The sequence below is a fragment of the Acidiplasma sp. genome, assembly GCF_038728925.1.
GTDB lineage: Archaea > Thermoplasmatota > Thermoplasmata > Thermoplasmatales > Thermoplasmataceae > Acidiplasma > Acidiplasma aeolicum.
Map to the genome: position 1 here is coordinate 1 of NZ_JAVYSZ010000006.1, position 57,671 is coordinate 57,671.

Annotated in this window: 58 protein-coding genes, 2 tRNA genes, 3 pseudogenes and 1 riboswitch; of the genes and pseudogenes, 35 read left to right on the top strand and 28 right to left on the bottom strand. The window is 33.9% G+C overall.

The genetic code is table 11. From position 1 onward, the window contains the following. From QXW15_RS03470 to QXW15_RS03485, 4 genes and pseudogenes are all read left to right on the top strand, one after another. Window positions 1–142 (top strand): annotated as a pseudogene (locus QXW15_RS03470) (transketolase); the annotation flags it as partial. A 1-nt stretch (window position 143) separates the two neighbouring features. Beyond that, window positions 144–1,097, top strand: a complete 954-nt coding sequence (locus QXW15_RS03475; protein WP_054963954.1) for a transketolase family protein — start codon at window positions 144–146, stop codon at window positions 1,095–1,097. Further along, on the top strand, window positions 1,094–1,765 hold the full coding sequence (gene fsa / locus QXW15_RS03480) for a fructose-6-phosphate aldolase (protein WP_048100825.1): 672 nt from the start codon (window positions 1,094–1,096) through the stop codon (window positions 1,763–1,765). Before QXW15_RS03475 ends, fsa begins: the two co-directional genes overlap by 4 nt. Window positions 1,766–1,908: 143 nt before the next feature. Beyond that, the gene (locus QXW15_RS03485; RefSeq protein WP_255350861.1) at window positions 1,909–3,165 is read left to right on the top strand and encodes an MFS transporter; all 1,257 of its coding nucleotides are present in this window, start codon (window positions 1,909–1,911) and stop codon (window positions 3,163–3,165) included. Here the strand turns inward: QXW15_RS03485 and QXW15_RS03490 are convergent. Together QXW15_RS03490 and rnhB are read right to left on the bottom strand one after the other, a co-directional pair. Then, window positions 3,162–3,821 carry a glycosyltransferase family 2 protein gene (locus QXW15_RS03490; RefSeq protein ID WP_054963797.1) on the bottom strand — a complete coding sequence of 220 codons (660 nt, stop codon included), beginning with the start codon at window positions 3,819–3,821 and terminating at the stop codon, window positions 3,162–3,164. The two genes, QXW15_RS03485 and QXW15_RS03490, sit on opposite strands and share 4 nt — an antisense overlap. A gap of 72 nt (window positions 3,822–3,893) precedes the next feature. Then, window positions 3,894–4,496, bottom strand: a complete 603-nt coding sequence (gene rnhB, locus QXW15_RS03495; RefSeq protein WP_054963796.1) for a ribonuclease HII — start codon at window positions 4,494–4,496, stop codon at window positions 3,894–3,896. 58 nt (window positions 4,497–4,554) lie between these two features. Here rnhB and QXW15_RS03500 point away from each other — a divergent pair, with 58 nt between their 5' ends. The 4 genes from QXW15_RS03500 (at window position 4,555) to QXW15_RS03515 (ending at window position 8,485) form a co-directional block, all read left to right on the top strand. Further along, window positions 4,555–5,094 (top strand): GNAT family N-acetyltransferase, encoded by a 540-nt coding sequence (locus QXW15_RS03500; RefSeq protein ID WP_055032617.1) that lies wholly within the window; start codon window positions 4,555–4,557, stop codon window positions 5,092–5,094. Window positions 5,095–5,198: 104 nt separating this feature from the next. After that, window positions 5,199–6,863, top strand: coding sequence for a radical SAM protein (locus QXW15_RS03505; protein WP_231563383.1), 1,665 nt, complete (start codon window positions 5,199–5,201; stop codon window positions 6,861–6,863). Between the two features lie 45 nt (window positions 6,864–6,908). After that, window positions 6,909–7,589 (top strand): DUF47 family protein, encoded by a 681-nt coding sequence (locus QXW15_RS03510; protein WP_342789964.1) that lies wholly within the window; start codon window positions 6,909–6,911, stop codon window positions 7,587–7,589. Next, complete coding sequence (locus QXW15_RS03515; RefSeq protein WP_342789966.1) at window positions 7,586–8,485, top strand: inorganic phosphate transporter; 900 nt, start codon at window positions 7,586–7,588, stop codon at window positions 8,483–8,485. Before QXW15_RS03510 ends, QXW15_RS03515 begins: the two co-directional genes overlap by 4 nt. A 181-nt stretch (window positions 8,486–8,666) precedes the next feature. Here the strand turns inward: QXW15_RS03515 and QXW15_RS03520 are convergent, their stop codons facing one another. After that, window positions 8,667–9,770 carry an OFA family MFS transporter gene (locus tag QXW15_RS03520; RefSeq protein WP_055041135.1) on the bottom strand — a complete coding sequence of 368 codons (1,104 nt, stop codon included), beginning with the start codon at window positions 9,768–9,770 and terminating at the stop codon, window positions 8,667–8,669. 274 nt (window positions 9,771–10,044) lie between these two features. Here QXW15_RS03520 and QXW15_RS03525 point away from each other — a divergent pair, with 274 nt between their 5' ends. Further along, a complete protein-coding gene (locus tag QXW15_RS03525) occupies window positions 10,045–11,310 on the top strand; it encodes a site-specific integrase (RefSeq protein ID WP_342789968.1) in 1,266 nt (421 codons plus the stop codon). A gap of 2 nt (window positions 11,311–11,312) precedes the next feature. Here QXW15_RS03525 and QXW15_RS03530 read toward each other — a convergent pair whose 3' ends face one another. Further along, window positions 11,313–11,990 carry a DUF4145 domain-containing protein gene (locus QXW15_RS03530; protein ID WP_048100834.1) on the bottom strand — a complete coding sequence of 226 codons (678 nt, stop codon included), beginning with the start codon at window positions 11,988–11,990 and terminating at the stop codon, window positions 11,313–11,315. Window positions 11,991–12,512: 522 nt separating this feature from the next. Between QXW15_RS03530 and QXW15_RS03535 the strand changes: the two genes are divergently transcribed. Together QXW15_RS03535 and QXW15_RS03540 are read left to right on the top strand one after the other, a co-directional pair. Then, the gene (locus tag QXW15_RS03535) at window positions 12,513–12,647 is read left to right on the top strand and encodes a transposase (protein ID WP_082180411.1); all 135 of its coding nucleotides are present in this window, start codon (window positions 12,513–12,515) and stop codon (window positions 12,645–12,647) included. 146 nt (window positions 12,648–12,793) lie between these two features. After that, window positions 12,794–13,732 carry an IS3 family transposase gene (locus QXW15_RS03540; protein WP_269082537.1) on the top strand — a complete coding sequence of 313 codons (939 nt, stop codon included), beginning with the start codon at window positions 12,794–12,796 and terminating at the stop codon, window positions 13,730–13,732. Between the two features lie 40 nt (window positions 13,733–13,772). On the opposite strand, the pseudogene QXW15_RS03545 reads toward QXW15_RS03540, so the two are convergent. Continuing rightward, a pseudogene (locus tag QXW15_RS03545) lies at window positions 13,773–13,994 on the bottom strand (transposase); the annotation flags it as partial. A 68-nt stretch (window positions 13,995–14,062) separates the two neighbouring features. Here QXW15_RS03545 and QXW15_RS03550 point away from each other — a divergent pair. Then, on the top strand, window positions 14,063–14,347 hold the full coding sequence (locus QXW15_RS03550) for a hypothetical protein (RefSeq protein ID WP_048100836.1): 285 nt from the start codon (window positions 14,063–14,065) through the stop codon (window positions 14,345–14,347). Window positions 14,348–14,603: 256 nt separating this feature from the next. Here QXW15_RS03550 and QXW15_RS07790 read toward each other — a convergent pair whose 3' ends face one another. From QXW15_RS07790 to QXW15_RS03560, 3 genes are all read right to left on the bottom strand, one after another. Then, window positions 14,604–14,888 carry a type II toxin-antitoxin system RelE/ParE family toxin gene (locus QXW15_RS07790; RefSeq protein ID WP_084779435.1) on the bottom strand — a complete coding sequence of 95 codons (285 nt, stop codon included), beginning with the start codon at window positions 14,886–14,888 and terminating at the stop codon, window positions 14,604–14,606. 5 nt (window positions 14,889–14,893) lie between these two features. Continuing rightward, on the bottom strand, window positions 14,894–15,409 hold the full coding sequence (locus QXW15_RS03555) for a type II toxin-antitoxin system antitoxin SocA domain-containing protein (RefSeq protein WP_082180412.1): 516 nt from the start codon (window positions 15,407–15,409) through the stop codon (window positions 14,894–14,896). A 241-nt stretch (window positions 15,410–15,650) separates the two neighbouring features. Next, window positions 15,651–15,735 (bottom strand) — tRNA-Leu (locus QXW15_RS03560). 78 nt (window positions 15,736–15,813) lie between these two features. On the opposite strand from QXW15_RS03560, the gene QXW15_RS03565 reads away from it, so the two are divergent. The 6 genes from QXW15_RS03565 (at window position 15,814) to QXW15_RS03590 (ending at window position 19,256) form a co-directional block, all read left to right on the top strand. Further along, window positions 15,814–16,068, top strand: coding sequence for a hypothetical protein (locus tag QXW15_RS03565; protein WP_048100838.1), 255 nt, complete (start codon window positions 15,814–15,816; stop codon window positions 16,066–16,068). 50 nt (window positions 16,069–16,118) lie between these two features. Then, window positions 16,119–16,508, top strand: a complete 390-nt coding sequence (locus QXW15_RS03570) for an Lrp/AsnC family transcriptional regulator (protein ID WP_048100839.1) — start codon at window positions 16,119–16,121, stop codon at window positions 16,506–16,508. A gap of 55 nt (window positions 16,509–16,563) precedes the next feature. Beyond that, window positions 16,564–16,836 carry a DNA-binding protein Alba gene (albA, locus tag QXW15_RS03575; protein ID WP_048100840.1) on the top strand — a complete coding sequence of 91 codons (273 nt, stop codon included), beginning with the start codon at window positions 16,564–16,566 and terminating at the stop codon, window positions 16,834–16,836. A 72-nt stretch (window positions 16,837–16,908) separates the two neighbouring features. Further along, complete coding sequence (locus tag QXW15_RS03580) at window positions 16,909–17,901, top strand: polyprenyl synthetase family protein (RefSeq protein ID WP_048100841.1); 993 nt, start codon at window positions 16,909–16,911, stop codon at window positions 17,899–17,901. Beyond that, window positions 17,901–19,058: an ArsA family ATPase gene (locus QXW15_RS03585; protein ID WP_048100842.1), complete on the top strand. Its 1,158-nt coding sequence runs from the start codon at window positions 17,901–17,903 to the stop codon at window positions 19,056–19,058. Before QXW15_RS03580 ends, QXW15_RS03585 begins: the two co-directional genes overlap by 1 nt. 9 nt (window positions 19,059–19,067) lie before the next feature. Further along, window positions 19,068–19,256: a hypothetical protein gene (locus QXW15_RS03590; protein ID WP_048100843.1), complete on the top strand. Its 189-nt coding sequence runs from the start codon at window positions 19,068–19,070 to the stop codon at window positions 19,254–19,256. A gap of 2 nt (window positions 19,257–19,258) precedes the next feature. Here the strand turns inward: QXW15_RS03590 and twy1 are convergent, their stop codons facing one another. Next, complete coding sequence (twy1, locus tag QXW15_RS03595; RefSeq protein ID WP_048100844.1) at window positions 19,259–20,215, bottom strand: 4-demethylwyosine synthase TYW1; 957 nt, start codon at window positions 20,213–20,215, stop codon at window positions 19,259–19,261. A 206-nt stretch (window positions 20,216–20,421) separates the two neighbouring features. After that, window positions 20,422–22,065 carry a thermosome subunit beta gene (gene thsB, locus QXW15_RS03600; RefSeq protein WP_048100845.1) on the bottom strand — a complete coding sequence of 548 codons (1,644 nt, stop codon included), beginning with the start codon at window positions 22,063–22,065 and terminating at the stop codon, window positions 20,422–20,424. A gap of 195 nt (window positions 22,066–22,260) precedes the next feature. Here thsB (QXW15_RS03600) and QXW15_RS03605 point away from each other — a divergent pair, with 195 nt between their 5' ends. The 3 genes from QXW15_RS03605 to QXW15_RS03615 all read left to right on the top strand — a co-directional run bounded on the left by QXW15_RS03605 (window position 22,261) and on the right by QXW15_RS03615 (window position 25,530). Continuing rightward, window positions 22,261–23,379: an MFS transporter gene (locus tag QXW15_RS03605; RefSeq protein WP_048101319.1), complete on the top strand. Its 1,119-nt coding sequence runs from the start codon at window positions 22,261–22,263 to the stop codon at window positions 23,377–23,379. Between the two features lie 171 nt (window positions 23,380–23,550). Further along, a complete protein-coding gene (locus tag QXW15_RS03610; protein WP_156150263.1) occupies window positions 23,551–24,990 on the top strand; it encodes an MFS transporter in 1,440 nt (479 codons plus the stop codon). 192 nt (window positions 24,991–25,182) lie between these two features. Beyond that, a complete protein-coding gene (locus tag QXW15_RS03615; RefSeq protein WP_048100847.1) occupies window positions 25,183–25,530 on the top strand; it encodes a hypothetical protein in 348 nt (115 codons plus the stop codon). A 222-nt stretch (window positions 25,531–25,752) separates the two neighbouring features. Here QXW15_RS03615 and QXW15_RS03620 read toward each other — a convergent pair. Next, window positions 25,753–25,825: transfer RNA gene (locus QXW15_RS03620), tRNA-Val, on the bottom strand. A gap of 41 nt (window positions 25,826–25,866) precedes the next feature. Next, complete coding sequence (locus tag QXW15_RS03625) at window positions 25,867–26,949, bottom strand: site-2 protease family protein (RefSeq protein ID WP_048100848.1); 1,083 nt, start codon at window positions 26,947–26,949, stop codon at window positions 25,867–25,869. A gap of 217 nt (window positions 26,950–27,166) precedes the next feature. On the opposite strand from QXW15_RS03625, the gene QXW15_RS03630 reads away from it, so the two are divergent. The 10 genes from QXW15_RS03630 to QXW15_RS03675 all read left to right on the top strand — a co-directional run bounded on the left by QXW15_RS03630 (window position 27,167) and on the right by QXW15_RS03675 (window position 38,596). Continuing rightward, window positions 27,167–28,210, top strand: a complete 1,044-nt coding sequence (locus QXW15_RS03630) for a DNA double-strand break repair nuclease NurA (RefSeq protein WP_048100849.1) — start codon at window positions 27,167–27,169, stop codon at window positions 28,208–28,210. After that, a complete protein-coding gene (locus tag QXW15_RS03635; RefSeq protein ID WP_342789976.1) occupies window positions 28,191–29,723 on the top strand; it encodes an ATP-binding protein in 1,533 nt (510 codons plus the stop codon). Before QXW15_RS03630 ends, QXW15_RS03635 begins: the two co-directional genes overlap by 20 nt. After that, complete coding sequence (locus tag QXW15_RS03640) at window positions 29,723–30,853, top strand: exonuclease SbcCD subunit D (protein ID WP_055032634.1); 1,131 nt, start codon at window positions 29,723–29,725, stop codon at window positions 30,851–30,853. The genes QXW15_RS03635 and QXW15_RS03640 overlap by 1 nt, the downstream gene beginning before the upstream one ends. Then, complete coding sequence (locus QXW15_RS03645) at window positions 30,843–33,521, top strand: AAA family ATPase (protein ID WP_048100852.1); 2,679 nt, start codon at window positions 30,843–30,845, stop codon at window positions 33,519–33,521. Before QXW15_RS03640 ends, QXW15_RS03645 begins: the two co-directional genes overlap by 11 nt. A gap of 34 nt (window positions 33,522–33,555) precedes the next feature. Next, window positions 33,556–34,107 (top strand): HemK2/MTQ2 family protein methyltransferase, encoded by a 552-nt coding sequence (locus QXW15_RS03650; protein WP_342789978.1) that lies wholly within the window; start codon window positions 33,556–33,558, stop codon window positions 34,105–34,107. Beyond that, on the top strand, window positions 34,104–35,186 hold the full coding sequence (locus QXW15_RS03655) for a GTP-binding protein (RefSeq protein WP_048100853.1): 1,083 nt from the start codon (window positions 34,104–34,106) through the stop codon (window positions 35,184–35,186). Before QXW15_RS03650 ends, QXW15_RS03655 begins: the two co-directional genes overlap by 4 nt. A gap of 239 nt (window positions 35,187–35,425) precedes the next feature. After that, on the top strand, window positions 35,426–36,883 hold the full coding sequence (locus tag QXW15_RS03660) for a cytochrome ubiquinol oxidase subunit I (protein WP_048100854.1): 1,458 nt from the start codon (window positions 35,426–35,428) through the stop codon (window positions 36,881–36,883). A 1-nt stretch (window position 36,884) separates the two neighbouring features. After that, window positions 36,885–37,901 carry a hypothetical protein gene (locus tag QXW15_RS03665; RefSeq protein WP_048100855.1) on the top strand — a complete coding sequence of 339 codons (1,017 nt, stop codon included), beginning with the start codon at window positions 36,885–36,887 and terminating at the stop codon, window positions 37,899–37,901. Between the two features lie 58 nt (window positions 37,902–37,959). Then, complete coding sequence (locus QXW15_RS03670; RefSeq protein ID WP_287950194.1) at window positions 37,960–38,226, top strand: acylphosphatase; 267 nt, start codon at window positions 37,960–37,962, stop codon at window positions 38,224–38,226. A 31-nt stretch (window positions 38,227–38,257) separates the two neighbouring features. Beyond that, entirely contained in the window at window positions 38,258–38,596 is a 339-nt protein-coding gene (locus QXW15_RS03675; RefSeq protein ID WP_342789980.1) for a hypothetical protein, read from the top strand. Window position 38,597: 1 nt separating this feature from the next. Here the strand turns inward: QXW15_RS03675 and ilvA are convergent, their stop codons facing one another. The 8 genes from ilvA to QXW15_RS03715 form a co-directional block, all read right to left on the bottom strand. Further along, entirely contained in the window at window positions 38,598–39,803 is a 1,206-nt protein-coding gene (gene ilvA, locus QXW15_RS03680) for a threonine ammonia-lyase (RefSeq protein WP_054963875.1), read from the bottom strand. A gap of 84 nt (window positions 39,804–39,887) precedes the next feature. Beyond that, complete coding sequence (locus tag QXW15_RS03685; RefSeq protein WP_342789983.1) at window positions 39,888–41,507, bottom strand: formate--tetrahydrofolate ligase; 1,620 nt, start codon at window positions 41,505–41,507, stop codon at window positions 39,888–39,890. A 134-nt stretch (window positions 41,508–41,641) separates the two neighbouring features. After that, a complete protein-coding gene (gene argF / locus QXW15_RS03690; RefSeq protein WP_048100860.1) occupies window positions 41,642–42,547 on the bottom strand; it encodes an ornithine carbamoyltransferase in 906 nt (301 codons plus the stop codon). 22 nt (window positions 42,548–42,569) lie between these two features. Beyond that, window positions 42,570–43,535 carry an FAD-dependent oxidoreductase gene (locus QXW15_RS03695; protein ID WP_342789984.1) on the bottom strand — a complete coding sequence of 322 codons (966 nt, stop codon included), beginning with the start codon at window positions 43,533–43,535 and terminating at the stop codon, window positions 42,570–42,572. 69 nt (window positions 43,536–43,604) lie between these two features. Then, window positions 43,605–45,230, bottom strand: coding sequence for a thermosome subunit beta (thsB, locus tag QXW15_RS03700; RefSeq protein ID WP_048100862.1), 1,626 nt, complete (start codon window positions 45,228–45,230; stop codon window positions 43,605–43,607). Window positions 45,231–45,678: 448 nt separating this feature from the next. Further along, window positions 45,679–45,816 (bottom strand): hypothetical protein, encoded by a 138-nt coding sequence (locus QXW15_RS03705; protein ID WP_287961370.1) that lies wholly within the window; start codon window positions 45,814–45,816, stop codon window positions 45,679–45,681. A 42-nt stretch (window positions 45,817–45,858) separates the two neighbouring features. Next, on the bottom strand, window positions 45,859–46,587 hold the full coding sequence (locus QXW15_RS03710; protein ID WP_342789985.1) for a transposase: 729 nt from the start codon (window positions 46,585–46,587) through the stop codon (window positions 45,859–45,861). Between the two features lie 139 nt (window positions 46,588–46,726). Continuing rightward, on the bottom strand, window positions 46,727–47,215 hold the full coding sequence (locus tag QXW15_RS03715; RefSeq protein ID WP_342789986.1) for a CRISPR-associated endonuclease Cas1: 489 nt from the start codon (window positions 47,213–47,215) through the stop codon (window positions 46,727–46,729). A gap of 2 nt (window positions 47,216–47,217) precedes the next feature. On the opposite strand from QXW15_RS03715, the pseudogene QXW15_RS03720 reads away from it, so the two are divergent. Next, a pseudogene (locus tag QXW15_RS03720) lies at window positions 47,218–48,339 on the top strand (IS256 family transposase). Between the two features lie 154 nt (window positions 48,340–48,493). Here QXW15_RS03720 and QXW15_RS03725 read toward each other — a convergent pair. The 5 genes from QXW15_RS03725 to QXW15_RS03745 all read right to left on the bottom strand — a co-directional run bounded on the left by QXW15_RS03725 (window position 48,494) and on the right by QXW15_RS03745 (window position 51,445). Beyond that, window positions 48,494–49,510, bottom strand: coding sequence for an AIR synthase family protein (locus tag QXW15_RS03725; protein ID WP_287950659.1), 1,017 nt, complete (start codon window positions 49,508–49,510; stop codon window positions 48,494–48,496). A gap of 1 nt (window position 49,511) precedes the next feature. Continuing rightward, window positions 49,512–50,732, bottom strand: coding sequence for an MFS transporter (locus QXW15_RS03730; RefSeq protein WP_287950658.1), 1,221 nt, complete (start codon window positions 50,730–50,732; stop codon window positions 49,512–49,514). Then, window positions 50,719–50,821: riboswitch (TPP riboswitch) on the bottom strand. Its footprint overlaps the gene before it by 14 nt. A gap of 26 nt (window positions 50,822–50,847) precedes the next feature. Then, complete coding sequence (locus QXW15_RS03735) at window positions 50,848–51,189, bottom strand: hypothetical protein (RefSeq protein WP_287950657.1); 342 nt, start codon at window positions 51,187–51,189, stop codon at window positions 50,848–50,850. Beyond that, window positions 51,186–51,371: a hypothetical protein gene (locus QXW15_RS03740; protein ID WP_287950656.1), complete on the bottom strand. Its 186-nt coding sequence runs from the start codon at window positions 51,369–51,371 to the stop codon at window positions 51,186–51,188. The genes QXW15_RS03735 and QXW15_RS03740 overlap by 4 nt, the downstream gene beginning before the upstream one ends. Next, window positions 51,368–51,445, bottom strand: coding sequence for a DUF211 domain-containing protein (locus QXW15_RS03745; RefSeq protein WP_287961336.1), 78 nt, complete (start codon window positions 51,443–51,445; stop codon window positions 51,368–51,370). The genes QXW15_RS03740 and QXW15_RS03745 overlap by 4 nt, the downstream gene beginning before the upstream one ends. Window positions 51,446–51,678: 233 nt before the next feature. On the opposite strand from QXW15_RS03745, the gene QXW15_RS03750 reads away from it, so the two are divergent. After that, complete coding sequence (locus QXW15_RS03750) at window positions 51,679–52,443, top strand: transposase (RefSeq protein ID WP_287961335.1); 765 nt, start codon at window positions 51,679–51,681, stop codon at window positions 52,441–52,443. A 94-nt stretch (window positions 52,444–52,537) separates the two neighbouring features. Next, window positions 52,538–52,870 (top strand): hypothetical protein, encoded by a 333-nt coding sequence (locus QXW15_RS03755; protein ID WP_287950650.1) that lies wholly within the window; start codon window positions 52,538–52,540, stop codon window positions 52,868–52,870. Between the two features lie 3 nt (window positions 52,871–52,873). Here QXW15_RS03755 and QXW15_RS03760 read toward each other — a convergent pair whose 3' ends face one another. Then, window positions 52,874–53,341 (bottom strand): GNAT family N-acetyltransferase, encoded by a 468-nt coding sequence (locus QXW15_RS03760; protein ID WP_048100864.1) that lies wholly within the window; start codon window positions 53,339–53,341, stop codon window positions 52,874–52,876. Window positions 53,342–53,485: 144 nt separating this feature from the next. Further along, window positions 53,486–54,328, bottom strand: a complete 843-nt coding sequence (locus QXW15_RS03765) for an NAD(P)H-binding protein (RefSeq protein WP_048100866.1) — start codon at window positions 54,326–54,328, stop codon at window positions 53,486–53,488. Window positions 54,329–54,508: 180 nt separating this feature from the next. Here QXW15_RS03765 and QXW15_RS03770 point away from each other — a divergent pair, with 180 nt between their 5' ends. Beyond that, on the top strand, window positions 54,509–56,053 hold the full coding sequence (locus QXW15_RS03770) for an FAD-dependent thymidylate synthase (RefSeq protein WP_055032344.1): 1,545 nt from the start codon (window positions 54,509–54,511) through the stop codon (window positions 56,051–56,053). 6 nt (window positions 56,054–56,059) lie between these two features. Here QXW15_RS03770 and QXW15_RS03775 read toward each other — a convergent pair whose 3' ends face one another. Further along, window positions 56,060–57,553, bottom strand: coding sequence for an MFS transporter (locus QXW15_RS03775; RefSeq protein WP_048100868.1), 1,494 nt, complete (start codon window positions 57,551–57,553; stop codon window positions 56,060–56,062). Between the last annotated feature and the right edge of the window lie 118 nt (window positions 57,554–57,671).

The following is a 57,671-nucleotide window of genomic DNA, read 5'->3' on the forward strand; positions in this document are numbered from 1 at the left end:
AAACAGGCCAACCATGATCGTGGCAAATACGGTTAAGGGAAAGGGCGTTAGCTATATGGAAAATAATCCTAAATACCATGGGGCACCACCCAAAAATGAAGAGGAATATATTAGGGCATTAAATGATATAGAGGCAATGTAATATGCAGAAAACAGAAATATTGGAAAGTTTAAGGGAAGCATACGGCGAGGAGCTCGCCGCACTGGGCGAGAAAAATCGTGATATAGTGGTTCTTGATGCAGACCTCTCAAGTTCAACAAAAACAGATATATTCGGAAAAAAATTTCCGGAAAGATTTTACAACATGGGCATAGCAGAACAGTCCATGGTAACAGCTGCTGCAGGTTTATCACTAGCGGGCAAAACAGTTTTTGCATCCACATTTGCTGTTTTTCTGAGCAATACCTATAATGTAATAAGGCAGTCTGTATGTTATAACGAGGTTCCTGTTAATTTTGTGGTCACACATGCCGGCATATCACTTGGTGAGGATGGCCCAACACACCAGATTCTTGAGGATGTTGGTATAATGTCAGGCCTTCCAAATATGAAGGTTATTGTCCCTGTTGATTCCATAGAAACCAGGAGGGTTATTGATTATCTTGCAGTCAAAAAGAAGAACCCCTACTATGTTAGATTAACAAGGGAAAAATTTCCAGTATTAAACGAAGAATCCTATGAATTCAAGGAGGGAAAATCAGTTACATTTAGGGATGGAAATGATATAACAATTATGGCCTATGGCATAATGGTATCATTTGCATTAAAGGCTGCCGAGGCTTTAAAATCAAAGAATATCGATGCCAGGGTTATAAATATGTCATCCATAAAACCAATAGACAGGGATGCAATAATTAAGGCGGCAAGGGATACAGGAAAAATAGTTACGGCGGAGGAGCACTCAATATATAACGGCCTTGGTTCAAGGGTCTCTGAAATTGTTTCAGAGGAATATCCGGTTCCGGTTAAAAGAATAGGCATGCCAGATATTTTTGGTAAGAGCGGAAAGGGTATGGAACTGTTTGATTACTTTCATATAGGAATAAGCGATATCGAAAAAATAACAGAAAATTTTTACAGGGAGGAATTTAAATGAAGATCTTTATAGATACTGCGGATATAAATGAGATTAGGGAGGCAAATGATTACGGTCTGATAGATGGTGTAACAACAAATCCCACACTGATATCAAAGGCCCAGAAGGATGGCAAAAAATTTATTGACATTGCATCTGAAATACTTAAAACAGTGAATGGGCCTGTCAGCCTTGAGGTTGTTGGCACAAAATCTGAGGATATGGTTGAACAGGCAGTTAAATTGCATAACCTAGGGTCCAATGCTGTCATAAAAATACCAATGACACTTGAGGGTTTAAAGGCAATGAAGATTCTCAGGCAAAAAAATATACCGGTAAATACAACCCTGATTTTTAATACAGTTCAGGCCCTTCTTGCAGCCAGGAACGGCGCAGCCTATGTCTCGCCATTTGTTGGGCGCCTTGATGATATTGCTGAGGACGGTATGTCAATTATAAACCAGATTAAAACAGTATTTTCCAATTATGGGTTTAAAACGGAAATTCTTGTTGCATCTGTTAGAAATCCAGTTCATGTACTCCGTGCAGCATTAATAGGCGCTGATGCAATAACAATACCGTTTGATGTAATTAAGAAACTGGCAATGCATCCAAAGACTGATGAGGGTCTATCCAGATTTCTTGATGACTGGAAGAAAGTAGCACCTGATGGGTCTCTACCGTTATAATCATTAATAAATTTTAATTTAATATTAAAGTTGCATTTTTATATTATAATTATCTGAAATGGTTTAGCAATAAAATAAATATATATCAAAGCACTTAAGGGAATTTAAGTGATTGCACGGATAATAAATGGTTTCTTGGTTACATATTTTCAAATATAGGCGCAGGCCTCACAATGCCGTTAATACCGCTTTTTATTGTTGTTTACCTGCACAGCAATGTGGTTTTTGTCGGGCTTGTGACATCAATATCATCCATGGCATCTGTACCGGCACTTATAATGTGGGGAGATCTGTCTGATAAATTTAAAAAAAGGAAAATTTTTATTTTAATTGGATTTTTTGGCTCATTCCTATCATTGTTAATTGTCTTTATGGTTAAAAGCATACCAGAATATGTTTTAATGCTTGTTATATTTCAGCTAATAGCAATGGCATCTGTGCCGGTTTCAACACTATTAATTCTGGAAAACTCAGAGAAATCATTGTGGTCAAAAATAATGGCAAGGTTTAACAGTTACAGCGCGGTGGGTACTGTAATAGGCCTTGGCATAGGCGTATTTGTATTATTTTATGATACAGGTTTTGGCACATCCATTATAAAGTATCTTTATGTTATTGCAGCCTTTGCATATCTAATTTCAGGTATTGTATCATTATTTTTCCTAAAGGAGGGAAAGACAAATTTAAAGAGGGAAAGGCTCTGGTATTTATATACGGTAAGGGTTATAGAAAGAATCAGATATTTTCCAACACATATACTGCACATACCTGAAAGGTCTGCTGGTTATAAGGTTCCAAGATTTTTGAAAAATTACCTAATAACCGCGCTTATTTTTATGATTGGTTTCCAGATGTTTTTTATACCCTACCCTGTATTCATGATCCGTGAATTCAATGCAACCAATGCAGATGTTTACATAATGTATCTCCTAAACAGCCTTATGTCAGCAAGCACATATATACCTGCAAGCAGGTATATTAATTATGTTGGATCAAATAAAATGCTTTCATATTCAGTATTAATACGTATTTTTATTTTTATTTTAATGGGAATTGTATCATTCTTTGTAATTAACAGTATATTATATCTGGCTCTGTTTATTCTGGTTTATGGAATTATGGGCGGCATCTGGAGTTTTATTGGTTTAAGTGAGGTAACCAGTATATCAAACATGTCGGATCCGGTTATTCGTGGAAGGGTTATAGGCCTGTACAATTCATTTAATGGCATTGGACAGATTATCGGATCTGGAATTTCTGGCTTTATCGCATTTGATATAGGATATCCGGCGGATTTTTTCATTGCCGCCATCATTGTTACCTCAGGACTATTAATAATTAAAAAAACAAAACCCCCTGATACTGAAATAATATCAAGAAAGAAAACATTACAGGTTTAATTCTGTATTCTTTTTATAATTAAATGAAACAGATTTTTAAACCCATCGCGCCATGTTTTAAGCTTTGGCTTTGTTATTCTTTGGCCATATAATATTGGCACCTCTATTAATTTTCCATGCTTTAAAGCCTCAATTTTGATATCCTCTGAAAATGCCATGTAATCACTTAAATTATTCATTTTATTATAAAATGACTTATAAAATATCCACATGCCACTCTGTGAATCGTTTAAATGAAATTTGAAAAGAACAGCAAGGGTAAAGTTAAGTACCAAATTACCTATGAAATGCAGTGACGTATAGCTATGCTGCGTTCTAAGCGTCATCCTATCACAGGAAATAAAATTAACCTTATCCAGGATTAAAATGTCTATTAATGGCTTTATAATGTCTGTTGGATATGTATTATCACCGTCAAGGCATACTATAATATCACCCGAGGCCGCCTTAATGCCTGTTTTATATGCCCGCCCATAACCCTTTCTATGTTCCTCTATCACCCTCGCCCCTTTAGATGCAGCTATTTCCCTTGTTTTATCGGTTGAATTGGTATCCACAACTATTATTTCTATGCCATCAATACATTTCAGGCCATCAATAACATTGCCAATTGATTTTTCCTCGTTGATTGTGGGAATAACTGCAGATACCTTCATTAAATCTAAAGGTATTAGTATTATAATTATTTTTATGTATACATTATATTTATAAAAGTATCAATCAAATGGCTAAAGTTTTTTATTTAATAAATTTTTATATGTTTTCCACTCCTTCCTTACTATACCATCAATATCCATGTGATTTTCGATTGCGTTTTTTAGAAAATTTATGGTTCTTGGATCTGAAGGATATCCAGATCCAAAGTTACCGTATATTTTATGGAGTTTTTCTATTTCTGAGTCCCTAATAACCTTGGCTATTATGGAAGCACCTGATACAACAGGGTATATTGAATCCGCCTTATGCCTGCATGTAATATTTTTCCCGGTTCTTCTTTTAAGCTCATCTTCAAGCCTTATCTCATTTACATCGAAGGCATCAACATAAATATTCTCACATTTAACAGAGTCAATTAAATAAATGGCATATTTTAATTCAAGGATATTCAACTGATTTTTTTTAACGTAATTATCTATTTCATATGGCTGTATAATCACATAATTATTTTCCATATTTTTTAAATCTTTGAATAATTTATTTCTTTGAAATGGTGAAAGCTGTTTTGAATCCCTGACACCAAGACTTTTAATCGATTCATCAGAACATAAAATGGCCATAACCATTGGACCTATAACAGGACCACGGCCTGCCTCGTCTATACCACAATCCATTTATTATAATGTCAACATGCCTAAAAAAATTATTTATAACCATTTATTATGGGATTGCATGGAAAAATTTGAATTTTTTTTGGATAATAATGTATTCATAACCAATAATTTTGACATTAATTCTTTGCATGACTTTGTTGAAATGGCCAATGAAAAGGATCTTGGGTTTAATTTAATGAGCCACAGCTTTCCATATCCTTATACAGAGGAGGATGCATTATTTTTTATAGACCAGGAAAGGGAAATGGGTGGTGAGATATTTTCGCTAGATCTTTATATATATTTTAATGGGCGGATAGCCGGTGTTATTGGCCTAAAGGATATTGATTATTTAAATAACAGGGCTCATATTGGGTACTGGATCGGCAAAAAATATAGAAACCGGGGAATTGCAACCTCCGCAGTCGGCCTTGTTTCAAATGTGGCCAAAACATATTTTGGCATGCACACCCTTTACACAAAAGTTTTGGTTAATAATATACCATCAATTAATGTTCTTCTTAAAAATCGCTTTGAAATTTCTGGAATTGAAAAGGATGCATTTTTCTTTAAAAACATCTATTATTCGGCATATATTTTTAATAAAATACTATATTGAAATATTTTAATAATTATTATTATATATTTGTTAATTTTAAAAATGTCTGACATGAAAACGTTTATTAACCATATAAATATAAGATTCACTATATGACAAAATATGTGTTGATCTCGGATAGTACACTTGCATATGAATACCGAAATTTCCCATTGTTAGATTTTTTGCCATGTGCACCCGGAAATAAAATACCGGGGAAAATTTACAGATTTTTAAAGGGTCCAGCACCAGAAGCGCTGCCCAATGGGGAGCTTAAATATGCCCCATATGCACTTAGAAAAATAGAGGCCGCCCTTCTAAGGGACAACCCAAGAAAGGACGTAGCAGTGGCCCATGAGGATTACCTTGCCAATTTTATTACTGATGATACGGAAATAATAGGAATTACAACAATGGATCCTCTTGGAATAGGGCCAACAACAATGTCATACACAGCTCTGTTTGGTGGTGGACTGGATTCATGGGTAAGGAGGGAATGGGACGCCCTTCTTGAAAAGGTAAATAAGGTCAGACAGGGGAAGAAGGCAAAGCTTGTTGTTGGCGGTCCCGGTGTCTGGGAATTCACAATATTAAGGGATGAGATAGAAAAATACCATTTTGACTACATAGTTCAGGGAGAAATGGATGATACCGTATCAGAGCTTTTCAGACAGATATCCGAGGGCAATATAGATAAAAAAATGTTCTTCCAGGGCTATATGACCTACGATGATAAATTCAGAAAGGTTCTAAAGAATGATGATCTATTTATAGCACGTGGCTTTGCGGAAAGGGCATATCCGTCACTTGAGGACATACCTGATATAGTCAGGCCTTCAATGAAGGGAATGGTAGAAATAATGAGGGGCTGTGGTGTTGGTTGCGATTTCTGTGAGGTTACATTAAGGCCATTAAGGTATTATCCACTGGATAAAATAAAAAGAGAGATTGAGGTTAACGTTAAGGGTGGATTTACCAATGCCTGGCTTCATACCGATGAGATATTCGAATACAAGCATGAGAAAATGTTCACACCAAATGAGGATGCACTTCTTGATATGTTTAAAATGATAATGAATATAAAGGGCATTGAAACAACAAACCCAACGCATGGAAGAATATCGATACCTGCAGCATACCCTGATTTAATAAGAAAAATAAGCGAGGTTATAAGGGCAGGCCCTGACAACTGGATAGGCATACAGACCGGTGTTGAAACAGGCAGTGATGCACTTGCATTAAAGCATATGCCCAATAAGACCATGCCATTGAGAATCGGCCCGGATGGATCCTTCTCAGAAATTGTTTGGGAGGGTGTTTACAACGAAACAAAGTATTACTGGAGGTCAGCATTCACAATACAGGTTGGTCAGGAACAGGAAACCGATGAGGATAACTGGGATTCCATAGCAATGATTAACAGGCTGAGCAATTCATATGTCGATGGCAGGCCATTTGAGTTTACAGTTACACCGCTGGTTAATGTACCCCTGGGAAGGATTAAATCCAGAGACTTAAGCACAATGTTGAACCCTGTACAGCTTGGTGTATACTACGCATCATACAGGCATCTTGCAAAAATGGCAATCAGGGATGGATTCAGGAATACACACGGGAACCCAATAGCCAGGGTTGGAACAGGCACAATAATTTCAGCCGGTGGGGAACTGATGCTAAAGGTTGTTGAAAAGATTGCCAGAAAGAATGGCGTGGACATTGAAAAGGTAAAGAGATATGGAATTGAAAACATCTCAGAGATCACGTCATTAAGCAATATGAGCAGGGCATAATAAATTTTTTATAAAATATATATAATACTTTTTAATTAATTTGTCATGGTTAATTATAATTTTTTAAAAAGACTTCTTGTTGTTGGAGAAAAAAGCCTTCTTTCAAGGTTATCAAGGTTCCCTGAAATAGGTATTGAAAGCACACAGAATTTAATTTTAATGCTGAAAAATGCACCAGTTGATATTGATAAGTACAATAATTTTATAAGGGACAAGGAAAAGGAAGGGGATGAAATGAATATTAACTTCAGGCATGAGGTTACAAGCGGGGCAATAAGCTCAAGCCTGATGGATAACATGCTTGCCTTAATAGAAAAATGTGATGACATCCTTGATAAGATGTACTACTCAAGCAGGGAAATAAACAGATTCAACAAAAACTATGAACTTAACAAGGATGAAAGAAATATTGTGGATTTTTCATATAACAAATTCATATCAATATTAAACAATAATGAGGAGGCACTGGGGTATGTCAGGAGTATATTAAATGAGACGGACCTGTCAAGGATGCGTGAGGATAGGAAAAACATTGAAAAGATAGAGGAGAATGTGGACGAAATAAAGGATTCAATAATCGATTACATATATAAAAATTCAAATAAAATTTCATATCTGGTCTTTGAACATTTAAATACGCTTGCACATAAACTGGATGACCTTTTGGACGACTGTGAGGATATATCAGATCTTGTATTTACCATAATGTTATCGGTGACATCTTGATTTTTTTAATAATTTCATTAATACTCACATTTTTGCTAACCCTTCTTGTTTCAGGTAATAATCTCTCAGCGGCTGTTGGCACATTAATAGGGTCAAGAATCGTCTCAAGGTTTTATGGAACACTGATTGGTTCTTTGGGATTTTTTGCTGGTCTGGCGCTTGAGGGCAGATTTCTTAAAGGTGCGGCAATTTCATTGATTCCGCATTCATACTTTTATATTTCATATGCATTTCTGGTATCGTTCATAATATTTTTCCTTGCAACCATCGGTAGGGCACCGTTATCATTGACAATGGCACTTGCAGGAACAGCAATAGGCATAGATCTAAGAATTGATTACTCAGTAAATTACAATTTTGTAATGTTAATGATTATGTTCTGGATACTTGCACCGGTATTATCAATAATAGTTTCATATATTACCGAGAAATCTATTTTTGACAGGGATTATAAGAATGTTTGGCGCGTGGCGGCCACACTCAAGATTTTAATAATAATCTCCTCATTTTTAACAGCATTTACACTTGGTGCAAATACATTAGGCTTCATAGCAAACGTTGAGGGTTTCAATCTTATTACAGTAATTATAATGGCGGTGGCCATATTTTTGGGCAGCTTTTTTTTAAGCCGTGGTGTTATAAAAAGGGTTGGTGAGGAAATGTATCTTATGCGATATTCAAATGCCCTTGTTTCCCTTGTTGTATCCTCTGCACTGGTTGAAATAGCAACCATTTTTTCAATTCCATTATCAAACACACAGACGCTGACATCAAGCGTTTTTGGGGTTGGAATCTCATACAAATTTAAGGGTATTTACATGAAGCCATTCTTCATAATTATAATGACATGGGTTGTCTCACCGCTTCTTGGTCTCCTTCTTGGATATCTGGTATGATCCATCTAATTTTTAGTCCCCTCATGCCAGGGTAATAAGCATTCAGGATTATTGACAATGCTTATAATTGCACACAGGTTTATTTTATATTCAGCCACAGAAATTTTCATGGGCATAAATTCCATAAAACGTGCACAGGCACATTTATAAAAAATCATATGCTTAATATTAAGCGATTTATTTATTTGACCTCCTGTTGTTGTCCCGATCTATAACCTTTATTTTCTTTTCTCATTGATAATATTAAGAATAAAATCGCAAATAAACTCGAAATTAATACAAAATAGAATGACTTATCGCGGTATAATATAAACATTGCAGCAAATAATGTACTGCCAATAAAACCTGAAATTGCCTTACCTGTATAAAAAACCCCGTTATTGGCCGTTGAAAATCTTGATCCAAATATATCGCCAACAAGTGAAAAATACATTGATATCATTGAGCCCCCAAAGAAACCAATGAGTATTATGGATATTGCATATATTTTTAAAATCAAAAATATAGATCCGGCGGTTAAAAATATATCTATAATAAAAACCGACTTAATTCTGCCAATATAATCAGAAATATAACCAAGTATGGGCCTGCTTATGCCACTTAGCAGTGGAAATAGGGAAACCAGAAGTGTAAACTCATATAAAGGAAGATTTTTTCCAATATACCCAAAGGATGCGGATATTACTAAAAGGGGTACACCACCAAGTATAAATGATACATACAAAATCCAGAATTTTTTATTCCTCAAATTTTTGGATGTTTTCTCACCGCTTAATTCTTTAGATTCCGGATACTTTGCAATTGACATTAACAATGGAAGTATTACAATCTCAGCAATTCCTATAATTAGCATTGGGGTTCTGAAGGTTACTGCCTTTGCTATAAATATATTTGCTACTGCTGCTCCCATGCCAAAACCAAGAGAAACAAATCCCACAGCAAAACCGCGCTTCCCCTTAAACCATTTAACTGCAAGGTTTGTTGAGATGCCATATAAAATACCCTCACCTATGCTTCCAAGAGACCATAATAAATAAAATAAAAAGATATTATTTATAAGTGAGGTTCCAATAAATCCCACTGCAGAAAGTATTGCAGATATTATTCCAATATTTCTGGGGCCATTTTTATCGGCAAAGTATCCGCCAATGCCCTGAAACCCGGTGGAGAATATGGCAAAGAGTGTAAACGCCACCTGAATATAAACAATACTGACATTAAATCCAGTTTTAAGAAGTGGCTCAAAAACATTCCATGAATACTGGTATAATGAGTTAAACGACATGACTATAATTCCAATCGCTAAAAATCCCCTTCTCACTGTAATGTTATTTTATTATAAAATAAAAGTTTTTTTAAATTATCAAATTTAAAAAATAATAATATTAAAAATGAGAACATTCTCATTTTTTGAAAACCAACCATTAGATATTATACAATAAAAACAGAGCATATTTAATTATACATAGAATAGTCATAATCATGCAGAGGACGTGCATACAGTAAAATACTCAATGCACATGCAAATCATTATATTGATCCGATGCATTTTATCATATATGGATTATACATTTTACCTTCAAAGAGAGATCAAGAAAATTGATAGCATAAAAATAAACAAAGAATCAAAGGAGAAAATAAAGGAATTCATAGATGACTTAACATTTTCAGGAATATCTGACGGCAGGAAATATGCCTATATAATAAGGTTAAGGAAAATAGCCTTAATGCTTAATGACAGGTTTTTAAACCCTGATAAAAAGGATATTAAAATGGTAATATCGAATATAATGAATTCCAGGGTTAAACGGGGTGGATCTGATGAGCATAGGCCATCAGATAATTCAATAGAATCATACTATGTAACATTAAAAAAGTTCTATAAATGGCTTCTTGGAAATAATAAAATATATCCAGAATGCGTTGAATGGATTAAATTTAATTCCCATCCATCACATGAAATAAAGCCCGAATCATTAATTACCAAAGATGAGGAAATAAAATTAATAAATGGTTGCAGGAATTCAAGGGACAGGGCGTTAATATCATTGTTGTATGATTCTGGATGCAGGATCTCTGAATTGCTTACAATGAAGATAAAGGATTTAAGATTCGATGATTATGGTGCAATTATATCTGTTACAGGAAAAACAGGATTTAGGGAGGTCAGGATTATAGGAAATTCAATATATTATCTAAAAGAGTACCTGAATGACCATCCATTAAAGGATCCTGATTCCTGGCTTTTCATAATGAAAAACAATGAGAGGATGGGCTATGATGAGGTCAGGTCCATGATATTGAAGGCAAAGAGGAGATCTGGAATAAAAAGAAGGATATACCCGCATCTATTCAGGCATACCAGGGCAACAATTCTGGCATCAAAGGTTGCAGAGGCACCATTGGAATCACAGATGGGATGGGTACATGGATCAAGGCAGACCAGGACATATATACATTTATCAATGAGGGATCAGGACAATGCAATATTAAAGGCCTATGGCATTAAAATAGATGAGAATAAAATAATAGAGCCAATGCCGAAGAAATGCCCGAGGTGCAATGCATTAAATCCAGAGGATGCCAAATACTGCCATAACTGCTGGCTTCCATTAGATGAGAAACTGGCCTTAGAATATGAGAGCAAGGAAAAAGAAATAGAGGATAAAATAGAGAAATCTAATATAATACCAGGAATGGCAAAGAAGATGATAGAGAATGCACCCGAATCATTTAAGTCTAAATTAATTGAGAATGTCTTGGAGGAAATATTAAAGGATCCAGAATTGTTAAACAAATTCAGGAATGAAATGAATAAGAGTTGATATCAATTCCTATCCTTACTTGGATTCTTTTCAATTTCCTTTCGCTTTGACTCAGGTATTTTTTTGTAAAATTCATTAAGTTTTTTAGGCCATGTAATAAGGTCTTCGACAATCATATTGAAGATATTGAATAAATACAGCACATCATCCTTATTTTCTAAAATTTTAATTTCACCAGTATGCATTATATCGTTGCCATTTACTCTAAGTATTGAAAGTGCCTTTGTAAGTTGTTCAGGAATGCCTGATTCTACTAATTTCTTGATATTGTCATCTAACGGTAAGTTATTGTTCTTAATATTCCGAAGTAATAATTCAAGGGCTAACCTCATTAACGCCCCAGATGCTCTTGGTGAATCGTTAAGAACCTTCCCTGCTTCTATATAGATATTTTTTACTTCTAATGGTGTGCCCTCAGGTGGCGGGGGGACTGGCAAATTTCTTGGCAATAAGATGTTTTCATTAAGCCAAATAACTTCCTTATGGCAATGTGAGCATACAGACACACTCATTCCAGCAAGTTCCCCCTTGATACCTACAACGTCAACAATATCACCCATATATTGACGGGCAAGATTTCCATAGCCGACACCAGAAAACCATTCCTGATGGGCATAAACTCCACAATGTGGGCAATTGAAAGCATTTTCGTTAAACTTTGGAGGAATGTAATCTACCATGTTTATTATATTATGTATTTGCTAATAAGGTTAACTGCAACTTCATGTAACCTAAAATTGAAGAAATTGGCCTATGCTCTATTTCAGATGGTTTATAACCAATAAAGCATATTTTAAGTACCAGCCCACATGAAATGACGCCTAGAAACGATCTGAATATATGGCATTATTTGTGAAATTTAGATAGGTTATAAGGGGGTTTTAAACATTGAAATATGTTACAGGTATGATTTCTGTTACCCATGTTAACAACTGCCCTTGTAAGTTATCGTCCTAGCGTTCATCTCATTAAGTATAGAAAGTAACTTCCCGCTTAAGAGTTAAAAAAAATTCCATGATAGGTAAGAGGGATTACCTCCCCATCCCCATCTTTGGATGGCCTTACAGCCAATTATCTCACAATAAAAGTCTGACATATTTTTATATTAATATTATGTTGGTTATGAATAGTTTAAACTTAAACACATCTAAAGAGATATATAACGAATGATTTATATAAATATATAAAGGGGGCAATGTAAAATGCCTAGAAGAATATATACAAGTGAGAAGAAATATAATATTATAATGGAATCATTCCAGAATCCAAATATTACCATAGCAGAAATATGCAGGAACCATGGAATAGCAGGAGCACTATTTTATAAATGGAAGTAACAGTTTTTAGAAGGAAGCAAAAAGGGACTGGAAGGAAAAGACCCTGATAAGTCCTTAATTAAAGAGAATGAAAAATTAAAGTCAATAATAGGTGAAATGACCATAGCAAATGAGATTTTAAAAAAAAATTATATGAGAAGGAAAAGGTGAGTTCAGTGTATGAAATGTATAATAATGGGATTGAAGTAAAAAATGCATGCTATTATTCAGGAATTAACAGAATAACATACTATTATAGGAGGAGGCATGAAAACATTGAAGATAGAAGATCTTCAACAAGGATTGATAATAGTATTATTAATAAAATAATAGAACTATGCAAAGAAAGAATAACATATGGCTATAATAGAATATGGGCATTATTGAGGAACTCCGGCATAAATATAGCAAGGAAAACAGTGTATAAAATAATGAAGAACAATAATCTAACTTTACCATTGCATAACCATAAGAATAGAAGGGAATTAAAATTATTAATAGCAGATAAGCCAGAGATGTTAATAGAAACAGATATTACTTATATACCTACAAATAATGGAATTACCTATTTAATGTGCATTAAGGATGCATTCTCCAAGGAATGGTATGGCTATAATTATAATGCATCATGCACGGCCAGGGATGCAATAAATGCCATAGATGATGCTATTATAAGGAAGTTCAATGGCATAGTACCTGAGAATATTACTCTAAGGACAGACAATGGTCCCCAATATATTTCTAAAGAATTCAATAATTATTTGAAAACAATGAATATAAAGCATGAATACATAGAAAGGGAAACACCTGAGGAGAATGGAGATATTGAATCATTCCATAATTCAATTAAAACTGATTATATATGGATCAATGAAATAAATAATTTCAATGATGGTAAAATAATAATAGAAAAGGCATTCTATGATTATAATAATATAAGGCTACATTCTACCCTTGATTACTATTCACCTTTGCAGTTTTTAGGTAAATGGAATAATGATAGTAGTTTCAGGGAATATTACAGAGGATTTTTAAAGAATCTTAAGGATGGCTACAGAAGAAGAAATAGTAATTATTATAAGAGGTCTATGATAAATGTCTCATGAAATGGAAAGATTTTTGTTTAACAATCACTATCCAACATCATACAGACCTATTATTATCTATTATAGCACTGTGGAATTTATTATCTCTATTCCTTGGCACTGATAAATCCTTGATCTCACCATACCTTGTTTTTAGGTTCCTCTTATAATAACCATTCTTTATTCCAGGATTCTCCTCTAAATATTGATCTTGTTCTATTTTCATAAGGGTTTCTATTTTTTCCTTTATTGTCTGTTCTATTAATTTCTCTATATCCGATATATTTTATATTGTCATATCCCTACTTTATACCTCCTTGGTTCAGAAGAGGTATTTCTCCCTGTTATTTAATGATCATTTCATTATTAACAGGGAGATTTATATTTACACAAATATGGTACACAACCAAAAGATTAGCTGATTACAGAACAATAATACATAAAAACATCTATAAGGACCTAGATTATTCAATATCGCAATATAAAAAGGTATATAATACAGATAAATCCGATAAATATGATTTATATGAATTTACATGGGAATGCCCAGGAAAATTAAAAATAAAGAATTATCCAAAGAATGCCTTCTTTTCAATGTATAGACTGTATGTTATGATGAAAGGAAAACGTGATTGAAATGCATATAAGGAAGAATACTACAATATAGAAAGATTTATAGGAATGAAAATAAATGTTTATTATTCTGTGGGGAGATCCGATTTTCTTCAGCGAGGAAACATTAGAAGAACAGGACACCGACGGCATGCTTCTCAAATCAGGGAATAAACTCGTATATATTCCATGGGCATCTGTTGTTTGCTTTGAAAGCGAGCAATGATCTTTTAGATAATAAATTGGATATAATAAACTATAATATTTATTTTAGTAGCCTTTATCTTTTGCCATATGTTCTGCCATAGAATTCATCATGATTTCCAATGTTTATAAATATAACAATGCAATATTTTTCCCCTATTTTATAGAGTATTACGATTTTTTGCCTATTAACTTTTACCGCCCTGTAATTTGCGATTAGCCCTGTTTTAGTTGCACCAATATATGGATTTTTCTTTACTGCACATATTTTCTTTTTAATCTGATCCTTGATATTTTTATCCCTAACCTTTTTTATGTAATCTTCTATCGCAGATACATCAATAGAATAATTATCGCATATTTAAATCATGAAAATAGAGAATCAATATCGGAATCGTCTTTTATTATATGTTTTCCATATATGCCTTTTTTTATATTCTCTTTATCTATCTTTTCGGCATTTTTCCAGAAAACACCGGAATTAACTTCACTGTAAAACCATGCATAGCTATCAAGGTCTATAGGGTTGTTAAAATCTTCTGCATAGATATAAGGCTCTGTCTTATCTGCCAGTTTTTCCAGTTCACTTCCATTTTTATCTATATATGGTTTTATGAGGTCATGTATCATATTTGCAATTTTATTATCTATTTTAAAATCTTCATTTACAAGCTCTGATTCTTTTGCAGGATTGTTATTAATCTGTTCTTTTATAACAATGTCTTCTTCTAAGTCTTCAATATTTTTTATATCCTCGGAATAAGGCCCAAAATAATAACGCTTAAATGTTAGATCAGATAATCTTCTTCCATATTTTTTAATGTATTCATATTCAGCAAAATAAGAAAGCTTTTGTAATTTTTTTGTGGGAGAGGACCATATTTAATTAACAGATATTTAACAAGATCTACACCATTTATTTTTACTTTCTCCATATATGGCAATTATAATAACTATATATACACTTTTCTATAAAGCCCTATTAAATATTTATATGTGATTATAATATAATCATTAAATTATATAATGTTATTTTTATATTATAAAATCAGCATCATGAGTATATAAATAAAGATATGAAAACACTAACTATGTATGTCATTGCATTGAACTTTTATAATCATGCAAGGGACGGGATTTGAACCCGCGAACCCCTTCGGGACAGGATCTTAAGTCCTGCACCTTTGGCCAAGCTTAGTTACCCTTGCACCACTTAATTATTTTTACCTTAATAAGTTTTATCAGGTAATGCCATGTATTTTATATTAATTTTGATTTCCATATATATGGTGGATGATAGAGAGGTTATAGGATTTACACTGGATGAGGAGCCAAAATGGGTTAAGGTTACTCTGGAGGACGGAACAGTTATGCAGATAAAAATGGAGATAATGGCAATAGAAAGAAACGGAAATGACCCAAATACAGGCATCCCTGTATACATAATTCAGGCAACAAATATAATGAGAATGCTTAAGGTTCCAAAGGAGCTTATTAAGACAACCAATGATAGGCATAACAGTTCTGGATTATACAGTTAAGTTTTTTATTCGTTTACATATATTTAAATTAAACCAAACAATAATGGTTTATGGATGAAAAAGATTATGAAATTTTAAAGTTATTAAGGGAAAATTCTAGAATGAGCAATATGGAAATTGCAAGGGAGTTAAAGGTTTCTGAAGGTACAATACGGAAGCGTATAGCAAATCTTTATAAATCAGGAATTATAAAAAAATTTACAATAGAAACCCCATCGTCGGTTGAGGCCATGATTCTTGTGAGGGTTGACCCAAAAAAGGCACCATATGTATTAGAAAAGTTGAAAAATATTTACCATGAAATATATGAGCTTTCAGGAAGCATTGACGTGTCAATAAAATTATCCAAAAATACCCTTGATGAGATAAATTCAGAGGTGGATAACATAAGATCAATTGACGGTGTTATAAGCACAGATACCATGATCCGGCTAAAATAGAAATCAGCGATATTATTAAATAGCGTTAATAAATAAGGGATAAAGGGGATTTTACATGGCAGAAGAAAATACAATCTTTGTGGGAAAAAAGCCAACAATGAACTATGTCCTTGCTATAGTGACACAATTTAACAACAATGATGTAAAACGCATTGTTATTAAGGCAAGGGGAAAATCAATCAGCAAGGCAGTCGATATAGCAGAGATAACAAGGCATAAATTTGTACAGGACATAAAATACGAAAGGATAACATTAGATACCGAGACACTTGAGGGTGAGAGGGGCCCATCAAACGTTTCATCAATTGAAATTGTTTTATCCAGATAAATTAATTATTTTTATAAATCACAAAAACTTAAATTGTTATTTTTAATACATTTGTAAAATTGCGGTGTTTAAATGAAAACTTTTTATGAATGGCAGTCTGGTTTGTCCAAAAAAATTAATGAGATAAATAACAGGTTATTGAAAACCATAGAAACAGATCAGGATTATCTGTACACAATGGCAAAATATACCATTGACGCCGGTGGAAAACGATTCAGGCCACTTTTAACTATTCTGTCCTATGAAATTTCAACAGATAAACCGTATGAAAATATACTTGACCTTGCAGCAGGATATGAATTAATCCATACTGCCAGTTTAATACACGATGACATTATAGATAATTCCCCATACAGAAGGGGTAGAAAAACATTGAGCTATAAGGAAGGCATAAATAATGCCATTGTTGTTGGCGATTATCTATTTGCAAAGGCATATGAACTCGGATCAAGATATGGAAAGGACGTATCAAAAATAATGGCCGATGCATCATCAAGGCTTGCCGAGGGTCAGATCCTGGAGGCCATGAATATTGGAAACCTAAACATGGATATAAATACATATGAATTAATAATAAAAAATAAAACTGCAGATTTTTTTGCAGCCTGTGCTGAAGGTGCCACACTGGCTGCCGGTGCGGATAAAAATATATCAGAAAATTTAAAGGAATTTTCATTTAATATGGGCATGGCATTCCAGATTACAGATGATATACTGGACATAGTGGGAAACGAAAAGGATATGGGAAAACCCACAATGGTTGATTTAAACCATGATGTTATCACCCTTCCGATAATTCACGCATTAAGAAATGCCAGTCAGGAAAAGAGAAAAATAATAAAGGATATACTTACAGGAGAATACCGTGATAAGGACTTTAAAAATGTATTTAAAAACATTTTATATGAATTGGGGTCCCTTGAATATTCTTTTAATATTGCCAAGGATTATATAACAAAATCCGTTAGCAATTTAAATAAAATAAAGAGGTCAGGAGATGTTGATCTTCTTATGGACCTTGCATTGATAGTAATAGATAGAATAAATGAATCAGGTGTTGTATAATGTCTAGAGTTTTATTATATACAGGAAAGGGTGGAGTTGGTAAGACAAGTGTGGCAGCGTCAACTGGATTAATGCTTTCGAAAAAGTATAAAACTGTGGTAATGTCAACAGATCCTGCCCACAGCCTTAGCGATTCTCTTGAGGCAAAAATAGGATCAGAGGCAACAAAAATTTATGATAATTTCTATGCACAGGAGATAAATATTAACGATGCAATAAAAAGTCACTGGAACGATCTACGTGAATATCTAACAGCATTATTCCAGTACCAGGGTCTTGATCCAATTTCTGCCGAGGAAATAGCAATACTTCCTGGATTTGAGGAGGCAGCATACCTGCTTTACATTAACGATTATATAAACAATAATGACTTTGATGTAATTGTTGTCGATAGCGCACCGACAGGTGAGGCATTAAGGCTTTTATCATTCCCGGAGGTTATGAGATGGTACATGGAAAAGGTATTTCCAATAAGCAGAACCGCCGCAAAGATTGCAAGGCCGTTCATGAAACCATTCTCAAATCTTCCAATGCCAAACGACAAGGTCTTTGAAAGCGCAGAGGCACTTTATGATCAGCTTGGCCATATTCATGATATATTGCAGAATCCTGAAATAACATCCATAAGGCTTGTTACAAATGCCGATCAAATGTCATATAATGAAACAAAAAGGGCATTTACATATCTTTTGCTTTATGGATATCCAGTTGATGCCGTTATTGCAAACAAAATATATACTGATGATACAGGCGATTTTTTCAGGGAATGGAGGGAATCGCAGCATAAAATTGTTGATGAGCTCCCGGATGCCTTCCCTGATGTTAAGATATTAAAGGGATACCTTCAAAACGATGAACCACTTGGCAGGGATAAATTAATAAAATTTGGTGAGACCATATACGGTGAAAATGACCCTTATGATATTTTTTATAAAGGAAAACCAATAGAATTTACAAAGCATGGAAATGATGTTATAGTTAAAATTAAACTGCCATATGCAACAAAGGAAAATCTTGATTTATTTAACAAAGGTGGCGAGCTTGTTGTTGAGGTGGGCAACTGGAAGAGGATAATGTATCTCCCACAGACAATGGCAAACATGGAACCTGCAGCCGCTGAACTGAAAAATGGTTATCTATATATAACACTAAAGTAATTACTATTTATGGATAAAAAAACAGTAATACAGATAAATATTGAGGTGCCCAAAATAGTTGGGGATGTAATATCTGAGGCTGAAAAATATACAAGAGGCGTGTTTGAACTTATAAGATTCGGCCAGAGAATTATATTTAAAAATCAATCCACAGCAAATGAGCCTAAAAAGGAGCTCAAAAAAATATCAATAAAATAAAATTATTTCATATGTTTCTTTAATTCTGCCTCAAAGTCAATTTTGGCCTTTGATGGGTCCTTTGCTATCATGGCAACCCTGCTTTCGTATCTATCTGCATATGGTGTGTAACCCAGCCTTCTGGCAAGTTCATTTGAGAATTCAAGCACCATTTCATGGCTTGGCATGTTTTCATATGCCAGTCTGTCCATGGACTGGCCAACATGTACATAACCCTTTGATTCTATGAAATCTGGTGAGGCTATTCTATCCAGTTTTTCATACTCATCATAGTACGGCATATTTACATCCTTAACGAGTGTATGCCTTATTACCTTCCTTGTATCCAGTGATGGCAGGATCTCCAGTGTTCTGTTAAAGTTTTCCCACGCGTTTCCTATTGCTGGATGAAGAACATCATTAAATATCTTTTTTGTGGGACCTGCAACCGTTACATATAGTTGAGTTGGTAACGGGTCAAGTTTTTCGAGTACCATTGGCAGGGTTCCATTTGTTACCAGAAATGTTGATATACCACGTTTTGTTGCGGCCTCTATTAATTCTCCAAGCCTTGTGTAAAGTGTGGGTTCTCCAGTGAGGGAGATTGCCATATGTTTCGGATGCTGTGCCTCCTCAAAAAGCTCTTTCTTTACCTTGGGATTCCCCTTAAATCCCGATATTAATTTCAAATGTGCCTTTATGCTTTCCTCAAGAATAAATTCTGGATCATCCTCCTGAGAAATATGCATGCTGTCAAATCCCTGAAATCTCCAGCAGAAATCACAGTTCTCTGAGCATGCATTTAATGCGGGTGTCATCTGTATACACTGATGTGAATTAATTCCATAAAATGTATTTTTATAACATGCAGCATGGCCTGTTAACTGGCTCTTGGTCCAGTGACATACCTTTACGGCTGAATGATTTCCGACAAGGCCATAATGCTGTTTTTTATATATTGGTTTATATGTATTTATCATTAAGATATAAATTTAAAAACTATATATAAACCCTTTTAAAATGTTATTCAGCCGATATTAATGATGTTACATATTAAATTCATAATTTTTAGAATTCACAAAGTTTTTTTTAATTCCCAGCAATTGATTATTTATAAAAACCAATCAAAAAGCATTTAAATTGTGTATGAAGTTAAAATATTTATAAAAAAAATAATTCATATATTTTAGTATTCTCCACCTGGCATTCCGCCGCCCATGCCACCCTGTGGTCCACCTGGTGATGGGTTGTTCTTTGAGGATTTGGTGGCTATAACATCATCTATTCTAAGTATCATTACTGCAGCCTCCGTAGCAGCTGCAACTGCCTGTTTGCCAACCCTTATGGGCTCTATTACACCAAGTTTTTCCATGTCTTCAACTGTTCCCTTGAAGACATTTAATCCATAGGTTTTCTTTCCATTGGCATGTGCACTTCTTATCTGTATTAGTATGTCTATTGGGTCCAATCCTGCATTTTCTGCCAGTGCCCGGGGTATGTCCTCAAGTGCATCAGCGAATTTTTCTATTGCCAGTTGCTGCCTGCCACCAACCTTGGATGCATATGATCTAAGATTGAATGCCATTTCCTCTGCTGCTGATCCGCCTCCGGTGACATATGCACCATCCTCAACGGCTGCGGCGACCACGTGCAGTGAGTCTGTAAGTGATCTCTCTATCTCATCTGCAACATGCTCTGTTCCGGCCCTTATTAATAGGCTTATGGCCTTTGGGTTCTTGCAGCCTGTCACAAATGTCATGTAGTCATCGCCGACCTTTCTTTCCTCCACACTGTCTGCATGTCCCAGATCATTTTCTGTTATTTCTTCAAGTGATGATATTATTGTTGCACCTGTTGCCTTGGCAAGCTTATCAACATCACTCTTCTTAACCCTTCTCACTGCATATATGCCGTCCTTTGCAAGGTAGTGCTGTGCCATGTCATCTATTCCCTTCTGGGTTATTACAACATTGGCACCTGTTGCCTTTATTTTTTCTACCATATCCTTGAGAAGGTCCTCCTCCTGTGAAAGGAATTTCTGGATCATTCTTGGATCACTTATCTGAAGGTTTGTATCAAACTCTGGCTTTTTAATTTCTAATGCCACATCAAGGAGGGCAATCTTTGCATCCTTAACGAGTTTTGGCATATTCGGATGGACCTTCTCCTTATCAAGAATTATACCATCTATTAACTGTGTTTCCTGTATTTCCCCACCCTGCTTTTTAACTATCTGGAGGTTATCAAAGTCAACATAATACTTGCCATCTCTCTCCTCAGCTATGCTTTTAATTGCATCATAGGATATGCCGCCAAGGAGATCCTCCTCAACTGATGCGCTCTTGCTGTTAAGTGATGTTTTTGCCATCTGAACCAGCAGATCCCTGTCAGATATTTTTACAGGTTTTGAAATCTGATCTAAAATTTTAGAAGCCTGCTCTGCAGCCATTTTGAATCCGTTTGTAATAACTGTTGGATGGACATTCTGGTTAATCAGCGACTGTGCCTGATCAAGAAGGGCACCGGCCAGTACAACAGCAGTTGTTGTCCCATCACCAACATAGCTGTCCTGTGTTTTTGAAACCTCAACCATCATCTTGGCTGCAGGATGTTCAACATCCATTTCCTTTAATATTGTTACACCATCATTGGTTATTACTATATCACCAAGGGAATCCACAAGCATTTTATCCATACCCCTTGGGCCCAATGTTGATCTTATTGATGTTGCTATAGCCTTTGCAGCATCTATATTTTCCTGCATGGCATCCTTGCCACTCTCTCTTTTTGTACCTTCTCTTAATACAAATATTGGCTGACCACCGATCATAATTATCAAATAAGTAAAAATAAACTTCTATATAACCATTTCTATATAGTAAATTAATCCCACATCTTATATCTATATAATAAACATTAAAATAAAAAGATGAAAAAGTTTTATTTATTTTTTATCAATACTGAACAGGTGCATAGATTTTTTAATAATAAAAATACCCCTATAATTGTATATATAATATTATTAATGTCGCTAACATTTTCAGTGCGCGCAAGCAATAATTTGATACTTACAACAATACCATTAATATCAAAATATTATCTTAATTTTAATAGCGTTTTAATCGGCATCCTTTCCGCTTCAGCCATGGGGAGCACAGGCATAATGAGTGCATTAATAAATTCAAGGCTGGATTCTAAGAAGAGAAGGAAATTATTTATTTCCTCAGTTTTTATTTATTCAGTTTTTGAGCCATTATTCTATTTCTCCAACCCTTATAATATCTGGCTACTCGTTATATTTTCAGGCTTCTTTTTTGGCTCCATCATGCCCAATATAATAAGCTCCGCGGGTACAATAAAAGATAAAAAAACAAGGGAAAGGGCATTAACATTATATACATTATCACTTAGTGCAAGCCTGGTTATAGGGCCAATAATTGAATCATATATATTATTATACTTTAACCTGTATCAGCTATTCTTATTTTTTATACCTTTTGATATAATTGCAGTAATCCTATCATTTAAAATAAGATTTCCAGATGAAAATAACAGAAAAACAAAAAGGACACTAAATATTTTTAAGAATAATGGTTTTAAATTATCTGTTTTTAATAATATTTCTTATGATACGCCATTTGCGTTAATTTTAACATTTGGCGGCATCTTTGCCAGAACAGAGTTTAATGCACCATATTCATTTGTTGAGATATTATTGGCCGGATTTTTTGGCCTATCATTCTTATCAAGGTTTTATCTATCATACAGGCCAGTAAGAAGGCTGTATATAACCACAACATTCTCAATACTGTTGACAATTACAGGATTAATAATGGTGTACCTATCCAGAAATTTAATCACCTATTTTATAATTATTTGCATGCTTGGAATACCGCATGGTTTAACATTTCCAACATCATTAACCGCATTATCAAGGTCATTTAATGAGAATGAAATTTCTGTTGCAAATACATATTTTTATGCCATAATGATGTTTCTTGCAGTAGCAGTGCCCTCCATATCTGGTTTAATGGTATATTCAATTGGGTTGAGATATACATTTCTTTTATTTTCTGTACCAGTCATTATACTCTTTATTTTAATATTATATGAGTATAGAAAAGTACCGGGAATAAACGAATAATATTTCAGCAATGTATTTTGATATAATATAAAATATTGCAAATTTTTTTAATTTTTGTTATTTTAAATTCATATTATTTAATTTTATTTTAATATATTTGAAAATTTATTTGTATTTTTGTTAATGTTCTGTATAAGAAATATTTATTAATAAAGTTTTAATATGGGTACAATGACCTATAACATTAAGACTCCATCAAAAAGAGATATAAATATAACAATAGCATTAATGGCATTTTCCGGATTATTAATAATATACGTAGAGACGATGATAGTCCCGGCCATACCAATATTCATAAAATTCTTTCACTCAACATATAATAATGTTTCATGGATACTAATTGCATATATTATTTCAGGTACGGTATCTGCCGCAATTTTTGGCAGGGTGGCAGATATGATAGGCAAAAAACGGGTTTTTCTTGCACTCGGCATTGTCTATCTCATAGCAGTGTCTTTTGGTGGATTTTCCAGAACACTGGATGAATTAATTGCAGTAAGGGCTGTTCAGGGTCTGGGTTTTGGTATGATACCAATAGCCTTTGCAATAATCAATGACGTCGTTCCAAAAAAAGAACTCGCACTTGCACAGGGGATAATGAGTGCAACCTTTGCAATAGGTTCAGGAATAGGTTTGGTTCTTGGTGCATATATAACTGAAGACCTGGGCTGGCAGTATGATTTCCATACAGCCATTCCTGTTACTGCAGTACTTTTAATATTAACATATATTTATTTAAAGGATTATTCAAAGCCACACAGGGAGAGGATTGATTACATAGGTGTTTCCCTGCTTGCCATACCATTAATAACATTCATATTTGCACTATCAGAGGGGCAAACATATGGGTGGACATCCACCCTAATTATTTCCCTATTTGTCTTTTCATTTATAATGTTCTTCGTCTTTGTATACTTTGAATCAAATTATAAATATGCTTTTATAAATATGAAGCTCTTAAAGGTCAGGAACGTTCTAATGGCAAATATCATTGGATTGTTTGCCATGGCAGCAATGTATTTTCTTTTCTTCACTGTTCCAACACTTCTTCAGGACCCAGCACCAGCAGGATTTGGCAAATCTATTATAGATTCTGGTTTGATCATGTTTCCTGCAACTGTAATGAATATGCTCTTTGCACCTGTTGCGGCCAGGGTAATACGCAGAAAAGGACCAAAACTTGCCATATTCATAGGTTTGACCGTTGATTTAATAGGTTTTATACTTTTATACCTTTACAGATCATCACTGCTTGAAATTCTGCTGGACACAATGTTCGTGGGTGCAGGCATATCCATGATGCTTGTTGGCATAATTAATGTATTATTAATATCAACCCCAAGGGAGCATGCCGGTGAGGCCACAGGAATAAATACAGTATTCAGGGATATAGGTATGTCAATAGCACCTGCCGTTGGCGGCGTTCTTGAAACAATGTATACAGTACCCGTGGTTGTTGGCGAAGTAGATGTGAACGGTATTTTGGTTGCCATAAAACATGGATTCCCTGATGCAACAGCATATAACTATATATATTTAATAGGTGTTGTTTTTGTGATATTTGGATTCATTTTTACAGCGTTTATTAAAAAGGTCAAAAATACGAATTAATTCTTGAAAAAAATCCTAAAATAGATTAAAGCATGTTGGAGGCACTTGCAATCCAGTAGGAGGGCATAGCCCTTGAAAATGATAGTAATTTATCAGATAGTTCTATCGCGTTGAAAAAATATTATAAGCATCTAATTGATGAAAGATTTAAATACAACCAAGATAATATCATAAATACAGGGTTGAGATAAAATGGATGCATTTATCTTTGCAATGATAGGCATATTCGTTATACTTATCGGCATAGCAGGTTACGCTGGTGGCTTTAAATCTGCAGGCTTTGCAATGGCTTTTCTTGGCCTTGCAGGATTTTTGGTCACAGCAATGGCTTATTATTCCGGCTATGTTTCTTATTCTTCCGCACTTAAGCAAGCCACTTCTGCCAGCCAGATATCAATGTACCAGCATAACTTGAGCCTCAACAATTTCAATGGAATGCTCGGGCTTCTATTTTTTGGCGTAATGATTGTATTTGGCATTGCAATGTACTATCTCGGATGGAAGGAAGATAAAAAAATAAAAAATATAGGGGATAATTAATGTTTAACAATTTAAAATTAAAAAATTTTTAACAGTCTTCCTTGTTGCCTTATTTTTAGTATCTGGAATGGCAGTTTTAGATAATAATTTTATTCACAATTCAAATTCCTCACTAATTACTGATTTTTCATTACTATTCCCTATAAATGAAACTTCTTCAGAAAAAACATATGTGAATTATTCATCTGAGACATCTTTATTAGATGTATCAGTATAAAAGCATGGGCCTGGCCGGATTCGAACCGGCGATCTTCTCCGTGTGAGGGAGACGTCATAGCCACTGGACTACAAGCCCATAAAACCATTATACCTTTCCATTATTTAAAAATTATACTATTATGGTGGTTTTATTGGCAGTGCTGTAAATGTGAGTATAAACATTACAAGTGAAAATATACCTATTGCAATATCCAGAGGCCTGATTTTTTCATAATCATTTAATGCAGGTGGATGCACAAGGCCCATAAAGATTACAAATAATGCAAGGAAAAGCCAGCCAAGATAGTCATAGGCTATGGTCAGATAAAATAAAAATCCAAGAAAAAGGTAGCTAACAATATACGCTTTTTTACCAAGAATCCCTCTTGCTATATGGCCACCATCAAGCTGGCCTGTCGGTATAAGATTTAGGGCTGTCGCAAACATGCCAACCCAAACTGCAAAAACCATTGGGAATAAAGGTTTATTTATGGGTTCAACAATGCCGAAAAGCCTGTATATTAACGGATAATTTAATATGAACGGTATGTAATGGCCAACTGGCCTGTATATTTTCTCAAGATACTGTGCAAGGAAGAGCAGGGGTAACGCAACAAGAAACCCTGCTATTGGACCGGCAGCTCCTATCTCTGCCATGGCCTTTCGGTTTGGCATCGGGTCCCTTAATGATACAAATGCACCAAAAGTTCCTATCTCATATGGAAATGGAATAAAAAACGGTAATGATGCGTTAACCTTATATCTGCGTGCCACAACATAATGTGCTGTTTCGTGTATGCCCAGTATCAGCATTAATGGAAGTGAAAAAAAGATAAATCCATACCATAGACTGTATAGTTCAGCATATGTCCCGGGCCTTACAAAGCTTCTGGCATATATAGAACCAACATAAATGGTTGAGGCCAGTGTTAATATGAGCAGTATTACATTTACATTATTGCTTTTATATTTTTCATCCGGTCTTATGGAAACTTCAACATAATGCTCCGCATCCTTAACAACAAACGGTATAAAACCCTCAGGAACTATTTTTTTTCTTAATTCATCAAATTGCCGGTCAAAATCAGGATTGTCGCTGTCAAAGAAATAAAATTTTATACTGACAGGATTTACCACAGCCTCATAATAGTTTATGTGCTCTTTAACAGTTGCAACAACGCCCTGCAACCTTTCATTTTGAACCTTCATAGTCGGAAACATAATTCACCAGCAATCAAATATTACAAATTCAATACAATAGATTATTTTTAATCATTATATGAATTTTTTTAAAAAATGATTTTATATAATTTTTCACCTGATTTTTAAAATTATTAATTCTTAATAAATATGATTATGGATAAAAGGCTGAATAATATCCACAGGAATAATAAAAGTATGCAAAAGTTTATGTTAAATTTGCGTTTAATGTAATCCAATGGATACATATTCAGATTTCCTGGAATTCTTAAATAAAAATAAAAACAATATTATAAAATCACTGGACCTTGAAAAGAATTCAGAATTTTACAGACTTTACCAGGAGGTTTTTGATAAAAATTTTATTGACTTTAATTTTAAGGGAAATATTAATGCTGATGTGGCTGCAACTGACAGCTCAGAGTTTGTAAGGACACTATACAACGGAAAGAGCATAATTATAATAAGGGCATACACAATATACGGTGAAAAATTTACCAAGGATTTTTTTATGGACACTGTTTACGTTGATCCATTAAAGTTAAGAAATTTTACAATACTTTTGATGGAAAACTCGGAACATTTATCCATAATAAAGTTGCTTGAAACTGAAAAACCTGAATATATATTTATTGACGGCTCATTTAAGGGGCGCATATCGCATTTAAATGAGGGACTTGATATAGAAAATTATGATAATTTTATGGATATTTATTTTAAAAATCTTAAAAAAATGCTGCAAATGGCCTTTAAAAACAATGTTAGGTTAATATTTATATCCAAAAGCAATTATTCACAATCATTTAAGGAATTCCTGCTTGAGAACCTTAAGCCAGGCATGTACCCGGATGAAATTGTGAAAAAGGCTAAAAAGGAATATACAAATGACCATTTAATTATAAAATCCCTGGCGCATAGAACCGGCTATACCACACCATTGATATACAGGCAAAATTTTTCTGGAACAGATGTTAATTATATTTCATTTGATGTTCTTCCAAGGGCAGATGACCTGCCAATGAAGGTTCAGATCGTATCACAGGAATTAATGATGGAAACAAAAAATGCCAGCCCGTATAATCTTGATCAAAAAATTCTTGAACTAATATTTTATGGTTATACCTCATATAAGGTATATAATATATGGCTTTATGATGTTGATAAGAGGGTAAAATTTAGAAGTGATGAAATGGAAAATCTTTATATGAAAACATTTGAAAAAATTACAGGCATAACATTTTATGAAAGCAGGGGTGAAAGGCGTGCAAGACTTAGAGTATGAAATAGGCTTTACAGCCGGTAAAAATTCATCAGGACACTTCCAGTTTGTCATATCTGAAAATGCAGATATTAAAAAGTGGGAGTACGTTGGTCTTAACATAAACGGAAGCATCGTTATAGGAAGAATAGAGGATATTGTTTCGAAAAGCGATTTAATGGACGAATCAATTGATTACGAAAGCATAAAGAGGTATACTGAAAATAAAATAAACGATTCAACAAACATGAGTTATGTCAATGTTCTTGGCCGGCTTGAAAATGACAATCTTGTTCAATCTAGGGAAATAATAACCCCGGGATTAAAGGTATATAAACTATCATCAGGCATTTTAAAAAAGTTATTCTCATTTCCAGATGAAGAGTCTTTATACATTGGCAACCTGCCAGATACTGGTGTGCCCGTATCAATAAATATAAAGGGAATGAGGCGTCATCTCGCAATTCTGGCACAGACCGGTGCGGGCAAGAGCCATACCGCATCTGTTATTATGGAGGAACTCTTAAAGAAGGGGGCATCAATAATAGTTCTGGACCCACATGCCGATTATGTTTTCATGAAAAAAGACAGGGATGGAAAAATTTACTCTGATAATATTGATGTATTTCGAACGCCGCTGAGCACCGGTAGATATTCAAGGGATGATATCGGAATTATAAAGGAATTTACAATCAGGTTTCAGGACCTTACAGCCGATGATATTAAGGGTATTATGGGAATTAAGGATAATTACACACAGATGTCACCATTAATCGATGATATTCTAAAGGCAATGAAGGGCAAAAAGGATTTAAACGATTTTATGAATACGGCCGAGAAGCTCCCACAGGATGATTACAGAAAAATTAAGGGGAGGCTGGTTTTTCTCGAGAAAATAAGGGAAATATTTTCGGATTACACAACAGGCATAAAGGATTATCTGGGCCCCGGAAAGATGTCCGTGCTCGATCTCTCGGGCATGGATCAGTACCTTGCAAATTATTTTTCATTCAGGATTTTAAGTGAAATTTATGATTCCAAAATATCATCTGAATTTAAATATCCTGTTTTTATCTTTGTTGAGGAGGCCCATAACTTTGTGCCGCCAAGGGTAAATAGCAACATAGCAGGGATGATCAAAAAAATAGCCGCAGAGGGTAGAAAATTTGGAATATTTTTAACAGTAATAACCCAGAGGCCTGGAAAAATAGACGCTGATGTTTTAAGCCAGTGTAATTCGCAGATTATATTGAGGGTTACAAATCCAATAGACCAGAACGCAATACTTCAAAGCAGTGAAAATATAACAGAATCATTAATGGAGGATCTGCCCTCACTAGATACAGGTGAGGCCATTATTGTCGGTGAAATAGTTAAAATGCCTGTAATTATAAAGGTCAGGGATAGGGAAACAAAGCCGGGAGGATCCGACATAGACATTATATCATTGCTAAAGGAGGCACGCGATGAGGTCAGAAAAATGAATAATCCTGATGAGATAAAAAAGAAAAATAAAAATCTCCTTGGTGATTTTTAATGGCCACATTTTTGCATTTATCTGATACGCATCTAGGTTATAAGGAATATATGATGGATGAACGCGAGAATGATTTTTATGAATCATTTAATGAGGCAATAGATATAGGGCTAAATGAGCATGTGGATTTTTTTGTCCATACCGGTGATCTTTTTGACACATGGTCGCCATCAAACAGGGCACTTAATGAATTTAAAAAGGCAGCACTGAAATTATATAACAATGGTAAGATTATGTACCTTATAATGGGAGACCACGACCGCCCGAAAAGGACCGATGAGATTGCCTCAAGGATTTTTGACTTTCTTGGCGTTAAATTACTTGGTATAAATTCAATAGAAAATATAAAGGTAAACTATTCAGGCGAGGACATCTTAATATCCGGCCTTTCCAATATGAAGGGATTAAGAAAAAATCTTATTGAGGAGGAGTATAAAAAAGGTAATGTTGCTGCAGGAGAATATAAAAATTCAATATTAATGTCCCACCAGGGCGTTTATCCATATTTCATATCAGAGGCCTGCGAGGTGGATTCATCACAGCTTCCCCAGAATTATAAATACCTTGCATTTGGGCATATACACGATTCAAATTTAATCGATGATAGATATCCTGTTTTCTCATATGCAGGTTCCACAGATTTAAACAGCACAAGTGAAATAAAACATTATCTAAAATATAAAAAGTCGGTAAATCTTGTTGAAATTACATCTGGAAATGTAAGCGTCCAGCAAATTAAGCTTAAATCAACAAGATATCAGAATATAATAGATTCAGATTTCATTAATTTTCAAAATGATCTAAAATCCATAGTTAATCAAAAAAGGGATAATGACAAAAAGCCGCTGATAACACTCACAATACATGGTTCAGGCGATAGAGACCTTGTCAGGAAACAGATAAAGGCTATTAATGATATAATAGTTCGTGGTCCACTTTTTGAGAAGGAAATTAAAAAAATAGTTGAAAAACCAAACATGAGCAAACTTCTTGATTATTTTAATGCATATTTTAATGATAAAAATACCGCTGAACTTGCTGATAAAATATTTGAAACGATCAAAAATGAGGATGTGGATTCTGCATATAAACTTATAAAGGATATAATGGGGATAGGCAATGATAATTGAATCAATTCATTTAAAAAATTTTTTATCTCACGAGGATAGTGAAATTAACTTTGACCCCGGGATAAATATTATTACGGGCAAAAACGGCGCGGGGAAGACAAGCATACTCGATGCCATGAAATTTGCACTTTTTTCAGACTCCAGAAACAATGAAAAAAACATAGAGATGATTAAAAAGGGTAAAAAAAACGCAGAGGTAACCATAACATTTAGAATCAACAATGATGAATATGAAATTTTTAGGTCACTTGGCATAAAGGGTTCAAAAAATTTGGAAAGGCTTTCATATGCCAAAAAAAATGGATTGTTAATAGCTGAAACATATGAGGGTGTAACATCTGAAATTTCAAAAATATTAAATGTGTCAAAGGATGTTTTTAAAAATTCTGTTTTTGTTGAACAGGGCCAGATGGATTCACTGATCTCCGGAACCCCAAAGGAGAGAAAGCAGGTATTTAGTGATATAATTGGCCTAACATTATTGTCAAAAAATGCCGATAAGATAGGAAAAATTATTGGTATGTTAAGATCAGAATCTGAACAATATTTATCATCAGAATTAAAAATTGATACATATAAAGAAAATATAAAAAATCTTGAAAATGAAAATCAGAATATAGCAAGGGAACTTGAAGAAATGAAAAATACCGAACTGGCTTTAAAGGAAGAACTCAATGGTCTTGATAAAAATATAAAAGAGTTAAATGGTTTAAGGGAAAATATAAAGTTTTATGAAAAAAGAAGGGCAGACATTGAAAATAGCATTGAAAGAATTAAAAATGATATAAATAAACTCAACAATCAACTATCTGAATCTGCCAATTTAAGCATGGAAATTAAAAAAATAGAGGAAAATCCATATTATTCCATGAGGAAAATTATGGACGAATATTTTATTAAAAAAAGGGATTTGGAGAAACTTCAAAAGAGCATATCTGACATATCATCAAAAATTGAAACATATAATAAAAATATGGAGAATTTAAAGGCTGTTGAGCAGCGCCATAAAATATATGAAAGAAACAAAAAACTTCTGGATGAGAAAAAATCCCTGATGGCCCAAAATGAGGTAAATTTTAGGGAATATGAGCACATGCTTTACCGTATTGAACAGATAAAGAACCAGCAAAAATCCATGGTAATTCAGCTTAACAGTCTAAAGGCCAGGCTGGGAAACATAAATACAGATAATATTGAGGAGGAAAAATTAAGAATAGGAAACCACATGGAAGACCTTGAACGTGAGAAAATATCCATTAAAAAGGATGTTGCATCATTAAATAGGGATAATATTGAATTGCAGCAAAACATAAATACCCTGCAGGGAAAAAGCGTATGCCCCCTATGCGGGTCAAAATTAACAGATGACCATATTAAAAATATTTTAAATGAATATAATTTAAAAAGAAGTGAAAATTTTCAAAGGCTTAATAAACTGGTTGAAAGAAACCAGGAGATAGATAATGAATTAAAAAGGCTAAAGACAGTGCATGATACATTAAACTCTGCCGATGCATCTGCAATACCGGCATTGCTCCATGATATCTCTGTTATGACCTCAGAGAGGGATAAATTAACAGGGGAAATGGAGGCTTTTAAACCCCAGTACGATGCATATAAACAGCTGGAGGCTGAGGTAAAAGCCCTTGAGGCTGATATAAATGCCGGTGAAAGGGCTGAGGAGGAATATAACCGGTTAAAGGGATTTTTGGAATCAATGGACATAAATGAGCTAAATAAAGAATTTAATAATTATAACAATGAGGTTAATGAAATAATAAAAAACCTATCAGACATTGAGGGTAAATTAAATTTTGTTCCCGATTATAATGTTTATAATAATACATATGATCTTCAGTCCAGACTAAAAAAGTTGATGGACGATGAGAAACTTGAATCGGCCATTAGGGCCAAAATAGACATGTATAAGCAGAATATGGAATCAATGGAGGAAGACCTTAACAAAATAATAAGAGATCTAAAAGATCAGAATGATCGAATAAGGTTGCTTGAGAATGATGAAAATAAATATGCGGAGTTAAGGGCTGAATACGATGAACTTTCAGGGAAAATAAATCTTGCAATTGCAAAAATGGATACAAATAATTTGCAAAAAGATCATTATAATTTAGAAATAAAAAAATATTCAGGAGATTATGAAAGGCTTAAAAAAATAAGATCTGCAATTGTTAACCTTGAAAAAATAAGAGGGGCATTTGATGTTAATGGAATCCAGGCCCTTATAAGAAAGGATGCCTCAGCATCAATTACAAATTTAACAAGAAAATATTTAATGTCATTTAATCTGGATTTTGACGATATAAGCATAGATGAAAACTTTAATATAAAGGTATCACAGAATTCAATGGAACAAACACTGGAATCACTGTCTGGTGGTGAAAAAACCGCCCTTGCAATAGCACTAAGGCTTTCTGTGGCGGAGTATGTCCTTGATAGAATCAGCACTGTTATCATGGACGAGCCCACAAATTTTCTTGATGAGGACAGAAGAAACAACTTAAAGGATATAATACAGTACTCACTTAAGGGTGAAACCAACATACCGCAGATGATAATTATCACACATCACAGTGAGCTAACCTCTGTTGCCGATAATTCATATGAGGTTGTCAAGGAAAATGGGACCTCCCATGTTATTTCGGGTTAAAATTAATAAATATAAATATTAATTTAATATTATTATGGATATGCTTGACATGGATTATTCAGATTCAGTTTATAGACCTGCAGAGGATTCATACATGGTAATGGATCATGCAAATCCCGGCGCCAGAATGCTGGAAATAGGCGCTGGGTCAGGCATAATATCAATTTATTTTGCATCCCTTGGTAAAATTGTTACCGCAACGGACATATCTGAAGACGCCATAAAATTAATTAAGCACAATGCAGAAAAAAACAATGTAAGAATCAATGTTATTGAGTCAGATCTTTTTGAAAATGTAAATGGGAAATATAATACAATAATTTTTAACCCACCATATTTGCCAGTGGAGGGAGAAAGCCCACAGTGGTCTGGTGGTTCTGATGGCTTTAAGGTTATTTCAAGATTTCTCAATGATGCATGGAAATATCTTGAAAAGCATGGAAACATTTACATTGTATTATCAGATTTAACCGACATAAACCTGTTAATTAAAAATTATAATAATAGGTATAATTTTAAAAAAATTGCGTCCATGGATTTTGAATTTGAATCAATATTCTTGTATGAGCTTACAGTGATATCATGACCATAGAGGAAAGAATTAAGGAAATAGAAGACGAAATTAAAAAAACACAAAAAAATAAGGCCACAGAAAAGCATATAGGCATATTAAAGGCGAGAATATCAAAACTGGAACTTGAACAGGAATCACATAAAAAATCCTCCGGATACGGTTTTTCAGTTCCAAAAAGTGGTGATGCAACAGTTGCGCTTGTTGGATACCCAAACGTTGGAAAAAGTTCAATATTAAATGCACTGACAAATAAAAAAAGCACCGTTGGTAACTTTGCATTCACAACATTAAATGTAATTCCCGGAACATTAAACTATAACGGCGCACAGATACAGATACTGGATCTGCCGGGAATAATAGACAATGCCGCACTCGGAGCGGGCAGGGGCCGTGAGATTATAAGCACTGCCAGGAATGCGGATTTAATTGTCCTTGTAACAGATATTGAGGCAAAGGGCCTTGACAGGATAATAAATGAGCTGTACAAGTCTGGAATAGTATTAAACAAAAGGAAAAAGGATATATCATTAAAAAAATCAAATTATGGGGGATTAAGAATACATAAACCAAAGTTTGTTGACATTTCTGTGGATGACATAAGGGACATAGCAAAGGAATTCAAGATCGTAAATGGGGATATATACATAAGGGAGAATGTGGACATTGATGATTTAATAGATTTTTTCAAGGGCAATATTGTGTATATTAAGTCAATCATGGTAGTAAATAAGGTGGATATGCCACACGATGAAAATACCTTAAGGAATAAGATAGAAAAATTTGGAGACTATCTTGAGGTTTCGGCCGCAACAATGTATAACATTGAAAAATTGAAGGAAAGAATATACAAATCACTTGATTTTGTCAGGGTTTACATGAGGAACAAGGCAGGAATCGTTGACTATGAGCGTCCCATGATATTAAATTCAGGATCAACTGTAAGGGACGTATGCCGTAAAATTAGCAGGGAAATGCTGGAAAATTTTAGATATGCAATTATCACAGGTCCATCAAGGAAAATAGAGGCAAAGGTTGGCCTTGATTATAGGGTTAATGATGAGGATGTGATAACAATAATAAGCAAATATTAGATGTCATATGATTTTAGTTTTATGAAAAAATTTATTAAATTACAATATTTTTATAACTAATACATTCAATTTAATATGTATTAGCGACAAAGCAAAGGTGATAAACACATAATATCTATTATAAATCAAAATCCTTTATTTTTTTGCGTCAACAATATTAAAAGTAATTACATTTACAAAAAGTTTATATGTTAGTAATAACGGATATATAATGTTCAAAAATTATTTTCTTGATTAATATGGCAATTTCGTATATAAATTGGGATGCGTCTATATTTGCATACACGGTTAGTGCGCATATATTGTTGGTGGCAATCACACTGGCAATGGCACTGCTCATTACAATATCTGAATTTATTGCACTAAAATATAAAAATAAACATTATGAGGTCCTTGCACATAAACTCACCATAGCACTTGTAATTAATTTTGCAGTCGGTACCGCCTCGGGAGTATTTATGGCCGTTGAACTCTTCCTGTTCTGGCCCAAATTCATGGAGGTCGTTGGCGCTGTTGCAATGTCAAGCTTTTATGCAGAGGTTTTTGCATTCCTAGTAGAGTCTATAACATTAATGATATATGTTTATTTTTGGGACAACTTTAAAAACCGCTGGAACCACTGGCTTGTCAGCTGGGGAGTCCTTATAGGAACAGGCGGCTCAGCATGGCTAATAACAAACGTTAATGCATGGATGAACACACCAACAGGTTCATTCAATATTCCGTATTATCTGCAATATGGTGTAATTAAGGATGTTAACCCGTTAAAGGTATTCTATGAGCCATCAACAGGGGCACAGCTATTCCATATGTTTACCACAATGTATTTTGCGGGGGCAATGGCATTGCTTGCTTACTTTGCATACAAATATCTTAAGGCCAAAAACGATGATGAAAAGATTATAGACAAGAACGCCATGAATATTCTTTCTGTGATAGGCATAATAGATATTATACTCATAGGTATAAGTGGATCACTTGAATTATCAACGCTTCTTGCCCTTGAACCATTAAAATATGCATCACTTGAGCTTGACATGCATCCTGTAACATACGGTGCACCCGAATATATATTCGGCATAATTATAAACGGTCATGCCGCAGATTATCTAAAATTACCACTGGCGCAGTCACTCCTTGCATATCCGACGACACTTGGCCATGGCGCAATACCGGGTCTGTCATCATATCCATCAAGCGTATGGGCACCATCATTCGTGCATGATCTCCTTGACCTGATGGTCGGCTTTGGCGTCCTAATGGGCTTCTTCTGGCTTGTATTCCTGATACTCAGGGCATTAAAAAAGAATGTTTATAACATGAAATGGGTGCTTTACTCATTTATTGTCCTTGGCGCCCTTGGTATGTTTACAATGGAGGATGGCTGGTGGACAGCTGAAGTGGGCAGGGTACCATACGTTATAAAATCACCAACCCCAGGCGGAATACTTGTTAATGGCCATATGTACTACGGTGTTATGTCATTATCACAGGCTGCATCCTACTCACCTGCAGTATGGTATATAGGTGTCGGTGTGATACTGTTTTACGCCATAATAATACCATTTACATTCTACTTTAACGCAAAGGTATTAAAACTGAGCAACATCGAGGATGATCTCAAAAAGGCTGAGCAGGATCTTGGAATAGAGGAGGAAAAGAAAAATATAAGTGGAATAAAAGCGGGGATGAGATAAAATGTCTTCATTTTTTTTGAATGCTGATGGGGTATTCATTAAGCTGGTTCTGGCTGCAATGTTTGCGTTCCTTGGATCAGAATTTATTGCAATATTCCCGATATTTATAAACTATGAAAAAACAAAGGAAAACGTGTTAAAGCATATAGTGCCAATCTGGGAAATTACAGGTACAATGATAGTGTTCTTTGTTGTTGAGTTAGAATTAATATATTCAAGTCTTACACCAATAGCATCATACCTGTTCATACCTGTGGTTGGTCTGTTCGTTCTTTTACTGGTGCTTAGAAATGCTTCAATAATATACGCTGAGTTCATATGGAAGAAGGTTGACAGCAAACCACTGTACATGTTCTATGCAGTTACAACGTTTTTGATGGTTGTTGGTTTCGTTACTGCCATAGCAATATTAATGACAGGCCTTGGCATACATCTGGTATTAAAACCACTCGATGCATCATACATAAATTATTTACCAATACTTGGCAGTGGTGTTTATTGGGTATTCCTTATAGGCGCCCTATTCATCTCATTTGGCATGTCGCAGGTCTTTTACAGGACAGTTAAAAACACAAGCTATGTACCATTAGCAACAATAATTATCGGTTTAATACTCGATTCATATGCATACCTGGAAATTGCACATATAGATAAGGTTTCAGTGGCTGCATATCTTGCAGTGCCAATAATACTTACATTAATAATACCGGTAATGTATATGATGAAATCAACGACAGAGTATGCTTCATATAAGCCACTGTGGTTTACATTAATGACCTTTGCAATGCTATCCCTTGAATTACCTGTAACAAAGATAGCAGGCGGGGCATTTCCTGTTAATGCATTTGCCTCTCCCAATTCAATGCTTGCATTTAATTTCTATTTGAGCATACTTGGAGGAATATTCTATCTTCTGCTGATGTTATTATATGCATACCTTTACAGCAGTGGTAAAATAATGCCAAAAGTATCAACGGCCAAAACAAAGGTCGAGGACAAGGCAGTTAAGGAAAACTAAAAAAAATTTTTATATAAATTTAGTGTAAAATATTTATTTTTATTTACTATTATTATTTATGAATTGCATTCATGTCATTTTTTATGGAAATGTTCAGGGCATAGGTTTCAGGGCCCATATAAGAGCAAAGGCAATATCACTTGGTCTCTATGGTTGGGTTAAAAATCTTGATGATGGAAGCGTTGAATCGTTGATATGCGGCGATGAGGATAAAATTAGGGAATTAATGAAATATGCACATAAAATTCCAGGAGCTGTTATAGATAGGACAGTTGAAACGCCTGAAAAATATGATAATATTAATGAATTTTCCATAATACATTAATTTAATATATGGATATTTATTTAAAGATTGCATGAAAAAAAGAACATCAAGAAAAATAATATATATTGCAATATTGATAATTATAATTCTTGTTTCATATGGTATAATACCGCTGGCATTAAACACCTCAGAATCTTCAATGCATAACGGAAAATCATATTATATATATGGAAATATTACGGGATTAATAACGGTGAATAATAAGACATTTATGACAGTTAATGACTACGGAAACACCATAGATGTATTTTATAATGGCACTGCTCCTGCAACTGGTTCATATGTTCTCGTATACGGTGTTTATCAGAGCAATATTCTTGGTGGATATATTCAGGCCAGGGGTGTTTATAAATGGTATTATACAATATAAATTAATTTACAATATTATATTCAAAGCCAAGTTTATTTAACTTTTCCAGAAGTTCATTAATCCTTTTTTTATCCACAATATTTACTGTAAATAAAAGGTTCTGATATCCTATTGGTGTATTTTTTTTAAGATTATCAACCTCAGCATGGTATATATTTGCACCAACGCTGGAAATTGCATTAACTATCTTTATCATTATTCCAGGATGGTCTGGAAGCTTAAATTCAAGCCTGATCAATTTATCCTCCCTTTCAAGTGCGCGGTAAATGATATTTGAGAGTAACAGGAAGTTTATATTTCCGCCGGATAAAACAATGGCCACCTTCTTATTTTTAACATCAATTTTGTTTTCAAGCAATGCGGCAAGCCCCACTGCACCTGAGGGTTCGGTAAGAACCTTTTCCCTTTCAAGCAATTTAAAAAGTGCATATGCTATATCCTCATCATTCACTGTAACAACATTATCAACGTATTTCTTAACCATCTCAAATGTGATATTCCCGGGATACTTTACAGCTATGCCATCAGCAATTGTATCATTGCTTGTGTAGGAAACTATTCTGCCCTCCTTTAGTGATTTTACCATGGAGTCTGCCTTTTCAGACTCAACCCCTATTACCCTTACATTTGGATTCATAGATTTGGCTGCAAACGATATTCCTGAAATAAGGCCGCCCCCACCTATTGGTACTATAATTACATCAGGATTTAAATCATCCATTATCTCCTTGCCTATTGTTGCCTGGCCTGAAATAACCTTCTCATCATTGTAAGCCTCTATGAATGTCATCCCCTTTTCAACTCCAAGGTTAACAGCATAATCATGCGCCTCATCATAGCTTGATCCCTTAAGTATTACATGGCCACCGTATGATTCAACTGCGTTTATTTTGGCCGGTGTTGTAAACTCCGGCATTACTATTGTGGCCCTTACATTATAGGCATTTGCAGCGAATGCAACGCCCTGTGCATGGTTCCCGGCACTGGCTGTTATCACGCCATTTTTCTTTTCCTCCTCTGTTAAGTATGCAAACTTTACAAAGGCTCCCCGGGATTTAAAGGACCCTGTCTTCTGAAAAATCTCCATTTTAAAATATACATCTGCATTAAACATATCACTAAAGGTTTTTGAATGAACCAGTGGTGTTCTATGCAGCCTTCCATCAATAATTTTCTCAGCATTTTTAACATCATCAAAGGTAATCATGGCTAATTATCGTTTTGTTAAATAAATATTCTTTGAAAAAATAACGTTTATAAATTATATATTATTTTTATATACTGATGAAATTTATTTTAAACCAATAATATTTCCATTTCCATCTATGTCTATATTTTCCGCTGCAGGTTTTTTAGGAAGGCCTGGCATTGTCATTATATTTCCAAGCACCGGTATTAAAAATCTTGACCCGGAATTAATTAAAATTTTTCTAATATTTATATCGAAATTTTCTGGGCTGTTTAAAAGTGCAGGGTTATCTGAAATTGAGGACTGTGTTTTGGCCATGCATATGTAAAAGTCATTAAATTGATACTTTTCAATTATTTTCAGGTCTTTTTCTGCCTCATCTGAAAAATTAACACTGGAGGCACCATAAACCTTCCTTGCAATTCTTTCTATTTTTTCCCTGGGCGTTTCATTTAATTCATATGTGTATGATATTTTTTTATTAGAATTTTCTTCTATATTTTTAATTACGGCCCTTGCAAGTTCTATTCCACCATCACCGCCCCTTAAATAGACATCTGAAATGGCATATTCTATATTATTTTCCATTAACAGGTCCTTAACTGTTTTTATCTCCTCATCTGTATCATTTTTGTGCCTGTTGATTGCAACAACAGGAATAAGTCCGAAGCTTTTGACTATATTCACATGCCTGATTAAATTTTGAAATCCTATTTTTATGGCATTAATATTTTCATAATCGATATTATGTGCCCCGCCATGGAATTTCATTGCCCGTAAAGTCGCAACAATAACAACAGAATCTGGTATGATTTTGCTTTCCCTTGTAAATATATTCATAAACTTCTCAAAACCGAGATCTGATCCAAATCCCGCCTCAGTTACTGTATAATCGAAAATTTTCAATCCAATAAGATCACCCAGCAGGCTTGATGTCCCATGCGCTATGTTTCCAAAAGGACCGGTATGTATTATTGCCGGCGTTCCTTCAGCTGTCTGCGCCATATTTGGTTTTAATGCATCCACAAGAAGTGCCGCCATTGCACCCGCAGCCCTAATATCCCTGGCGAATACCGGCCCATTTTTATATGTATAACCAATAAGAATATTTCCAAGCCTTTCCTTTAAATCATTATAATCCTTTGATAGTGCAACTATTGCCATGATCTCTGATGCGGCAGTTATCACAAAGGAATCATTCATCATTGTGCCATTATTCCTATCTCCAATGCCAACAATTATGGATCTTAATGATCTGTCATCCATATCCACAGTCCTTGGAAAAACAACCCTTTTAGGATCAATACCAAGACCATTTCCATGGGAGATATGATTATTTATCATGGCCGAGAGCAAATTATGAGCTGCAGCAATTGCAGGAAAATCTCCTGTAAATATTAAATTTATTCTATCTGAGGGTTCAACAGTTGATTTTCCACCGCCAGTTGCACCACCCTTAACACCAAAGCATGGTCCAAGTGATGGCTCCCTTATTGCTATGCCGGCATTAAAACCCAGTCTTGTCATGGCCTGACCAAGACCTATGGCAGTTGTTGTTTTCCCCTCTCCTGCCGGTGTTGGTGTCATTGCAGTCATTAAAATCAATTTACCCCTTTTCTCACCATATTTTTTTACATCAACTGGCAGCTTTGCTATGTATTTTCCATAAAGTTCATAATCATTTACACCAAGTTTTTCCATAATTTTTGAAATCTCAATCATTATAACTATTATGTTAAATTAATTTATAAAATTAATTGAATATATGAAACTTTAAACATTAAAATATAGAATTATATGGATTAAAATATAATCAAATATGGATCAATTTATTTTAAAAAATCCTAAAAAATTATTTATGAAAGAACCTTATATATAATTCCCTTTTCACTGTATAGCCTGTTTTCTGCCTCATCAAATACAACGCTATGTATGCCGTCGATTACATCATCTGTTACCTCAAGCCCCCTGTGCGCTGGAAGGCAGTGCATGAATATAAAATTTTTATCGGCAAAATCTGTTAATTCTGAATTTACCTGATACGGCCTGAATAATTTTTCCCTCTCGGCCCTTTCCGATTCCTCGCCCATGGATACCCATACATCAGTGTATACAATATCAGCCGAATCTATTGCTGTTCTTGGCTCCCTTACTATCTCAATTCTGGAACCTGTCTTTAAGGCCATCTCCCTTGCAGATCTTATTATTTCTTTATCAGGCTCGTGATTTTCTGGGCATGCTATGGAGATATCCATGCCAAGTATGGATGCACCAAGAAGCAGGGAATTTGCCATGTTATTCCCATCACCTATATATGCCAGTTTCAATCCTGATAACTTTGATTTCTTTTCATATACTGTCATAAAATCAGCAACAATCTGCATGGGGTGCTCCAGATTGTCAAGTGCATTTAAAACAGGCACCCTTGAATATCTGGCAAGTTCAACAACCATATCATGACTGTATGCCCTGTAAGAGATTATATCCAAAAATCTGGACATAACCCTCGCCGTATCCTCTATTGTCTCTCCATCACCAAGATGCATCTCCTTTGGGCTTAGATATATTGCAGTTCCATTAAGCTGCACCATGGCAGATTCAAGGGATATTCTTGTCCTTGTGCTCGGTTTTTCAAAAATCATGCCAAGAATTTTTTTCTCTGAAAATTTGATGCTCCTATCCCTTTTCAATTTTATTGATAACAAAATAATATCCTCAAGATCATCCTTCATGTCCATAACAGATAATATATCCCTTTTCATAACATGTAAGTATAAAAAAGATTTAAAATTTTTTGTTCATTTTATCAGTATAAAGTGTTATTGCCGCCCTGGACCCATCACCAACAGCAGTTGCAATCTGTTCCTCACTGCCAGCAATAACATCACCGGCCGCATATATTCCAGGAACATTTGTCCTGCATTTATCATCTGTTACTATAAATCCATGGGAATCAAGCTTAACTCCTATATTTTTCAGGAACGATGTCTGGGGTATCACACCTATATAAATAAAAACACCATCGAGGTTAACAGTTTTTTCATCACCTGTTACCAGATCCTTATATCTAAGGCCTGTCAGTTTTTTTCCATCCCCCAAAAACTCCTCTGTTTCGGCATTCAGTATAAATGGTATTTTCTTCTCGTCCAGGCTTTTAATATATGCATCCTCACATTTTTTAATCTTTGAATGTGCTATTATTGAAACATTTTTTGCTATGCCATTTAGATAAAGGGCAGAAATTGCTCCAGAATTTCCACCACCAATAACAGCAACATCCTTGCCCTTAAAAAGATATCCATCACAGGTTGAACAGTATGAAATACCCTTACCATAGTATTCCTCCTCACCTGGCACGTTCATTTTTCTGTGCGTTGTTCCTGTGGAAACTATTACTGCCCTTGCAGTGAATGTTTCCCTGTTTGTTTCAATTACAAAGTTGTTTCCCTCCTTTTTGATATCCCTTACCTCTATTTCTGTTATTATCTTACCATATTCTGAATAATGCTTTCTAAACTCCTCTGCAAGATCTGACCCCTCTATGGCCTTAAAACCAAGATAGTTTTCCACAAGTGGTGAAAGTGCGGTGTTACCGCCTGGGACAGCCTCTCTTTCAAGTATGGCCACGCTCATTCCAGACCTTTTTATGTATATTCCTGCGGAGTAACCTGCAGCCCCTGCCCCAATTATGATGACATCATAATCAGTTTCGTAATCCCTTTCATTGCTTCTAACATTAAACTGCATCATAAAAATCGCCTTAATTTATTATTAATAGCTAAATACAATAAAAACTTTGACAAAAAAGAAAAATAAAAATTAATACTGTGGCATTCCGCCGCCCATTCCGCCCTGTGGGTTTGATGGTGCGGATGATTTCTTGCTGGCTATGACATCATCTATTCTGAGTATCATGGTTGCAACCTCAACAGCACTCTCAATTGCATGTGTCTTTACCCTGAATGTGTCATATACGCCAAGCTTTATCATGTCGTCTATTTTTGAGTTGTCCATATCAATTCCAAATGTTTTGTTCCCCTTTTCATGCTCAGCTTTTAATGATATTAATGTGTTTATTGGATCCATTCCTGCATTTTCAGCCAGTGTCCTTGGTATTATCTCAAGGGCCTTTGCAAATGCCTCTATGGCCAGCTGCTCCCTGCCACCTACGCTGTTGGAGTAGTTTCTAAGCTTCATTGCAAGCTCAGCCTCTATTGCCCCTCCACCTGGCAGGTATTTTCCATCCTCCTTGGTGATGGCAACAACCCTTATGGCATCATTCATTGCCCTTTCAATTTCATCCACAACGTGCTCTGTGCCTCCCCTTATAAGTATGCTTACTGCCTTTGGATTGACACAGCCGGTTACAAATGTCATCCTGTCGTCGCCTATTTTTCTCTCCTCCACTGTTTCTGCCTTTCCAAGGACATCCTCTGTGATATCATCAAGATTTGTTACCATTTTTGCTCCAGTTGCCTTTGCAAGTTTCTCCATATCACTCTGCTTTACCCTTCTTGCTGCGTATATGCCATCCTTTGCAAGGTAGTACTGCACTGTATCATCTATACCCTTCTGGCAGAATACAACATTTGCCCCTGATTTCTTTATTTTCTCTGCCATCTCCTTCATTGTGTCAGTCTCCTGGTCAAGGAAGTCCTGAATCTTTGATGGGTCTGTTATCTGAACCTTTGCATCTATTTCTGTTTTCTTTATTTCCAGAGCGGAATTTATTAGCGCTATTTTGGCATTCTTTACAATTCCTGGCATTTTTGAATGAACCTTCTCCTTGTCTATTATTATTCCATTTATAAACTGTGTGTCTGCAGCACTGCCACCGCTTTTTTTATCGACCTTAATATTTGCTGTGTCTACCATTATTTTGCCATCCCTTTCCTCTGCAACACTGTTTATTGCCTTTACAACAAGGTCTGCAAGGAAGTCAGATGAAACCCCAGTATTTTTACCTGAAAGGGCTGTTATTGCGATTTTCTTTAATGTTTCATCATTGTTTGCCTTAAGTGAGAGGTCTTCAAGCTCCTTTTTTGCCTCAACAGCTGCAAGATGGTAACCATCGGCTATTATTGTTGAATGAACCCCCTGGTCCAGAAGGCTTTCGGCCTGCTTTAAAAGTTCTCCGGCGAGAACAACAACTGTTGTTGTGCCATCTCCAACAGCAGTATCCTGTGATTTTGATGCCTCAACTATCATTTTTGCTGTCGGATGATCCACATCCATTTCCTTCAATATTGTTGCACCGTCATTAGAAATTACTATATCACCAATAGAATCCACCAGCATCTTATCCATACCTTTTGGACCAAGTGTGGTTCTTACTGCATCGGCAATTGCCTTTGCGGCCTCTATATTATTCTTCTGTGCATTTTTTCCCTGCTGCCTTTCTGTACCTTCCTTTAATATTAATATTGGTGTCTGACCTGATATCATAATACCATCACATTCGTAAATATGTTCTTCAATATAAACTTTTTTGTTAATCAAACGTTTATAATTCCATTTAATAAAATTATCATATGTTAAAATAAATGTAAATCCATGATAATTAAATGCTAGAATGCATTCAGAAAGGAAATGCTGTAAATTAAGCAAGTACATCTGTTTAATTCTAAGCATTCATTCAGAATTTTAAAATGTTCTCTATAAACGCAATGCTTAAAATAAAGTGAAATTCTTATAAATACATGGAAAGTATATTTAAAAAGGCTTTTATATGCAAAAACATTTATTATATTATTTTATATTTTATTATATGGATAATATAAATAACAAAGAGAATTATTTGATTCTCAATAAATATCTCAATAAGGATGAAAAAATACTTTTAACTTTTCCTGAAAGGAATTTTAATAAAAATAATAGGGCGTCCAAACATACGTTAACTCACGATATACATAATTTTCCTTCCTGAGATTCCTGTAATTTTATCGGCAATTACTATGCAGTTGTATGCAACTATTATTTCACCAATAGCTATGTCATAGTTCCTGTTTCCCACATACCAGATATATTCCATTTTAAGTATTTCCTTAAGAATGGAAAATGTCCTTTCTATCTCTCACCTCAACTTATACCTGGATGATTCCTTTTTCCTTAATTCTATTCCCAGCTTTCTGTTATACGATAATCTATCCTCAACAATGCCCCTTCTTCTATTGGTATCAATTACAGGGATAGCATGTGCATTCTCAAAAATATAATCATATATATCAGAGGAATCATATGCAGCATCCATTAAAATATAATTATAGTTCCTTATAGAGTCAATCATTTCAAATGCTATAGTCTTGTCATATACAGATGCAGTGGTAACCTTCCATTCCTGTATGGATAATGAATCTGTATCAATAGCTGCATGCACCTTCCTTCCATACTCATAGCCCATTGTGCCGTAGCCCCATGAACTTTCATTATCCTTGTATTTCTTATTCTTCCTTCTCCTCTGTGCTGTTGTATCCCTGCAGGTCTTAACAATGGATGAATCTACTGCAGCACTGTCATTATCAGGATCTATCATATCTATTATTGCTGCATTTATATAATGCCAGTCTATCCTTAAAGATCTGTAGGATAATGTCCTGAAGTTTGGTATATCCTTTATATTCAATAATTCCATGAATTCTCTATGGTTATTGAAGAAGTATTTAGATGACCTGTATGATACCCCATATATTTTCAATATTACAATAATTTTTACAATCAGGAATGCAGAATATTTTCTTATCCTATCTTCCGTAACTATTTGAGCCAACCTCTGCATAATTAGTGGGATATGGTTTCCTGCCATATCCCACCAATATTTTTAAAATTAATAAATATGACAATTGTCGAACAAATTATGAAAGTTTGGACACGCTACATGTAAAAATAAGATTTAACAGTGATAATTAAATAATGATTTTTAAAATTGGATATTAATGCATAAATTAGGTTATTGTTGTTAATATTTTTGTAAAATCTTTTACTGTATTTTTTGTTTTATTTTCAATTGGTTTTATTTCTTTAAGGTATTTCTTTATTTTTTCTTCTTTTATAAGATAATATCCATTATCTGTTAATGTAAAATCATTAAGTTTAATTTTTCTATTTTTTGCCATATTTAAAACTATATTATCAATATCTGACCTTAATAATTCTATTAAATCATATGTTAAAGGTAATTTATTATACTGTGGTGTATGTAAAAATGATATATTATAATCATAACCATAATAACATATTTGTGTTAATAATGGTTGTGTACCATATTTTGTGTAAATATAAATCCCCCTGTTAATAATGAAATGATCATTAAATAACAGGGAGAAATACCTCTTTGAACAACAGGAGGTAATAAAATATGGAATATGGCAATATAAACATATCGGATGTAGAGAAATTAATAGAACAGACAGTAAATGAAAAAATAGAAGCACTTATGAAAATAGAACAGGATCAATATTTAGAGGAGAATCCCGGAATAAAGAATGGTTATTATAAGAGGAACCTAAAAACAAGGTATGACGAGATCAAGGATTTATCAGTGCCAAGGAACAGGGATAATAAATTCCATAGTGCTATAATAGACAATAATAAGTCCATAAGCCTTGATGAATTAATAACATCAATGTATTCAAATGGTATATCAACAGGAAGAATATCCATTATATTAAAGGAGATATTCAATAATAAGTATTCACCATCATCAGTATCAAGGATAACAGATCTAGCATTGGAGGAGGTAAATAAATTTGTTAATAGAAGGCTTGATAATAAGTATATTGCAGTAATGTTAGATGGATTATTCTTCTATTTAAGAAGGGAAACTGTAGATAAAGAACCTGTAATATTTGCATTGTGAATAAAGGAATCCGGAGAGTATGAAATATTAGGATTTTATCTTACAATTAAGGAATCACATAATAATTATAAGGATGTATTAGAGGATCTGTACAGAAGGGGATTAAAACAACCATTATTATTTATAGCAGATGGTATAAATAATCTGGATGAGGAAATAATGAATATATATCCTGGTATATCCTGGAAGTGATTTTCAATTATGCACCATACATTATATGAGGGATTGAAATCCAAGGTAAAGGAAAAGGATTTAGAAATAATGGATGATGCAAATAAAATGTTTAGGTGCAATAATAAGGAAGAGGCCATAATAAGATTCAATGAAATGAAAAATAAATGGGAGAATAAGTATCCTAATATAATATATAATACTGAAATAAAGTTAGGTGAATTATTAAGATTCTATGATTATCCCTCTAGAATAAGGAATTCGTTAAAATCAACAAATATTATAGAAAGAATGAATGGGGAAATAAGAAGAAGGATAAAAACAGTATCATCATTCCCTGATGAGGATTCTGCAATGAAGATATTCTATTTAAAATCAATAGAATTCAATTCCAGGCATGCATTCAGGAAGATGAACGGATACTATAAATGCCATGATAGATTAAGGAAATGTTCAATAGGAAGTACCCTTTATAAATACACAGAATATGGTACACGATCTAATAATCTATGTTCAATTAAACCATAATAGAAATTCATAACTGCATTTATTATATTTGTTGCCTTTTGATTATTCATATAATAAAATCCTTTTCTACCATTATAATTATAACCATAATCAGTTATAATAAACAGTGAATAATTCCACCAAAATGTATGATTTATAATACACACAAAAATAATTAATGCATGGATGATACTGCCTTCCAGAAATCATCCTTTCCTGGTATTATATCTGTTAATTTATCGTTTTCCATGATTTTTATGCCATAATCTTTGTTCCTGACCTCACCAATTATGCTTGATTTTATATTGTTATCATTTAAAATTTTTAAAAATTTGTCTGCATAATCATTTTTTACTGTTATTAATAATGTCCCCTCACTTATTGACCTTAATGGGTTTATATTAAATAAATCACACAATTTTTTTACATTTTCATCTATTATTATCTTATTTTTATCTATAAAAATTCCATTGTTTGATGCATATCCTATTTCATATATTGCATTTAATAATCCGCCCTCGGTTGCGTCATGCATTGATGTTATTTTATTTTTTATTCCATAATTAATTGCCAAAATCTCCTCATTAATGCAGGACATATCATAAAACATTTTTTTTAAATTTTTTAATACATTTTCACCAAGATTTTTTATTATATAATCCTCATAAATATAAGCTAGCTGGACAGATGCCTCCAGTGCACATGTTTTTGTCATTATTATCTTATCACCAGCATGCGCATTTTCTGTTGTTATGTAATCATCGCCTATGCCAATTAATGTTACACCACCTATCATTGGATAGTTGCAGTTTTCATATCTTGCTGTATGCCCTGTTATAACATTTAAATTGTATTTTAATGATTCATTATTTATTTCGTCCCATATTATTTTAAATTCATCATCCTTTATGCTTTCTGGAAGATTAAAATCTATGCTCATATAATTTGCTTTTATTCCTGATGTATACAAATCGCTTAATAATATATGCAATGCAAACCATGCTGCATTTTTTAGTCCAAGTGCAGGATTTATATATAATGGATCTGTTGTTACTGCAATATATTTATCTCCGGTTTTTATTATTCCAACATCAACACCCATTTTTGGCTTAACTATTGCATTTTTATCATCATAGCCGGTCCTGTTTATTATGTATTTCTCAAAAAAATTCATATCTATTTTGCCAAGCATTTTAAATCACACTCATATCCTTTGTTTCCCTTCCATATATATAATATATTATGGAGCCCAAAAAGCCTATTAAATATATTATAAGCAAATAATACAAATAAAAATAAATTGTTTTGTTTGCAAGCAGAAATACAGATATTATATAAACTGAATATCCAACCATTCTTACACCTCCTATTCCCATTCCACGGTATGATGTTTCAAAGTTTTCCGGTTCAAGCATTTCCCTTGATGCCCAGCCAAATTCACCAAAAATACCGCTTATTGATATCATTATTATTAAATATAATATATTTGATAATATAAATTTAAGAAATATTAAAACAATTAACCATACAATAAACATTCCCGTGTATCCTATTAATGAAACAATCTTTCTTCTTGATTTACCCATATAAAAACCGCCTATTATACCTGTTATTGTACCACCAATTGTTGATCCGAATATTATTAATGATGAATATTTAGGAAATTCATATGGGCCGAGAACAAGGCTTGAAAATGCAAATCCAACAACTATTGTTATTGCAATAAATGATAATGATATAAAATTAATTATCTTTTTAAAATTTATTTTAATTTTTTCCTTTATATTGTGCTTTTTTAAATAGTCCCAGCGTATGCTTTCACTTAGTTTTAATCTTGTAATGAATGATATTATAAAACCCAAAATTGCTATTGTAAACAATGAAAATTTATCTATGTAAACCGATGATGGTATAAATAAAAATATTGCTGCCATTATTACTATTGATATGTTTGCAACATTTGAGGTCTCTATTAAAACAACACCACGGTACTTCAACGGTAACAATTCACTTAAATATGCAAGTGATATTGTTTCATCGCCGCCAAGGCCGAATTCAGATATAAAAATAAAAAAAATCATAAGATAAGGATTTTTTAGCAATGATATTCCTATTAATCCAAAGGATGTTAAAATAACCGTAAATAAAAATAATTTTTTTCTTCCAGATTTGTCAGAAATATATCCAAGGAAAAAATTGCCTAATAAAAGACCCGCAGGCGATGAAAATATTATATAAACATCAAAATATTTTGGTATAAATGGCCATGTTGTTATTAATGGTGCTATGCTTAAAACAACACCCCAGACAAAAAATGTTGAGATCATTGTTATTAATATTAATGTATCGTTATAACCCCACCTATGGCTATCAATATCCCTTCTTAGCTCTGAATACTTTGCATAATAATCCATTATATCCCTCCGCCGGCATTGCCCGGATCAGGTTCCATGGGTCGATCCCTATCCTCTCAGCCAATTTAATGGCTCCCCAATAACTATACTATTATTTAATATAAAAATATTTTGTTCAGACTATTAATTTCAGATAATAACCTGCTATGGTAACTATTATTCCAACAAAAACCATTATTGTTATCCAGAATGGTGCCCTTCCTGCTGTTGTTTTGCTTATAAATAGGCCAAGAATTGCAAGCGATATATATGATAATGCCAATGGTATTATTACATTATTTTCTATTATTAATGGCGATGACAATGGTATTAATGCACCAAGAAAACCAAAAACTGCTGCAATCAATGCACCTATAAGTGATTCCATGAATATTCCAGATCCTAAATGCCCCTTTAAAAGATAATCTGTTGATTTTAAATTTAGCTGCACTGCTGTTCTATGTAATTCCTCATTCAAACCGCATACTGTGCAATAAAATAGCTAAATGTTCCTGCAAAGGATGAACCAAAGGATATCTTAAATGCCTCATATAAATTTATATGCGTGCTTCCTATTATGCCACCTGATGCGAGTATTAATGCTGTTATAATACCGTCGGATAATCCTATGCTTATTGGAAACAAATATTTTTTAATCATTTTATTAAATGCTTGCCGGTGACAACCTCATCTATTGAATGTATTGCACAGCCCATGTCCTCAATTATTTTTATTAGATAATTATAATAGGGTGTCTCGCTTTTCCAGAATAGTCAGACAAACATCTAACATTATTAACAGAATTAGAATACTGGGATATGCCGCGGAAGCATATCCCATTGATAATGGAAATCATAGATAATATTATTCCGCTTGATGACAGGAAGAGGAAGTATACGGATATAGACAGATCCTTAAGATCCTCATCCTGCTGCAGATATTCGGAATATCGTACAGATCCTCCAGCATGTTTCTCCTTAATCATGAAGAATACCTTGCCATGATGGGGATTCGTGAGATACCATCGTTTCAGACCTTATCAGTGAGATCTCGTAAGTTCGATCTGCATGCGATAAACCAGGAGATCGCATTCCTCTATTCCATGGAGGAATGCGCAGCCATGGATTCCTTCATGATACATACATGCAAATATTCAACTGCAATGAGGAGAAGGGTATGGGGTAATTACAGGGATCCGTACAGTGGATGGTCAAAGACAACCAAGGGATGGTCCTATGGAAGAAAATGCCATATGGCACTTGACGTTGATACGCTCATCATCATGGAATGGATCGTCACCAAGGGAAACATACATGATTCAAAACTTTCACATAGGATGGTCGATTCTGTTAGAAACTTTTCGTATATACTTGCAGATTCTGCATACGATACATCTGAGATATACGATTACATATTCGAGAGCACCCATTCCACTCCAGTGATCGATACCAATAGTAGGAGAGGCATCGTACAGGGGAGATTATCTGTAAACCGAAGAATAGGCATAGATCTCAGGAAAAAATACTCGCCGCTTCATTCCCTCCATTGGGAGATAGAGCGTACATTCTCCATCCTTGAGGGTATAATGTATATGGAGAATATATGGTATGTCAAGAATAGGGATTATGACACTGCGGTTGGATTGAAGGTAATCGCATACAACCTCATGATCATATCGAACATAAAGACAGGGAATAGACCAAGGGAGATGATGAAAATCGTCGTTTGCTAAAACATGAGACGCCCTAAAAAATAAATTTAAATCACATGAAAAGGCTGCAGTTACAGATAAAAGGTTTATTTATTTATATAATATAGATGATTATTTGGATTCATCCATGAAATATTTACCTTTAAATGAAATAAAAGGCTTTTCACAGGAGAATGTAAGAAAAAGCTACATAAATATTTCATTATTTTTTATTTTTCTGGGCATATTATTTCTTTTGTTTCTTCGCAATGGAATGATAAGTTTGCTGCTTTTTATAACAGCCACATTATTTATAATTTTTAGTAAAAAATATGTTAATATAATAATATTAACAGGAAATAACATAACATACCCATATAAATTAAAATTTAACAATGCAAATCCTGATGAAATAGGCAATTTTATTTTTAATGCATCGGTTATTATCGATAATTTAAAAAGCAAATAAGTTTTATTTATAGTATTTTTCCATTAAATAGTCCTCATTATCCTCATCTGTTATTTCAAAGCCATGTTTTTTATAAAATGATATGGCCATGGAATTTAATTTATTCACGTATAATATTAATTTTTCAATTTTTTCATTCCTAATAATTTCCTCAGCTGTTTTAAGCAATTTTGTGCCGTAGCATTTTTTAATATAATCAGGCATTAAATAAAACCTTAGTATAATTTTATTTATTTTATCTATTTCAATAAATCCTGTTAATAAATTATTATCAAAAAGACCGTAAAATAGTATTTTATTATTAATTGATTTTTCTATATCATTTTTTATATTATCTAATGCATAATATTTATTAATCCAGTAATCAATGTATTCATCGGTGTATATATTTTTATATGCATATTTCCACGACATTTCGGCAACGTTCCTTACAGCGCATTCATCTCCAATTTTTAATGGCGAAATATTCATTATATTATAATTATTAAATAATATATAATTTTATTATTATTTAACTATAATAAGTATGAATTCCTTATTTTAATGCATGTGCCATTGTTAGAAGTATTTTATAAATACATCAAAAAAATTATTTAATTTGTTTATATAATTACATTAAAAATTATTTAGGTCTGTATCCCTGATAAATTTTTCATATGTCATTGGTTCATTGACATATCTGTATAAAGATGTATTTTCTTTATAATAATCGAGTCCAAGCATGTAAAACTGCTCTCTTGTTAATAATCCCCTTTTTTCAAGGCTTCCAAGCACAGGTTTAAAAATTATGGGGGATACCTCTCTCACAGGCTTTAATCCCAATTTAAGCCTTACAGTATTAAACATATCAGCAAATGTTACCCTTTCCCTTGTACATACATTAATAATCCCTGATTTATCCAGTGAATTCTTAAGCACGGTAATCATATCATTTATATAAACCGGTGCCATATTTCCACTCCTCGGCAGGAATGGTACCTTCTGTTTTGCCGCTTCTATAAGCATCTTTGTAAATTTATCTCCATTTCCGTACATTGTTGATGGTCTTATTATAAGAGAGTTTTTTAATGTGGCGGCATTATCCTCTGCCAGTCTTTTATATCTAAAATAATCTGTATTTCCCTTATCAGCGTTTATTGCTGAAATGTATACTATTTTCTGGTTTTTACGGTATTTATTTACAGCCTTTACAATATTCTTCATGCCATTTAATGACAATTCTTCATGTTTTTCTTCCTTTTCTATAAGCACATCAACTGCATGAACTATTACATCATAATTTTCAATCGCCTTTTCAACATCGTCATAATTTCTAATATCGCCTTTTATATAGGTTATGCCCAGCTTATCCAGTTTTTCAGACGGATTTCTAGAAAAATAGGCCTTTTCATCTGCATCAAGCTGCTGGATGATATTGCTTCCGACAAAACCAGATCCACCAATTACAAGTAATTTCATACACCTTTATCTTGCAGAAATATAAAAATATTTTATAAAATAGGAAAATTATTCCAATATTTATAATATTCCTTTGAAAATTTTGGGAAATCAATTTTTTAAAGTGTATAAATAAAAATTTTAAATATTATACAAACTGCATGCATTAATTATATATATCTTTTGTTTATATATCTTTTTATGCAGGATTTCTCAAATAATGACCGTGATGTTTTTTTGATAAAAACAGAAAAAATGATAGACCGCGGGGCTTTAATGTCAAGGTACAGTAGAACAGTTAATTTGGATATAAGATCAGTTTATGAAAAAGAATTTAAAAATAATCCAGAAAAGGCAATAGATTTTTATAAGAAAATCTTCCTCGATTATGGGGATGAATCAATATCTGAGCTTATAACTGCACAGATGGGCATACAGAATGTTTCAAATATTTTATCAAAAATTATAGAAGAATCAAGAATAGGCCTGTCATATCTTGAAAAATCATCAAGATATGTTAAATATAATAAAAAGGTTAATGGCCATTACCTTTTTCTGGATGCCGATGGTGCAGGCATAAAAAAGTATGAAAATGAATACAATGAATTATGCAATGAACTTTTTGATTTTTACTCTAAATCATACGATGATATGATTAAAATATACTCGGAAATGTATCCAATAGAGAAATTTAATTTTGAAATTGGCGGAAAAGTTTATAATTATTCAGAGATAAAAAATATTGATGATGATTCAGTAACAAAGGCGTATAAGTCATCATTAAGATCATCTGTACTGGATGAGATTAGACTAGTTCTGCCGGCATCAACACTTACGAATATTGGTGTATCTGGTAATGGTAGGGCATTTATAGCATTAATAGAGCGTCTTGGTGAGTATAAAACCAAGGAGAGCCTAAAATATGCGGATTTAATTTATAATGAATTAAAAAATGAAATGCCGGAGATCATAGATGACGCCACATCAAAACATGGCATTGAACAGATAGAGTATAATATGTCCCGTGATCTTATAGGTTACAGGGAACAGCAGAACTTTGGATCAATAAATACCGTTTCACTCCTTGATTATGAGGATGAGGAAAATGCAATAAATAAGGCCTTAAAACTTATGGTTTACCGCTATTATGGAGATTACAATAGCATTGATTTAACAAAGGAGGAAAAGGAAAGGCTATTAAATAATCTCATTTCAATAAGAAAAAACAGGAGGCATAAAATTGGGCGTCCATTTGAGGCAATAAATTATCTATTTCAGGTTAATACAAATTATGGTGCATTCAGGGAGCTGCAGAGGCACAGGTTTATGTCAATTGTCAGAAAACCACTAAGCGTTTATTATGGATATGATATACCGGAAACAATAAATAAAACAGAAGACCTAAAAAATGATTATGTAACATTAATGGAAAAAGCTAGAAATTTATATCTTGATATAAAAGAAAAAAATGGCCCCGATCTGGCCCAGTACATTGTTCCGTATGCATATAGATACCCTGTGGCATTTAATATCAATCTTAATGAACTCACATATTTCATTGAATTAAGGTCAAATGCACAGGTGCACCCTGATCTTAGAACAGTTGCACTGAAAATGTATAATGAGGTTAAAAGGGTACATCCACAGCTTTCAAGGTTAATAAAATTCGTCGATGAGTCGGATTATAAGCTTGGTCGGCTGCCGGCAGAGTTCAAAAAAGAAACAAAGAAAAAAGAAATTCAATAAATATATTTAATTTGCCTCCTCATTATTGTAATTAACCGGTTCTTTATTATATGATTCAATATCCTCTGCGGTGAGTGGTCTTGCCACATCCTCAAGAGATTTTTTCTCTGCCTTTACACCAAGGAAAATCTCCACAATTCCTGATATAACCATTAGAGATGCCCCAAGCAAATATCCCATAGATAGGCTGAATGGAGATTTTGAGGCAATTAATATACCAAACAGCGAGGGTGCAAGCACACCACCTATACCCGTACCTATTGAATAAAACACGGCTATGGCCATTGCCCTCATTTCAACAGGAAAAACCTCACTTACTGTTAAATATGCTGATGATGCCCCTGCAGAGGCAAAAAAGAAGATAATTGACCAGAGCAGTGTTTGTGTTACTGCATTTAAAACTCCTATGTAAAATAAATACGCTGTTAGCATTAATAGGGCCCCTGAGAAAATGTATGTGAATGATATCATCAGCTTTCTACCCCTTGTATCAAAAAGTTTTCCAAGCACCAGAGGGCCAACAAAGTTTCCAACTGCAAATGGTATTATGAAATAGCCTATCTCATCAGACGGTATACCATAGAACACCTTAAGCACAAGAGCATACGTAAAAAATATTGCATTGTAAAGGAATGCCTGACCGGCCATTAATGATAAACCAAGTACAGTCCTTTTGGGATATTTTTTAAATAACGTATCCACAATTTCCTTGGCCCTTATTCTCCTCTGTGGTTTTATGGTTATATATCTTGAAACTTGTTCAAGGTCCTTTCCTGTGCTTTTTGATACTGTATCCTCAATATTTGTGGTAATTTCTCTGGCCTCATCAAGTTTACCATGCATTAACAGCCATCTTGGCGATTCAGGAACATAGCGCCTTATTAATAGAACGGCTATTGCCAGTATGGCACCTATTGCGAATGATAATCTCCATCCCAAATTTATAGGAAATATGCTTGTATTTAGTAAATAAAGAGAGCCTATGGAACCCACTATGGTGCCAACCCACCAGCTCCCATTGATTGCAAGGTCTATTCTCCCACGATATTTTGATGGCATTAGTTCATCTATTGCCGAATTTATTGCAGCATATTCCCCACCAATACCAAGGCCTGTAATAAATCTAAACAGGAAAAACGATGGAAAATTAAATGAAAATGCAGTAAAAACAGTGCCAAGGATGTAAACGCTTAATGTTACCATAAATAATTTTTTCCGTCCATGTATGTCTGTTAACTCGGCAAAAAATACAGAGCCTATAACAGCACCAATTAAATAGGCAGTGGCAACGAATCCCACCTCTGCAGAGGTAAAATCAAGAGTTTTTGGGCTTATCAGTACCGAACCTATAACGCCCACCATTGTGACCTCAAGGCCATCCAGAATCCATGTAAAACCCAAGGCTATAACCACAAGAACATGCCATCTGCTAAAAGGTAATCTATCTAATCTGAAAGGTATTCTGCTTTTTAGTTCATTCTTTTGTATATCCTGCTGCATAATATTTTAATAATGTTTGTTTATATAAGAATTTTGCCATAATATACTACTAAATAAATTAATTATTATAATAAATAACCATTATAAATGTTATCTTATTAAATATAGAAAATATTAT

Coding starts and splice junctions, on each gene's coding strand:
- QXW15_RS03770 (WP_055032344.1), top strand. CDS start 54,509: ATGCAGGATTTCTCAAATAATGACCGTGATGTTTTTTTGATAAAAACA.
- QXW15_RS03695 (WP_342789984.1), bottom strand. CDS start 43,535: ATGATGCAGTTTAATGTTAGAAGCAATGAAAGGGATTACGAAACTGAT.
- fsa (WP_048100825.1), top strand. CDS start 1,094: ATGAAGATCTTTATAGATACTGCGGATATAAATGAGATTAGGGAGGCA.
- QXW15_RS03710 (WP_342789985.1), bottom strand. CDS start 46,587: ATGGCAGGAAACCATATCCCACTAATTATGCAGAGGTTGGCTCAAATA.
- QXW15_RS03585 (WP_048100842.1), top strand. CDS start 17,901: ATGTCTAGAGTTTTATTATATACAGGAAAGGGTGGAGTTGGTAAGACA.
- thsB (WP_048100862.1), bottom strand. CDS start 45,230: ATGATATCAGGTCAGACACCAATATTAATATTAAAGGAAGGTACAGAA.
- QXW15_RS03535 (WP_082180411.1), top strand. CDS start 12,513: ATGCCTAGAAGAATATATACAAGTGAGAAGAAATATAATATTATAATG.
- QXW15_RS03590 (WP_048100843.1), top strand. CDS start 19,068: ATGGATAAAAAAACAGTAATACAGATAAATATTGAGGTGCCCAAAATA.
- rnhB (WP_054963796.1), bottom strand. CDS start 4,496: ATGGATTGTGGTATAGACGAGGCAGGCCGTGGTCCTGTTATAGGTCCA.
- QXW15_RS03760 (WP_048100864.1), bottom strand. CDS start 53,341: ATGAATATTTCGCCATTAAAAATTGGAGATGAATGCGCTGTAAGGAAC.
- QXW15_RS03775 (WP_048100868.1), bottom strand. CDS start 57,553: ATGCAGCAGGATATACAAAAGAATGAACTAAAAAGCAGAATACCTTTC.
- QXW15_RS03490 (WP_054963797.1), bottom strand. CDS start 3,821: ATGAAGGTATCTGCAGTTATTCCCACAATCAACGAGGAAAAATCAATT.
- QXW15_RS03565 (WP_048100838.1), top strand. CDS start 15,814: ATGGTGGATGATAGAGAGGTTATAGGATTTACACTGGATGAGGAGCCA.
- QXW15_RS03675 (WP_342789980.1), top strand. CDS start 38,258: ATGAAAAAAAGAACATCAAGAAAAATAATATATATTGCAATATTGATA.
- QXW15_RS03500 (WP_055032617.1), top strand. CDS start 4,555: ATGGAAAAATTTGAATTTTTTTTGGATAATAATGTATTCATAACCAAT.
- QXW15_RS03525 (WP_342789968.1), top strand. CDS start 10,045: ATGGATTATACATTTTACCTTCAAAGAGAGATCAAGAAAATTGATAGC.
- albA (WP_048100840.1), top strand. CDS start 16,564: ATGGCAGAAGAAAATACAATCTTTGTGGGAAAAAAGCCAACAATGAAC.
- QXW15_RS03645 (WP_048100852.1), top strand. CDS start 30,843: ATGATAATTGAATCAATTCATTTAAAAAATTTTTTATCTCACGAGGAT.
- twy1 (WP_048100844.1), bottom strand. CDS start 20,215: ATGATAAATACATATAAACCAATATATAAAAAACAGCATTATGGCCTT.
- QXW15_RS03625 (WP_048100848.1), bottom strand. CDS start 26,949: ATGTTTCCGACTATGAAGGTTCAAAATGAAAGGTTGCAGGGCGTTGTT.
- QXW15_RS03730 (WP_287950658.1), bottom strand. CDS start 50,732: ATGGATTATTATGCAAAGTATTCAGAGCTAAGAAGGGATATTGATAGC.
- QXW15_RS03650 (WP_342789978.1), top strand. CDS start 33,556: ATGGATATGCTTGACATGGATTATTCAGATTCAGTTTATAGACCTGCA.
- QXW15_RS03685 (WP_342789983.1), bottom strand. CDS start 41,507: ATGATTGAGATTTCAAAAATTATGGAAAAACTTGGTGTAAATGATTAT.
- QXW15_RS03615 (WP_048100847.1), top strand. CDS start 25,183: ATGGATGCATTTATCTTTGCAATGATAGGCATATTCGTTATACTTATC.
- QXW15_RS03655 (WP_048100853.1), top strand. CDS start 34,104: ATGACCATAGAGGAAAGAATTAAGGAAATAGAAGACGAAATTAAAAAA.
- ilvA (WP_054963875.1), bottom strand. CDS start 39,803: ATGATTACCTTTGATGATGTTAAAAATGCTGAGAAAATTATTGATGGA.
- QXW15_RS03520 (WP_055041135.1), bottom strand. CDS start 9,770: ATGTCGTTTAACTCATTATACCAGTATTCATGGAATGTTTTTGAGCCA.
- QXW15_RS03665 (WP_048100855.1), top strand. CDS start 36,885: ATGTCTTCATTTTTTTTGAATGCTGATGGGGTATTCATTAAGCTGGTT.
- QXW15_RS03610 (WP_156150263.1), top strand. CDS start 23,551: ATGACCTATAACATTAAGACTCCATCAAAAAGAGATATAAATATAACA.
- QXW15_RS03510 (WP_342789964.1), top strand. CDS start 6,909: ATGGTTAATTATAATTTTTTAAAAAGACTTCTTGTTGTTGGAGAAAAA.
- QXW15_RS03550 (WP_048100836.1), top strand. CDS start 14,063: ATGATCATTTCATTATTAACAGGGAGATTTATATTTACACAAATATGG.
- QXW15_RS03765 (WP_048100866.1), bottom strand. CDS start 54,328: ATGAAATTACTTGTAATTGGTGGATCTGGTTTTGTCGGAAGCAATATC.
- QXW15_RS03670 (WP_287950194.1), top strand. CDS start 37,960: ATGAATTGCATTCATGTCATTTTTTATGGAAATGTTCAGGGCATAGGT.
- QXW15_RS03640 (WP_055032634.1), top strand. CDS start 29,723: ATGGCCACATTTTTGCATTTATCTGATACGCATCTAGGTTATAAGGAA.
- QXW15_RS03605 (WP_048101319.1), top strand. CDS start 22,261: ATGTCGCTAACATTTTCAGTGCGCGCAAGCAATAATTTGATACTTACA.
- QXW15_RS03705 (WP_287961370.1), bottom strand. CDS start 45,816: ATGGAATATATCTGGTATGTGGGAAACAGGAACTATGACATAGCTATT.
- argF (WP_048100860.1), bottom strand. CDS start 42,547: ATGAAAAGGGATATATTATCTGTTATGGACATGAAGGATGATCTTGAG.
- QXW15_RS03580 (WP_048100841.1), top strand. CDS start 16,909: ATGAAAACTTTTTATGAATGGCAGTCTGGTTTGTCCAAAAAAATTAAT.
- QXW15_RS03570 (WP_048100839.1), top strand. CDS start 16,119: ATGGATGAAAAAGATTATGAAATTTTAAAGTTATTAAGGGAAAATTCT.
- QXW15_RS03725 (WP_287950659.1), bottom strand. CDS start 49,510: ATGCTTGGCAAAATAGATATGAATTTTTTTGAGAAATACATAATAAAC.
- QXW15_RS03740 (WP_287950656.1), bottom strand. CDS start 51,371: ATGATTAAAAAATATTTGTTTCCAATAAGCATAGGATTATCCGACGGT.
- QXW15_RS03630 (WP_048100849.1), top strand. CDS start 27,167: ATGGATACATATTCAGATTTCCTGGAATTCTTAAATAAAAATAAAAAC.
- QXW15_RS03530 (WP_048100834.1), bottom strand. CDS start 11,990: ATGGTAGATTACATTCCTCCAAAGTTTAACGAAAATGCTTTCAATTGC.
- QXW15_RS03475 (WP_054963954.1), top strand. CDS start 144: ATGCAGAAAACAGAAATATTGGAAAGTTTAAGGGAAGCATACGGCGAG.
- QXW15_RS03750 (WP_287961335.1), top strand. CDS start 51,679: ATGTTTCTCCTTAATCATGAAGAATACCTTGCCATGATGGGGATTCGT.
- QXW15_RS03660 (WP_048100854.1), top strand. CDS start 35,426: ATGGCAATTTCGTATATAAATTGGGATGCGTCTATATTTGCATACACG.
- thsB (WP_048100845.1), bottom strand. CDS start 22,065: ATGATCGGTGGTCAGCCAATATTTGTATTAAGAGAAGGTACAAAAAGA.